The organism is uncultured Campylobacter sp. (assembly GCF_938002845.1).
Taxonomy (GTDB): domain Bacteria; phylum Campylobacterota; class Campylobacteria; order Campylobacterales; family Campylobacteraceae; genus Campylobacter_B.
In genome coordinates this window covers 1-57,671 of sequence record NZ_CALKZP010000051.1, presented here as the reverse complement: position 1 = coordinate 57,671, position 57,671 = coordinate 1, and the positions used below count along the sequence as shown (strand labels likewise).

Here is a 57,671-nt window from a genome sequence, read left to right as displayed (position 1 = left end):
GATCGCCCACGCGCGCGCCGCTACGAAACACGGGGCGCTTGCACTTGCCGATCAGGCTCACGCTAAGCGCGATGCGATCCGAGCCGATCGTGTCGCCGCCGATGATCCGTATACCCCACTCCCGCGCCGTTTCGCTCACGCCCGCGCATAGCTCGTCGATCTCGCGCGTACCGATCTCGCGCGGTAGCGCAAGCCCCAGCAGGGCGTATTTGGCACGCGCATTGGTCGCGATCATGTCCGAGATATTTACGAGCATCGCCTTTGCGCCGATCTCGCGCAGGCTCAGCCAGCCACGGCGGAAGTGCACGCCCTCGACGAAAAGATCCTTGCAATACGCTCGCTCGCCGATTACGGCGCAATCATCGCCGTTAAGCTTCGATCTAAATTTCTCAAAAATATACCGCTCTTTATCCATACGCCCTCCGTTAAATTTAGCGTTACGCCACAGCCGCGCGAAAGCTAAGAAACCCGAATTCGCGGGCTTTTGTTTAAATTTCGTCGCGCACGCGCAGCAGGAGTTCTACGCTCCGCTTTGCAAGATTATAGCGTAAATTTAGATTTTCGCCGCGCGAGTTTGGCTGCGGTTCGGTGCGGCTCGATAACAAAATTATAAATCGCGTGAGTTTTGGGGCTTTAACGCGGCTTGATACGGACTAGGTCTGCGATAAAACGGCGCCTGCCGCACAAACAGATCCCAAAGCCTAGCTCTAGCTCGCACTGCAACACCGAACCGCAATCATAGTGCGCTCAAAAGCGTCCACAAAGCTTCACATGCCGGCGAAATTGTGGCTTTTAATGACCGCAATTGTAAAGACGATGCGAAGATAAATCGCCGCGCAGGCACGGATACCGCTTCAAATCTACGGCGCGGGCATAAATTTTGCTTTCAAAATGGGGCTTCAAAAGCGCGAGCTCTGCCGTGCCGTCTAAATCCGCCGCAAGCCTGCACCGTCTTCAAACGGCATGAAATTCTGCCGCGCCCTAGGCACTCAAACCGCGCAACGCTCGAGCCAAATTTCATCGCAGCGCAGAGGCAAAATTTCACGAAACGCCGCCGCCTAGTAACTCGCTAGCCTCTCTTTAGCTTCGCAAGCTCACGCAAAACCGCCGCCTTGCTCTTGCGGTCTTTTAGCGCATCGTAGCACTGCGCTAGTAGCTCTAGCGCGTGGACTAGGGCCTCTTTGTAAGCCGGTAGCTGCTGATATGCCAAAAGCGCCGCCGCATCGTCTCTCATTGCCGTAAAATGCCCCAGCGCCGCAGACGGATCGCCGCGTATCATCGCGATCTCGCCTAAAATCTCGCGTCCGTCGTAGCTCGAGTGCTCGTAAGCGGTGCCGCGCATGCCCTCGTAGAGCTTTACCGATCTGTCCGCGTAATCCTGCGCCGTGGCTAGATTTTTCTGTGCATAGCTCGCAGAAATTTTACTCGCGCCCGCCTCTTTGTAAATCGCCAAAAATTGTCGTGCGATCTGCAGATAAAGCCTGCCCGTATCGGGATCCGTCGCATCCGAGAGCTCCGCTGCGGCAAGCAGATGCTCTAGCGCTGCGGCACACTCGCCTAGCCCCGCATGTAGCTGCGCGTAATCCCGCGCGAGCGAAGCCCTACGCGCGCGCTCGTCCGATCCATCATCTATAAACGGGCGCAGATGCAAGCAGTGCGCCTCCCATGCAGCCAAATCCCTCAGTGCGCGACGTTTGGGCTCGGGTGCGGGCTCATTCAAAGCGGAGCTAGCCTTGGCGCGCAGATACTCGCAAGCGCCGCTAGCTCTGCCTTCAGCCTCATAGGGATCGGGCGTGAGCGTTTGCAGTCGGGCAAAAATTTCCTCCGCACGCGCCGGATCGCTCTGCAAAAACATAGTCCAAACAAACAGCGCCCGCCCATATTCGCGCACGGCGCCCTTACGATCGCCGCGAGCCTCGTAGATGCGCCCGAATGTATAAGCGCTCTCGTAATTTACGGCATCGGCATATATCTCCGCTACCCCGCTTCGCATGGAGCTCGCGTCCGTCGCCAGCGAGATTGCGGCGTCGGTATCGCCGCGCTGTAGGGCGATCCGCGCACGGACAAATCTGCTAAAAATCCGCCCTACTTCGATGTGCTTTAGCTCGCTAAGCTCCTGCGCCCGCACGGCAAGCTCTTCGGCGCGCGAGATCTCTTTGGCAAGCAGCGCCCGATCGGCATTTTCTAGCAATCTCCAAATTTCGCGCATAGAAGACGCGGCGGAATTTTTAGCGGAGACATTCGCGGAGGCTGTGTTTTTTGGCGCGGAAATCTCGGACGCGGCGGGATTTTTGACGGCATTGCCTGCACCGGTAGAATTTGTGACGTCCCCAGCGGAGGCACCGTTTACGGCACGGGCGTTTTCGGCGGGTGGCGGGACCTGCGTGCAGGCCGCAAGAAACAAGCTGAGCGCGACGTAGGGTAAAATTTTCATAGATGGCCTCCGCAATTTTAGCCCGATTATAGCAAAACAAAGTTTAAATTCCGCGGCGGAGCTTGCGTCTGCACAGAGCGGCGAGCCGGCCCGGATGAAATTTTAAAATTTTACCGAGCGACAACCGAGCGACGTTCATAAGCCGCGCGAGTTTGGCTGCGGTTCGGTGCGGCTCGATAGCAAAATTAGCAATCGCATGGATTTTGAGGCTTTAACGCGGCTCGATATAACTTGATGCGGACGGAAGCCTGCGATAAAACAGCGCCTGAGGCTATTTTTGCATGCGCCCGCCTGCGCGCACTCCCCCAGATGACGGCTCTTTTAAACGGCAAGTTTGAAAATTTAAAATTTAGCCGTAACCGCTGGCAAGATTAAATTTAAACGCTGCGTAAGCGTAGCAAAGATAGAATTTAGCGCTAAATTTAAAGCCGTAATGTGACATTCAAGCAAGGAGATAAAATGAACGATACCAAACCGGGCGAGCCGCTGCTAATCATAAAAAGGGCGAGGCGTTTTTACGGGCCTTTTTATTCGATAGTTAAAATTTTGCAATTTTATATCGCCATTGTTTTTATTATGCTTGATAAACCTTATGCGCCTATCGTAGGCTGGGTGATGCTAATCGGGCTTTTTTACGCAGAGATTATCCCGAATTGCTTTAAATTTATTGCGTGCTACGATGATCGCATAGTCGTGAAATATTTTTTCTGGGAAAGAGATATTCCGTTTGATCAAATCAAGTATTTTTGGATATTTACATATTTTTTAGGGCACAATAAATTTTTTATTAAACTCAAATTTAGCTTTAAAAATTTGGTACTAAATATTTGCTCGATAGTTATACCGATGGATTATATAACAAAAGAAGATTTTGAAAAATTAAAAATTTTAATGAGTGATAAAAATATTGAATACAGGGATTTTATCTAAACAGAAGCAGTCTTAAAATTAAATACTCAATCAAGTCAATCAGAATAAAATTTCGGGCGGCGTAAACCGCCCGAGATACCCCTAAGCCCTTACTGCTCGTAAAAGCCGCTCGGTTTAGAGATCGTGTCGATGTAGATGTTTTTGGTCTGGGTGTAGTGCTCCAGGATCATCTTGTGCGTCTCGCGACCGATGCCCGATTCTTTGTAGCCGCCAAACGGCGCGCCCGCGTGGATCTGGTTGTAGGTATTGACCCACACGCGACCCGTCTCAAGCAGACGTGCGACCGTGAGCGCTTTTGCGATGTCGCGCGTAAATACGGCGCCGCCTAGTCCGTAGAGGCTGTCGTTCGCCATGCGGACAAGCTCGTCTTGATCTTTAAATTTAATCACGACGCCCACAGGACCGAAGATCTCCTCCTGTGCCACGCGCATGTCGTTGCGCACGTCCACGAGTAGCGTAGGCTCGACGAAAGCCTCTCCCGCACTATGTCGCTTGCCGCCCACGGCGATCTTAGCGCCCTCTTCTACGCCGATTTTTACGTACTCTAGAATTTTATCGGCTTGCTTTTTGTTGATCTGGCATCCCATCTGGGTGTTCGGATCGAGCGGATCGCCCACCTTGATGCGCTTAAATTTCTCCACGAGCGCCGGCACGAATTTATCGTAGATGCCCTCCTGCACGAAGATCCTACTTCCCGCGCAGCAGACTTGACCTTGGTTGAAAAGGATCCCCAGCTGTACGCCGTCGATCGCAACGTCGAAGTCGCAATCGTCAAAGATGATATTCGCGCTCTTGCCGCCGAGCTCAAGCGTAGCGGGGATGATCTTTTGCGCTGCGGCCAGCGCGATGCCTCTGCCGACCTCGGTAGAGCCCGTGAATGCGAGCTTATCGAGCCCTTTGTGAGTGCGGACGAACTCGCCCGCCTTGCTTCCCTTGCCAGTTACGACGTTGATGACGCCCTTTGGAAGCAGCGGCGCGATTAGGCGGATAAACTCCAAAATGCTAAGGCTAGTTTCGGAGCTTGGCTTAAATACGCACGTATCGCCCGCGGCAAGTAACGGAGCGAGCTTCCACGCACCCATCAAAAACGGGAAATTCCACGGCACAATCTGTCCTACTACGCCGATCGGCTCGCGCAAGACGACGGATAGATAGCGCTCTTTTAGCATATTGGCGCTGCCCTCCTCGCCTAAGATCACGCCCGCAAAATAGCGAAAATGCTCGATCGACCACGCTACGTCGACCGCGCGCGTCTCGCGGATCGGCTTGCCGTTGTCGATAGTCTCTACGGTGGCGATGAACTCGGCGTTTTGCTCTAGGACGTCGGCGATCTTATTTAGCAGCGCGCTGCGCTCATAAACGCTGGTGCGACGAAAGCTCTCAAACGCCTTGCGCGCCGCGGCGACCGCTCTATCGACGTCCGCCTTGCTAGCATCTGCGATCTTTGAAATTTTCTCGCCGGTAGCGGGATTAAAAACGTCTAGGCTCGCGCCGCCTTCGGCACCCACAAACTCGCCGTCGATGAAAAGCTTATAGCTTGGTTGGATTGTAGCCATGCTTACTCCTTACGTGAAATATGACATTCGCTATTATATATCCGCGGCGGTTAATGCGGCATAAATTTCGGAGCGAAAATCGGTTAAAATTTTGCGGTGTGTAAATTTGAGAAGCAATGCGGCTTATGCGAAATTTTAAAATTTAATCTGCGTGCGCGACAGCGGAGGTTTGAAGCGGCTTTGAAGCGGCGTGAAATTTAACCGAGAGCGAGCGGCGAAATTTCAAAATGTAACGTTTATGAAACGAGAGGGGGAATTCGGCTACGATAAAATTTCAGAATTCGGCTTCGTTAAATTTTAAAATTTTGCGAGGTAAAATTTTTTGAAACATTTTGCGGAGTGGGCGAGCGGTTTAAATTTACGGCGCACGGCGATCGAGTCCGCACCCGCAGCCCGAAAGGCAGCCTCCGATAAAATTTTAAGATTTTGCAGGATTAAATTTCTAAAACTGGCTTTCGCGCAAACTTTGCAAGCCCCTTAACGCTCGCTCGTAAAGCTCGCTTGGATGCGGACGGCGCCTGCCCGAATATAACAAAGGCGCAGCGCAGGAAGCAGCCGCAGTTGTTTTGCAAAAGTAGATACAGGCGGCGCAACCCGCCCTACTCGCAGCCCTCGGGCGCACAGCCTAAGCTCGTGTGTACAGCTTCGGATACAGAAGTACAACTACTCTAGCCCGCAGTCGGACGTAGGAGGATAGCTATTCGCTGCGGCTCGCGACCCGTTCGAGCACAGGGGAAGACAACTGCTCTGCGTGTATCAGGCTTGTTCAAGCTAAAAAATCGAACTAGGCGTACGAAACTCATGTTATCGCAAGAACTGCGCGCTTTGAATTCACTTGAGCGGAGGAGTGCAAACCGCTTAAAATTTTAAAATTTAGGCTCGAAAAAGGTCTCTTCGTGGATGTTGGCAAAGGCGGCTTGTAGGCTGATGAAAAATCTCGGATGGACCTTTTCGTACTGCGCCAAAAGCTCCTTCGTAGCGGCGCGAGCGGTGGGCTCCTTGCCGCCGTATTGCCTCGCGGGGCAGACATCCTCCTCGCGCATGATCGGAAGCTCGTTATCTCTGGCACAGGCGGCGATTTGGCGCTCGCGCGTGAGAATGAACGGACGGATGATCACAAGCCCGTTTTCGGCGACATAGCGCGGAGCGAGGGTGCGCAGCGCGCCGTTGAAGGTAAAATTCATAAAAAAGCTCTCCGCGGCGTCGTCGAGGTGGTGGGCTATGGCGATCTTATTAAAGCCGTGCTCAAGCGCGTAGGAGTAGATATATCCGCGCCTCATACGCGAGCAAAAGCTGCAAAACGTGGTGTTCGCGCGGATCTTTTCCTTGCCGAATTCAAAAATTTTAGTATCGATTATCTCGTATGGGATCTCGTGCTCTTTAAAATGGGCGCTTATCTCGCGCAGATCCTCACCGATACCGTAGGTGACGGTAATAGCTCGAAACTCCCAATCTAACGGGCTTACGCTTTGGAAGTGCTTCAGCACGTGCGCCAAACTCATACTGTCTTTGCCGCCGCTAAGAGCTAGTAAAATTTTATCGCCGCGCTCGAACATCTTGTATTTGGCGTTGGTTTGTCCGACCCGGCGAAGTAGTTTTTTGGAGAGGTTTATCATAACCTTTCGATCATTTTTAAAACGAAATTCGCGCTCGTCTGCGCGCTTTTTACCATAAACTCGTCAAAGTCGAACTCGGCTTTGTGTCCTGCCTCGTCGCTTATCGCGCGCAGTACGCAAAACGGCACGCCCAGCGCGTCGCACACCTGCGCCACGCTCGCCCCCTCCATCTCAACCGCGCTCGCGTCAAACGTCCGCTCGATCCAGCTCTTGCGCTCCTCGCCGCTTACAAACTGATCGCCGCTAGCGATGATGCCCGATTTTAGCGTGATGCCTAGCTGCTCGGCGACGCTTTGCGCGATAGAATTTAGCTTCGCGTCGGTTTGAACTGAAATTTTACTTCCCGGTACGAATCCGTGCGGATGCCCAAACGCCGTGATGTCCAGATCGTGCTGCACGAGCGCAGTAGCGTATAAAATTTCGCCGATCTTAATGCCGCGCTTCAAAGCCCCCGCAACGCCCGTAAAAATGAGCGCGCGCGCACCGAATCTTTCGATCATGACCGTAGCGGTCAGGGCGGAATTTACCTTGCCGATCTTCGAATATGCGATCACTAGATCGTGACCGTTAAGCTTGGCGGCGTAGAATTTATTATTCGCATGCTCCGTAGCATCCACGCTCACGCCCCGCTCGCGCAGTGCGGATAGCAGCGGCTCGATCTCTTCTGGCATAGCGCCCAAGATCGCAACTTTCATCCATTCTCCTTTGCAAATTTTACAAACTCGTCTAGGCTCGCAAGATCCGTGATGCTGAAGGTCGGTTTTTGCGTGATCTTTTTGTTTATCCCTTTTAAAACCGTCGCACCGAACTCGACGAAGCAGTCCGCCTCACCCTCGTAATTTTTGATACTTTGCTTGTAAAGCACGGGGCTGATAAGCTGGGCTTTAAGCAGCTCTAGCGCTTCGGATTTTGTCCTATACGCGCGCGCCGTGGCGTTAGCAACGACTGGAGCAAAGCTCTCTTTTAACGCAGGGCGCAAAAATTCCAAAAGCTCGTCGCTAGCACTCCCTAGCATCGGGCAGTGGCTCGCGACGCTCATATTCAGTAGCATTGCGCGCTTTGCACCCGCGGCTTTAAACTCGCCCTCGAGTGCGGCCAGATCATCTTTTTTGCCCGCGACCACGATCTGTCCGTCGCAGTTATAATTCGCCGCCCAAACCTGCTTGCCTGCGCTCTTTGCATCCTCACAAATTTTCTCGACCGCCTCGTCGGCAAGAGCCAAAATCACCATCATTCCCGCACCTTTGCCCTCGCAGGCGCTCTGCATAAGCCTGCCGCGAATATTTACTAGCTTTAGCATCTGCTTCGACTCTATACCTCCCGCAGCGCTTAGCGCGCTAAACTCGCCCAGCGAGTGTCCGAGTAAAAACTGCGGAGTAATGTTAAGCTTTTCTTGATCCAGCCTTTCTTGCAGCGCCGCAAGCGCCATCATGGAATTTAATGCAATCGCGGGCTGCGTAAATTCCGAAACGTCGAGCTTGTCGCAGGGCTCAAACAGTAAATTTTTAAAATCGATGCCCGTAAAGTCTGAAGCCTCATCCAAAAGCGCGCGCGCAGAGGCGGAGTTCTCATAAAACTCCCTACCCATGCCTACGCTTTGGCAGCCCTGTCCCGGAAAGATAAAAGCAAATTTCATAAAAAAGTCCTAATGCTCGTGATGGTGCCCGCCGCAGCACTCGTGATCCTCTGCGTGATCGTGTCCGTGTCCACCGCAGCATTCATGACCGTCTGCATGCCCATGACCTCCGCAACACTCGTGCCCCTCGTGATGATGGTTGTGTCCGCAGCCGCAACTGTGAGCACCCTCCGGCTGGCCGGTAAGAATTTCATCCGCCGTCGCTTCGCGGTTCTCGACGATCTTTATATTAAATTCCAGCTCCTTGCCCGCAAACGGGTGGTTAAAGTCGATAGTGACATCCTGCTCGCCGATAGCTTTGACGCTCACGCGGGTAGTCGCGCCGTCCTCCGCCTGACCGAAAAGCTCCATACCCACCGCCAGATCGATGCCCGCGAATTGCTCTTTAGGCAGGATCTGCACGGCGTCTTGCTTATACTCGCCTACCCCGTCGCTCGGGCTTATGCGAACCGTTTTGCTCTCGCCCGCTTGTAGATTTAAAATTTCATCTTCCAGCTTTTGGATGATTTGATCTTTGCCGCTAAGAAAGGCGATTGGGTCGGAGTTTAAATTTGACTCTAAAATTTCGCCGGTTTTGCCGTCTTTTAGCTCATAATGCATCTTTATAACTCGGTTGTTAGCCATAGTTTTCTCCTGTTTAGAATTTTATTTTTGAGTTTGTATTTAAATTTAGGTTATCTAGTGGGCGCAGCTTTAGCTTCTTTGGAATCCGGGTATGAAGCTTTTAGCGCTTTGTAGAATTTATCTGCGCTGTCTTTATCGCCGATCTTATCGAAGCTGATCGCGGTGTGATAGAGGAGCTTTGGAGTGTAGTCTTGGCTCTCGTTGTGCGAGATGCTCTTTTTATAATAGTTTATCGCTTCTGCGTATGAGCCGGAGAAATATGAAATTTCGCCCAGCATGTAATTTGCCTTAGCGGGCTTGTAATTTTTAGATACTAAATAATTGTAGCGCTCTTTTGCGCCCGAATAGTCTTTTTTAGCATATAAAGCGTCAGCCTCTTTCAATACTGATGCTTGATCTTTTGATTTAAAATCGGAGTCTGATTTTGTACTAGCAGGGACTGAAGCAGTGCCTGCATCTAATTCAGCGTTTTTTTTTACGCCGCCACTACTGCCTAATTTTTTATTGATTTCAGCAATTTGGGCTTTTATAGTTGCAATATCTCTTTTCATCTGATCTAGCTCGCTGTTGCCTTGACTTTTGCCCGTAGTACGAATTTCTAGATCCGCCACCCTGTTTTCCAGGTTCGAAATTTTAGAATTTGTTCCTTCAAGGACGCTTCGCAAACCTTCGACACTCTCTCGTGTATTATCTACGCTAGTTTGCATCTCGCTTATACGCTTGCGGTTATCGCGCAATACTTGTTCGTTTTCAGTTAACCCGTAAGAGCTACCTGAATCAATATTGCCAGCATCAAATGCAGAAGTTTCTGCATTTAAAAAAGTGGCAGCCCCCAAAAGAGCCGCCACCGTGAAATTTTTAAATTTCAAATTAGAATCCAACTTTGAATTCGTCGCGTCTGTTTTGAGCGTCGCACTCTTTAGAATGCTCTGTGCAAGCCATATTGCTCTCGCCGTAGCTTACTACGGAAATTCTGCTCTCATTTACGCCTTGAGCAACCAATGCGTCTTTAGCTGCAGTAGCTCTCTTTAGACCAAGAGCATAGTTGTACTCATCAGAACCCCACTCATCGCAGTTACCCTCAACTTTGACGGTTAGAGACTCTGCGCCTGCTTGGTTGAATAAAGCTGCGTTATTATTGATTGTGCCTTGTTGATCGGCTCTAATATTAAATTTATCAAAGTCGAAATAAACAGTACCAACTTCACTTTGGATCTGAGATGCCAAAGCAGCTAGTCTATCTGCATTACTTGTGCTTGTAGTATCGGCCTCTGGGGTCTTTTTAGAACAACCGCTCAATAATAGAGCAGCAACTGCTATCGAAGATAAAACTAAATGTTTCATTTTCTATCCTTTCAAAAAAAATTGTAGTCATTATATCACGAGATTTTTTAATATTTTACCAATCAACCGATTGAATTTTACCCACTCTTAACGGAAATTGGAAACTTTTATTCTCGTTAACTCTGATAATACCTACCGAGCTTCCGCTGCCGTCTTGCTTGATAAACATAATGCTGCCGCCATCGCTAGAAAATCTAGGAAACATATTTTTGCCACTAGCCGTTAACTGGCGAATCATATCGGTTTGAGTAGAGATTAAATATATATTAAATCCGCCCCCGCCGTCGCGACTAGAGTAAGTAACATAATTGCCATTTGTGCTAATGGAATTGTTATTTTTGCCGTGATAGACGAGCTGCTGAACGTTACCGCCGTTTATGCTAGTGGCAAATACGTTCGGATAGCCCAGACGATCGCTCACAAAAGCCACGCGCGAATCGCCGTCAATAAAATTTCCATTTACATCAATGCCAGCGTAATCGGTAATTTGCTTAGCGCTGCCCGAAGCTATATCATACAAATAAATATCGGGTTGATCTTTAGGCGCATTGGTGATTAAAAGCTTTCTGCCGTCGGCGCTTACATCTGAAGCTATCGTCATGCCATGACCGGTAAAAATTTTACTCTTGCTACCGTTGGATAGATTAAATTTATAGATAGCGGGCGTATTTTTATTGACATAGTAGGTATAATAAAATTCGTTCTGCGCTGCGCTTGCCCATTTAGGGAAGATATTTAATCCGCCGCGAAGCACAACCTGCTGGTAAGTAAGCGTATAGTCAGCCACCATGATCTCGCTCTCACGCGTCGAAGTGTAGCGAGAGAGCAAAATCATCTCCTTCATCCAATCGACGTTTGAGTACCCTAGCTGCTTGACGATCTCAGATACCGCCATGTGTGCCAAAAACGGATACTTTTCGGCATTTGAAAGCGTAAAGCTCTTCTCATACATCACCCTGCCACTGTTCGCTTCAAGTACTTTGGCTTTTAGGCTCATCGGCGAGCTTTTATCACTTACCGCGTAGCGCACGATCAGAGCGGCACCGCTAGAGCCTAGATTATCGGAAGCGCCCGCATCATAGCTGCTTTGTAGATACTCGTCGCTGACTTCAAAAGTCGCACCGACCTTTAGATCACCCACCATAAGTTTAAAGAATTTGTTGCCAAATTCTGAATTTGCAAGGTTCGATGCATCCTGAACAACGATTTTAGGTAGATTTACCCCTTCGTTTACGATAGACATAGTCGCATCTGCCGCGAAAATGCTACTACAAAATGCAAGAATCAAAAGTAGTTTCTTCATCTTTTCTCCTTAAATTTAATTTGCTACGTCGGATAATACCATATCAAATGTGTGAGATTTATTATCCGGTGATTTTGGAAAGCTTCGCTTAGGAAGCTCATCTAAAAATTTCCTTAGCTTTTGGTTAAATTCTGTGCTACGCCCAAGCTCTAAAATTTGATAATTTAAAACTCGTCCATTGTTGCTAAATTCTATGCGGACTCTAGCCTCATCGGAAATGCCTGCTTGATACTTCGTCCATAGAGCTTGCAATTTCGACGCCATCTGCGAAAAATAAGCATCTAGCTCCTTTGAAATTTGAATTTTACCAGATTTTTGCGAAACGGAATTTCTTTCATAAGTAAAATTCTGTTCCGAATCCGTCGCAAAAAGCACACAGCAAAAGGCAAAAATACAAAAAAGTCTCTTCACTTTTTTTCCTTACAAATTCTAATTTGTCTTCATCACGTCGGACATCCTAGTCTCGATCTCATGCGACGCTCCGTCCGGAGACTTCGGGAAAGTCTGAGTCGATAGATTATCCAAGAAATCCCGCAGCTTTTGATTAAATTCCGTCTCTCGCCCGAGCTCGATGATTTTATAATCCACGACCCGTCCATCTGCACCGAAAGTTATACTAATCTTCGCATCGTCTTTCGCAGTCACTACGTAGCGGCTCCATAGAACCTGAAGCCTCTTTTCTATAGCGCCGAGGTAGGCGTTAAATTCTCCCGTCCTTTGAGTCCTGCCGCCAAGCTTATCGGATTTGACGACAGCATTTTTAGATGCCGCTTTATCCTTAGCACTAGAGGTGGCGGTTTCTTTATCGGACTTTTTGTTACTCTGAACGGCGTCGCTAGCTTTAGCGCTCTCCTCAAGCTTCTTATTGTCCTTAGTCGTATCCGAAAAAAGATCGCTCAAGCTCGGTTTTTCCTCTTTTTTTGGCTCCGGCTTAGTTTCCTCTTTTTTCTCTACTACTTTTTCGGAAGGTTTATCTTCCAACTTAGGCTCAGGCTTGGGCTCCTCTTTTTTGGGCTCAGCTTTAGGCTCGTCCTTTTTAGGTTCCGGCTTCGACTCTTCCTTCGGCTTTTCGGGCTCTTTCGGCTTTGCCTGCACCGGAGGCGGCGGAACTACTTGCGCCGTAGTCTTAATTTTATCCTCCGGCACGTCCTTAATATTCTTATTTTCAAACTCGCCCTGCTTCGTTTCTTTAGCGATTTCAGGCGCGGACGGAAGTTTATCATCTATTTCGAAATCAAAAGTAACATCCATATAATCGTTGGGATTGTCGGTATATTTTTTAAATTTTTCCTGCGGCTTTGAAATTTGATATAAAAGAACGAAAATCACCAGCAGATAGGCAAAAAGGGCGATTAAAAACGATTTAAAATTATCGTATTTAACCCCCGTAAAATTTGAATAATTAGCCATTTGTTTGAAGCGCGACTTTAGTAAAACCCGCTTGCTTTAAGCTCTTTAAGACAAACATTACATCATCATAAACGAGTCTCTTATCGGCTTGGATATAGACGGGTTTTTCCAAGCTATACTTGCCGGTGCCTTTAAGCAGCACGAGATTATCCGGGAATTCAGCTAGGCTCATCGAGCTTTTGTCGATATAAACCTTGCGATCTTCGCCAATACGCACAAGCAAGAATTCTGCGGTATTTTCCGAAACCTGTGCTTTTGAGCCACTAGGCAGTTCGATCTTCTCATCGTAGATAATCGCCGTTTGCGCGACCATTAAAATCGCTAGCAAAACAAGCATAATATCGACGAGCGGAGTGATATTTAACTCTGGATTTTCGTCGAAATTATACATTAAATAGCTTTTCCAGTGTTTGCTTTAAATAGCAAAATATCCGCTGTACGATTTATAATGCTCATAACTTCGTATGCTTTGCGTTTTATAAGTAAGCTAAAGGTGTATGCGGGTATCGCTACAAAAATTCCACATCCTGTGGCAACCAGGGCCTCGCTAATCGCAGGAGCGATAGTATCGATGCCTGAATTTCCACCGCCGAGCTTGGAAAATGTGTGAAGTATGCTAACAACCGTACCGAATAGCCCGATAAACGGCGAAGTAGAGGCGACGATAGATAGCCAAGTAAGTCCGCTAGTGGAGTCGCGTTCGGCCTTGCCTTTATAAATTTCCAAGGCTTCTTTTGAAATTTTATCGGTATTTACTTTTTGAAAAATAGAGCCCGAAAGCGAAATCCTACCGCCCATCAGCAAGGATTCGAGTGCCTTTGCTTCGCGGTGTTGCCATGCACTAAGCCCTACAAATCTGGAGATCAAAATCGTAAAAGTAACGACAAAATAGACGGATAACCAAGAAAGCACGAATATCGTAATAAACGTGCTTCTAGTAAAATAACTTAAAATTAGATCTAGCATATTTAACTTTGCCTTGCGAATTCGTCGACTCTAGCCATGATTGCTGCGGAATTTGCCGCATCGGAGCTAATAGACGCAAGCATATCTTTGGCGCGCTGCAAAGACTTCGCTACGGCGCTTTCGCTATCGCCTCCGATAGCTACGGCTTGAGTGGCTAGGATAGTAGTTTTTTCTTCTGTAACTTCCAAAAATCCATCGTTTACCAAAACAAGCTGCTTTTTGCCATCTTTATCCACGATCTCTACGACGCCACCTTCGCTTTTATCTTTAAGCCCCGTCAGCAAACTCGCATGCCCTGGCAAAATACCCATTTCGCCAGTAATGCCGGGGAGTTGGACGGATTTGACTTCGCCCGAAAAGACCATCCCTTCGGGTGTAACGATATCTAAAAGCAAAAATTCTTTCATCTTAAAATTCCTATGCTTTCATCTTTTCGGCTTTTGCCACTACCTCGTCGATATTTCCTACCATGTAAAAGGCATTTTCCGGCAGATCGTCGTATTTGCCCTCTAAAATTCCTTTAAATCCCGCGATAGTCTCCTCTAGCGAGATATATTTGCCCGGGCTTCCGGTAAATACCTCGGCTACGAAAAACGGCTGAGATAGGTAGCGCTCGATCTTTCTAGCGCGCTCGACTACGAGCTTGTCCTCTTCGCTAAGCTCGTCCATACCTAAAATCGCGATGATATCCTGCAAATCTTTGTATTTCTGAAGCACCGCTTGGACGCCGCGAGCGACCTTGTAATGCTCCTCGCCGATGATTTGTGGATCAAGCATTCTTGAGGTCGAATCAAGCGGATCGACGGCAGGATAAATTCCTTTTTCGGCGATCGCTCTGTTTAAAACGGTCGTCGCATCAAGGTGCGCGAAAACGGTCGCAGGCGCAGGATCGGTAAGGTCGTCCGCAGGTACATAAACGGCCTGAACGGAGGTAATGGAGCCCTTCTTAGTAGAAGTAATGCGCTCTTGTAATTTACCCATTTCGCTAGCAAGCGTAGGCTGATAACCGACTGCGGACGGAATTCGCCCTAAAAGCGCGGACATCTCCGAACCCGACTGCGAGAAACGGAAGATATTATCGATAAACATCAAAACGTCAAGCCCTAGCTCATCGCGGAAATATTCAGCCATCGTAAGGCCGGTTAGCGCGATGCGATTTCTCGCCCCCGGCGGCTCGTTCATCTGACCGTAGGTTAAGGCGACCTTATCCAGAACTCCCGATTCTTTCATCTCGTTATAAAGGTCGTTTCCCTCTCTCGTTCGTTCGCCGACGCCCGCAAATACGGAGTAACCGCTGTGTTTGAAAGCGACGTTGTGAATCAGTTCCATGATGATGACGGTCTTACCGACGCCAGCACCGCCGAATAAGCCTACCTTACCGCCCTTTGCATAAGGAGCTAGCAGATCGACCACTTTAATGCCGGTTTCAAAAATTTCGCTCTTCGTGCTTTGATTTTCAAAGCTAGGCGGATCTCTGTGGATCGACCAGCGGGTTTCAAATTTTTCATCCTCGCCTTCGTCGATCAGATCGCCCGTGACGTTAAAAATTCTACCCAAAACCTTCTCGCCCACCGGCACCGTAATAGGCGCACCCAGAGCCGTAGCCTCAAGCCCTCGCCTAAGTCCATCGCTCATATCCATAGCGATCGTGCGGACGCGGTTGTCTCCAAGGTGTGCGGCTACCTCTAGGATCAACCTGCGATGAGCGCCCTCGACGTCAAATTTAACCTCGATAGCTTCATTAATCTTTGGTAAATAGTCCTTGAAATCGACATCGACCACGGGACCCATTACCTGAGAAATTATTCCTTTCATCCGTTTTCCTTTCATTTCATTGATTCGACGCCACTTATGATCTCGATAAGCTCAGTCGTGATAGAGCCTTGTCTGGCTTTGTTGTATGCTAAATTTAACTGCGATACGCGCTCCTTGGCGTTGTTTGTCGCATTCTCCATCGCATTCATTCTCGAGCAGTGCTCCGCGGCCAAAGAGTCGATCAGCGCGTAATACATACTGTAGCTAAGATAGCTCTGGATTAAATTTAACATCAATGTTTCTTCGTCCTCAGGGCTTTCAACCTCTACTTCCAATGTAGATGTTTTTAAAGCGTCCTCGCTAATCGCAGGCTCACCGATCGGCACCAGCGTATTTACCCGCATCTCTTGGGTAATCATATTCAAATAGCCGTTGTGGACGAGTATGACCTCGTCGGTTTTGCCTTCGTTAAAATCCTTAACTGCGGCTTGGACGATTTCGTTAGCTTTCTCGGACGATGGAGATGAGCTCACGCCGATATATCGCTCCAAAAGCTCAATGCCCTGAAAATCAAAATACTCTATCCCCTTTTTGCCGACGGCGCGAAGGCGAACCTTGATCTTTTTAGCCTTAAGCTCCTCGATCAAAGCTTTGATCTTTTTGATGGTGTTGATATTAAAACCGCCGCAAAGTCCTTTATCTGCGGTGATAAACAGCAGATCAACCACCTTTACTTCCCGCGTGGTATCAAAAATTCTAAGTTTTTCGTCGTTGCCCGAATTATTGCCTACGTAATTTTTAACGCGCGCAGAAATTTCACCCAAGACCTCGTTAATCTTCACCGCATAAGCTCGCGAGCGCATCGCCGCTTCTTTTGTGTTTTTAAGCTTAACGTTGGAGACCAGCTTCATAGCTTTGGTAGTCTTCTCCGTATTTCTGACGCTTTTGATTTGAAGTTTTATATCCTTTAAATTTGCCATAATTTAGCCTTCTTAAGCGGCAAAGGTCGCTTTAAAGTCATTTAGAGCCTTGATTAAATTTTCTTCCAAATCCTTCTCGATGGTCTTTTTGCTTCTGATCTCTTCAAAAATTTCAGGGTATTTCGCCTCGATATATGGATAGAGCTCGGCTTCAAATTTACCGATCGAGCTTGCAGGTATGTCATCTAAAAATCCGCGGCTTCCTGCGAAGATGATGACCACTTGATTTTCGACCGGAAGCGGCGAGTAAGGAGGCTGCTTTAAAATTTCGACCATTCTTTGTCCGCGATCCAGCTGCTTGCGGCTACTCTCGTCCAAATCGCTCGCAAACTGCGCGAACGCCTGAAGCTCGCGGTATTGAGCAAGATCCAGACGCAAGGTTCCCGAGACCTTTTTGATCGCTTTAATCTGAGCAGAACCGCCGACGCGACTAACCGATAGACCCACGTTAATCGCAGGACGAATTCCCGAGTTAAACAGACCCGACTCCAAGAAAATTTGACCGTCAGTGATAGAGATGACATTTGTAGGGATATATGCCGAAACGTCGCCTGCTTGCGTCTCGATAATAGGAAGCGCCGTTAGGCTGCCTGCGCCGAGTGCATCGCTTAGTTTGCTAGCGCGCTCAAGCAAACGGGAGTGTAGGTAGAATACGTCGCCAGGATACGCCTCACGTCCTGGCGGACGGCGCAAGATAAGCGACATCTCGCGATATGCGACCGCATGCTTGCTAAGATCATCGTAGATGATAAGCGCGTGGCGGGAGTTATCTCTGAAATACTCACCCATAGTGCAGCCCGAATACGGAGCCAAATACTGAAGCGCGGCTGCCTCGCTAGCACCGGCTGCAACTACGATCGTATAATCCATCGCACCGTACTCTTCAAGCTTTTTAACGACTTGTGCGACGGTGGATTGTTTCTGACCGATTGCTACATATATGCAGATGACATCTTGGCCCTTTTGATTGATGATGGTATCAACAGCAACGGTGGTTTTTCCTGTTTGGCGGTCGCCGATGATGAGCTCGCGCTGTCCGCGACCGATCGGCACTAGCGCGTCTATCGCCTTAAGACCCGTTTGAAGTGGCTCATGGACGGATTTACGAGCCATGATACCTTTAGCCTTTTCTTCGACAAATCTAGTATCGCTGGTCTCTATCGCGCCCTTGCCGTCGATCGGCTCGCCTAGGGCATTTACTACGCGACCTATTAGCGCATCACCTACCGGAACGCGTAAAAGCTTACCCAGTCTTTTAACGCTACTACCTTCGTTAATACCGCTAGTATCGCCTAAAATAACGATGCCGACACTGCTCTCCTCTAAATTTAACGCGATACCACGAGCTCCGTTTTCGAATTCGACCATCTCGTTAGCCATTACGTTTTTTAAGCCGTAAACATTAGCAACGCCGTCTGCGACCGAAACGACCTTACCGGTTTCTTCGATATCAACGCTAAGATCGAAATTTTCGATTCGCTCTTTGATTATGCTGCTGATTTCGTCTGCCTTAATTTTCGCACCCACGCTTTACTCCTTTAAATTGCTTTTAAAATATATTCGCTCATTTTTTGTTTCAATCTATCAACTGAAAAACTAATCTCAAATCCAAGATCCTCGACTTCGATCTTAATGCCTTCAAGCTCGCTTTTAACGGGTTGCAGAGTAATATCTGCATTAAATTTCTTTGAAATTTTAGCCTCTAGCTCTTTTATTTTCGCGACGTCTATTTCGGTAGCGGAATAAATTTTACCTAAGTATTTATTATCCAGCGCCGCAATATTCTTGCGCAGTTCCTCGACTATCTGTGGAATTAGCGCAATACGCCTATTTTTAGCTAGGAGTTTAATAAAATTTACGATTTTTTCGCTTGGATTTTTTATAAACGACGCAATAAGTTCCACCTTGGATTCCTCTTTTAGCGTCGGGGATTTTACAATATCTTGGAATTTTGGAATTCTAAATGCACTCGCAACGCTCTCGAGCGTCTGCAAAACAGAGCCTAGTTCATCTTTTTTATAGCTCAGTATCAGGGCGTTTACATATCTTTTTGAGGTGTTATTTATCATCATCCGACCTTTTTCTCTACGATTTTAACCAGCTTATCTTGACCGAATTTAATGTCGTCCGATGCAAAAATATCATCCAGAATCTCGCTTACGACCTCTTTTTTGATCTTGCGCGCCTCAAAGCTTTTCTGCTCATCGAAAGATTTTTGCAAATTCGCGATCTCTTGCTCGGTCGCATTTTTTATCTTTTCGGCGGCGTACACGATCTCTTTTTTAGCAGTTTCAATTAAAGCTGCGCCTCGAACCTTAGCATCTTGTAGATCTTTTTTAGCTTGTTCCTTGCGAGCTGCAGACTCTTTTAAAATTTTTTGATTAGCCTCAAGTCTAGATGCGATGCCGTTGATTCTACCTTGATATGCTGCTTTAGCGGGACCTTTTAAAAGATAAAACAAAATTCCGAAAAACAAAATGAAATTTATGCTTCGCCACAGCACGTCGTAATCTTTAACTCCATCGTGCTCGCCACTTGCTAAAACAAGCGCCGGAACGATAAATAAAAATAGATATTTTTTCATACTGAAATCCTCATACTTTAGCCACGGCAGTGCTTAGGGCATTTTCAAATTCCGGAATTTTGGCTTGCAAATCATTTTTTAGGTTGCGCTTTTGCTCATCCAAACCGCCTAAGAATTGATCAAAATCCTCCTCCATCGCGGCTTTTTTCTCGGCTATTTCTCTGGCGGCAGCCTGCTTCGCGCTATCCATCGCCTCTTGCTTTATTTTAACGGCTTGCAACTTCGCAGCATCCATGATTCTTACGATCTCTGCTTTATCGGCATCTGCATCCTGTGCGTTTTTCATCGCATTTGCCTCATCTTCTTTAATAATAGCCTCTCGCTTTTCCATATGCAAAAGTAACGGTCTATAAAGCTTGATATTTAAGAAGTAAATCAAGGCTAAAAATACGACGATGGTCGTTATCATGGCGGTCAAACTTACGTCTAGCATCGCACCTCCTCCAGGTTGGTTTTAAACAAAATGCGTATTTTACAATATGAAAAATTAAAATACACTATAAAAAATCATCCGATTTTCTTTAAAAACTCGGAAATTTGTAAAATTTCGCTAAATTCGATCGAAATTTTACGCTCTTTGATACTTATTTTACCAAATTGATCAAGCTTGGCCTTTAGCTTTAAAAGCTCAGGCTTGAAGCTTTGAAATTCCACGCCAGGCTTTTTCTCTTTCGGAACGGTTTTATCTTTAAGCTTTTTTACTAAATTTTCAGTATCTCTTACGCTTAAGCGCTGTCCTAAAATCGTATTTAGAGCTAAAATTTGATCCTCTTTTTCAAGTCCAACCATTATCTTGGCGTGCCCTTGCGAAATTTTATCTGCGCTTATGGCGTCTTGCACTTCGGAGCATAAATTTAAAAGCCTTAGCGTATTGGTAATTTGCGTGCGGGACTTTTTGATGATGTCGGCTAACTCCTCTTGCGTGATCCTATATTCGCCGATAAGCTCCTTATAGGACTTAGCAAGCTCAATAGGATTTAGATCCTCGCGCTGGATATTTTCGATGAGGGCAAGCTCTCTTAAATTTTGAGATTTTATGTCTGCAACTACGGCTTTGATTTTACTCTCGCCCAAAAGCTTCGTCGCTCTTAGACGTCGCTCGCCGGCGATAAGGACGTAAGAATCATCTTTTTGAATAACAATGATAGGCTGAATGAGCCCGTGGCGAGCGATGCTTTCGCTCAGCTGCCTAAGTGCCTCTTCATCGAAGCTTTGACGCGGTTGATATGGATTTGGCTCGATTTTATCGACATCGATTTCGATAACTAAGCTATCGGCATTTCCACTTTCTAGCTCCCTGTTATAGGAGCTTTCTACGTCGTCTAAAATCGCACCGAGCCCGCGACCGAGTGCTCTTTTTACCTTGCCCATTTTTGCTCCATTATGGATTTAGCGAGGTCTTGATAGGCAATGGAGCCAGCAGATTTTATATCGTATAAAACCACCGGCTTGCCAAAACTTGGGCTTTCGGCTAGCTTAATATTGCGCGGGATGATGACTAGATCATCACTCTTGCCGATACGAAAGAGCTTATCGTCGAAATACTCGCGTAAATTCGCGACCGTTTCTTTGGCTAGATTGTTTTGCAAACTATACATCGTAGGTAAAAATCCGCGAATTTTTAAATTTTTATTGAGCGTTTGCTTGACGACTTTTACGGTATTTAGGATCAGCGCGACGCCTTCAAGTGCATAGAATTCGCACTGAATCGGGATGATGACGCTATCACTTGCAACCAAGGCATTTACCGTAATGCTACCAAGCGTCGGCGGCGAATCGATGATGATGAAATCGTATCTGTCCTTAACCTCGGAAATTTTATTTTTTAGCATTAGTTTGAAATCTTTCTCTTCGCTTACTTCGCGCTCGATGCCTACAAGTCCGATATTTGACGGCACTAAATCCATAAACTCAAGTTCGGTCTTTTGGATCACTTCGGACATGCTCTTACGCCCCGTTAGGACGTGATAAATGTTAAATTCAAAGTCGCTGCGGTTAAAGCCAAGCCCCGTCGTAGCGTTCGCCTGAGGGTCTACGTCGATCAGTAGGACCCGCTTTTTCTTTATCGCTAGCGACGCAGCGAGATTAACCGCTGTGGTCGTCTTTCCGACGCCGCCTTTTTGATTGGCAATCGTAATTACTTCACTCATCTTAAAGCATAAACCCTTTCTTCATTTATTATGATCGATCCGTCTTCGCAAAGTTTAGCCTGCGCGAGTGAAATTTTTTCGCCGCCTAGATGAACGCTAAATTTTTGCGATTTTTGGAATTGTAACGAAAAATTTCTAAAAATTTGCTTCCACGAGATTTTATTTTCATATAGCGCAAAAAAGCCCTCTATAGCGTCTTTTGCGCTGATTTTTATATCTAAAATTCCCGCATATTTGGGCGCGCCGAGTAGGTTCATGCCAATGCCGCAGACTAGGGTATTTTTGATCTTATTCGTCATCGTTCCGCCGATTTTACGCTCGCCCAGATAAAAATCGTTGGGCCATTTTAGCCAAAGCTGCGAACCGAGCGATGCGAGAAATTCCTGCATGATCATCGCAAAATATATACTCGCCGACTGTAGCGGCACGTCCGCGGGCAGATCCGTTTGGGCTACACAAAACGAAAAAGCAAGATCGCCGCTCGCGCCCTCCCAGTCGTTGCCGCGCGAGCCGATACCGGCGCTTTGGCGATTTGCGGCGATCGCAAAAGGCGGCGTTATCCTGCCTTCGCGCACGGCGCCTACTAAAAACTCCTGTGTAGAGGGCATTTGCTCTATAAATTCTACTTGCAAAACCCGCTCCTTGCGTAAGACGAAGGGCTCGCCTTGAAATATTGCAAGCGTTTAAATTCCGCGCTGCGATAGAATTTTGCGACAAGATAAAATTTAGCACGATAAAATTTTACGGCGTAGCGGAATTTTATGCGATGAAATTTTGCAATCTTGCTAAATTCTTTGGCAACGCGGATTTTCCTAGCGGCACCGCGATAAAATTTTAAAGCTTTATCTCGCAAAAATTCTGCGGCACGATCATAGAATTTTAAATGGTGCGAGTTCGGTGCGACGTCGCAAGATTCGCAACCGCCAAAGCGAAATTTAAAGTTCCTGTGAGCGTAAAATTTTAGAGCATAGAAGCGAGGTTTTAAAATTTTATAAAGCCTTGATTTTGGAGCTTCATTTCGAAATTCCGCGCGGCAAAATTTTACTTCACGATTGCGGCGATACCCAAGGCAGAATTTCGCCGCGACGCCAAAAGCGCGGCGCGAATAAAATCCCAGCATAGCATCAAAAGCGCGGCGCGAATAAAATCCCAGCATAGCATCAAAAGCGTGGCACAAAACGCGATAATTTAAAATCCCGCCTAGCATAGCAGATCACCGATCTTTAGCCGCTTACCGTTTAAATACGCGCTAGCGTTCACCGGCTTTTTGCCTGGCTCTTGCACGGTCTCTATACATAAAGCGCCCTCTCCGCACGCGACGCAAAAGCCGAGCTTATCAACATGCAGAATTTCGCCCGCGCGCTGAAATTTACGCCCGCAAGATTCACGCAAGATTTCTAAATCTAAAATTTTTAACCCGCTAGCTAGATAAATCCCCGGCCAGGGCGTCAGCGCGCGAAATTTATTATAAATTTGCCGTGCGCTTTCCTCAAAGCTAAAAAGCCCGTCCGATTTGCTTATTTTTTTGCAGTGCGTAGCCTGCGCGTCATCTTGCTTAAGCGGCGTCAAATTTGCAAAATTTCGTAGCACTCGCACGATAAGCTCGCCCGCGAGATAGCCGAGCTCGTCAAACAGCTGCGCCGCCGTTTTATCCTCGCAAGGCGTGTAGGCAAAATCAAGCATATCGCCCGTGTCAAGCCCCGCATCCATCAGCATCGCCGTTACGCCCGTCTGCTTTTCGCCAGCCATTAGCGCGCTTTGAATAGGGCTTGCGCCGCGATATTTAGGCAGGATCGAGGCGTGCAGATTTATGCAAGGCGCGACATCAAGGACGGCCTGCGGCAAAATTTTACCGTATGCGGCAACCACGATGAAATCAGGCTTTAAGTCTTTTATCTGTGCTCGGGCCGCCTCGTCTTTTAAACTCGCAGGCTGAAAGATCGGCACTGCGGGCAGATGCTGCTGCGCGTAAACTTTAACCTCGCTAGGCGTTAAAATTTGTTTCCTGCCGACGGGCTTATCAGGCTGCGTAAAGACGGCCGCGATCTCAAATTTTGCCTCCGCAAGCGCGCGTAAAATTTTAGCCGCATACTTGGGCGTTCCCATAAAAACTATATTCATTCTTTTCCTTTAAATTTAGCCAAATCACGGCGCGAGCGATCATGCAGGCGCTAATCATGCTCGAAATAAATTTTACGCAGACCGTAAAGGTAAACCCGGGTTCACACTCGCGCGCCTTATTTGACGGCGGATTGATTTTTATCCTCGGATCCGTCCGGCCAAGGCCAAAAAGCGCACGGATCTTCAGACCAATAAATCTTTGCGGACGGTTTCGCCCCCAGCTCATCTAGGCTAATCTTGCTGTCACGATTAGCATCGAGCCTCTTAAATTCCGAGCCTGAGCGCAGATTTAGCTCTACCCTCAGCCCAGACGGCACCTCGCTCGCCATCCACTCCTGCAAGCTCAGCGCGCCGTAATGATCCTTGTCGTTAAAGTCCATAAATTCGGCATCGGATCGGAAGGCTCGCAACCGTATGCGCCAAAGAATAAAAATACTAGAATAAAAATTTTATTCATTTCGCCTTCTTAAATTTTATCTTTTTGCGACGTTTGCAAGCGGTAAACATAAAATTAACTAGATATCTAGACATATTTCATAAAACGATTTCTCATGAATCTTCCTTGCCGATCCAAATTTGCTTTTGGCTCATTATCTCCGCGTGAAATTTATCGCCATCACCTTTCCAATCACCGGCAACAACTATATTTCTGCCTCTGTTCTCTAAAATATCGCTCAAAATTTTATTAAACAAGCTCTCATCCTTTAAATTTAATGTGAAGATAAATCGATCCTCTAGCTTTACAGAAATTATTTTGCTACCTTTTGAATAATTACGAAATTTTGCTTCTATCAATCTTTTTCCAAAAACACCTTTCTTATAAATTTTTATGCTTCTATTATCTAAAAGCATTTTCCAAATTTTTATACCTGCGAATTCATCATTTATATCCATACTTTTACAAAGATCGTATATTTGACGTATCGTTCTTACCTGCTTTATTTCGTTACCTGGTGGCGATTCTGAATTATTCGATATGAAAATGCTACACCTTTGCGACGCGGCAGACTTAAATAGATTATCCATGAAGTCGTCAAATTTAAATGCCTTTTCATCAAAATTTTCAATACTCCCGACATTTGAATTTTTATAATAACAATCGAGATTGTGCGGATGTGATTTTAACGTCGCTCTGAAATATGCCCTTGATACGCCATCTTGATTACATAAAAACATATAAGCGTCACACTGTGGATTCGGACAATAAAAGCGTCTGGATCTATCCGAACACCTAACTGCTAAAATCTTTTTTTGTCTTAGTTCGTCTTCAAAAGCAAATAGCGACATATTATTTCCTTCTTAGTAGCTCGAGCAGGTTAAATTTTAGCTCGTTTATATTTTCTCCCGTTGCGGAGGAGATCGGCATCACGAAAAACGGCTTGGCGGCGTCAAATTCATAAATGTCTTGCTTAAATTTCATCTCGCCCGCCGTGCCCGAAAGCCCCAAATGCGCCAAAAACGCGTCAAATTTTTCCTGCAAATTTTCGGCCGCGTCCGCGCGAGTTAGAGCGATCGCGTAGTCTCTTTTTGCAAGCCCCTCTGAAAATTTCGCCGTCTCAGCCCTCAGCGCGTCAAACTGCTCCTCGAGGCTGCGGTAGTTCGCAAGATCAAGCATAAAAAGCAAAATTTTCGTGCGCTCGACGTGTTTTAAAAACTGCACGCCAAGCCCGCGCCCTTCGCTTGCGCCCTCGATAATGCCCGGGATATCGGCCATGACAAAGCCGCTGTATTCATCGACCTCGACTAGACCGAGCTTTGGCGTAAGGGTGGTAAACTCATAGTTTGCGATCTGAGGTTTGGCGTTTGAAACGGTCGAGATTAGCGTGCTTTTGCCCACGTTTGGAAAGCCTACGAGCCCCACGTCGGCGATGAGTTTTAGCTCCAAGCGCACCTCTCGCGTCTGCCCTTCGAGACCTTTTTGCGCATATTCGGGGGCTTGGTTGATCGAGCTTTTAAAGTGCACGTTGCCAAGCCCGCCCTTGCCGCCTTTTAAAAACAGCCTCGTTTCGCCGTCGTTTAGCATATCGAGCACCAGCTCGCCGCTATCCTCGTCGTAAACGCTGGTGCCGGGAGGGACGATGAGATAGAGATCCTCGCCGCTTTTGCCGGTCTTTTTGCGACCCTCGCCGGGCGCGCCGTTTTGCGCTTTAAACTCACGCTTGCCCTTGTAGGATGAGAGGGTATGAGAGTTTTTATCTACTCTAAAATACACGTCGCCGCCGTCGCCGCCGTCGCCGCCGTCGGGACCGCCTGAGATGACGAATTTTTCGCGGCGGAAGCTGACGCAGCCCGCGCCGCCGTCGCCTGATTTGACGCTAAGCTTTACGCTGTCTATGAACATAGCTATCCTTAAATTTAAAACGGCAATTATAGCCAAATGAGTTGAAGATAATTTTTAAACGGATGAAATTTAAAAGAGGGGCTTGCGCCCCCGAAGATTTAGCGATATTTATGCAGCCGGATAAACCGATACTTTTTTGCGATTTTTATCTTTTCGCTCAAATTTTACGACGCCGTCAATCAACGCGAAAATCGTGTGATCGCTACCCATGCCTACGTTGCTGCCCGGATGCGTCGCAGTGCCGCGCTGGCGAATGATGATGTTGCCCGCGCGAACGAACTCGCCGCCGAATTTTTTGACGCCCAAGCGGCGTCCGATACTATCTCTATTATTTTGGGTTGAGCCTTGACCTTTTTTGTGTGCCATTTCCTATCCTTTATGCGTTAATCGAAACGACTTTGACGCGGGTGTATTGGCGTCTGAAGCCGCGTTTTACTTTTGAATCTTTGCGTCTGCGTTTTTTGAAGATAACGACTTTTTTATCCTTGCCTTCGCAAACGACCTCCAAAACCACCTTGGCACCCTTTACGAACGGTGCTCCTACCTTTAACTCGCCGTCGTTTAACGCTAAAACTTCGCTAAGCTCGAGCTTTGCCTTCGGCTCAGCATTAAAATGGTCTAAATTTAGGTAGTTACCTTCTTCGACCTTATACTGCTTGCCGCCGTGTTTGATGATAGCATACATCAAAAATCCTTTAAAATTTGGTAGCCAAAAAGGCATTTGCCATGCAAAATTTAAAAGCCCGTTTGGTATGAAAAACTGCAATATTATCTCAAATTTTATAAATTCCTACTGAAACGCCTCGCAAAATTCCTGCGAAATTTCAAATTTAAAGGGCTCGGATTTATTTTAAACTAAAGATAAATGTGCTACTATCGCAACGAAATTTTTGAAGGAGAATTTTATGAGAAATTTAATAGCTGCGCTCGTAGCAGCGGTATTTTTTATCGGTTGTTCCAACTGGAATATATCCAACGAACCAAGCGGAGTACGCAATCAAACAAAATCCCAAAGCAGCAAAACAAATATCGGCGGCGTAAATGATAAAGTCCAAGAGGTCTCCACTGCAGGCACCACTGATATGGTCGAAACGACCTTGCCCGATAGCACAGGTATGACTAATGCGCCGAAAGACCGCAGCGATGCATTTCATATCAATCAAGTAATTTCTGCATGGAATAAACAGCCAGACTCCATCAAAACAACCGAAGACAATGGCAATATCTACACCTGGAAAAACTATAAGCCGGGCTGCGACGTATCACTTACCAGCGACTCGGAAGGCTACGTATCAAAATCCGCTATCAAATCAGCACTCTCTCAGTGCCTATAACTAAGCTTATCCGCGACGCCGAAATTTTAAAATTTCCTAAAATTTCGGCTTACGAGCGGGTCTGCTTCGTCAAATCTAATCTTAAAATCCTACGGTTCACTCTTAAAAATTTACTATACATATTGTATAATCGAGGACTTTTAATCACTGGAGTAAAATATGAAGAAAATTTTATTTGCAGGTGCGCTTTTAGCAGCATTAGGTAGCTATGCGGTGGCTGGCGAACACATCAAGGTCTATCACGGCGAGAGCTGCGGCTGTTGCCATAACTGGGCAAAATATATGGAGCAAAATGGCTTTGAAGTCGAGATGATTTCGCTGGCCGACGAGCCGCTTATCCAGAAGAAGAATGAGCTCAAACTTCCGCTGGAGCTCGCTAGCTGCCACACCGCGATTGTAGACGGATATGTAGTCGAAGGACATATGCCAGCAGGTGAGATCCGCACGCTACTAAAAAATAAGCCTAAAGACGTTATCGGCATAGCAGTACCTGGCATGCCGCTAGAAGCGCCAGGTATGGAGCAAGACTCACAGCCCGAGGTCTATGACGTGGTGGCGTTTAAAAAAGACGGCTCGTATCAAAGCATTGCCACTTACAAGGGCAAAGAAAAAATCAAATAATCCGCCGCTTTAAAGCGGCAACTTACTTATTAGCTCGATAAAATTTTGCCTATTTATGGCTTGGCGCAATTTACTTTAGCTGGCGAATGCTGTCACCATGTGCAAAAGTGACGCGCAAATTAATTTCAAATGCTAGCTATGATAAAGGGGATTAAAAATTTAAGTGGATGGGCTAATAGGGGTCGAACCTATATTCACAAATCCAGAGTTTGTTGTCCTGCCATTAGACGATAGCCCATTGCGGAAGCGGTATTTTATAAAATTTTGCTTTAAAAAAGCATAAGAGCGGGCGGAATTTTAAAATTTCGTAAAATTTTAGATCAAATTTAAAGCCCTGCTGAGCCGAAACGATAAAATTCAAACGCAAAAACTAACGCTGCTTTCATAGGCTTCGATAAAAGAATATGGCTATCATCGCGGAGCCAAATTTTAAAATTTGGCTAGTTTATCCTATATTTGCGCCTTTGCGAGCTATTTGTCGCAGGATGAAATTTTAGTATATAAGCCTGTCTTCAAAACATATATGTTTAGTGCTCGCTAGGCGGGCGCGACCTTAAATGCTATAAATCAAACCGAAAATCCGCAGCGAGCATAATTGCGACAAAACCCAAATACGGCGCTCAAAATAAGCGCCAAATAGACTTGCGATAGGATCGCACAAAAAGCCTGTCAAATACTTGCCTCAAGCGGAGCGTAGAATTTATCGCTACTAAATGGGGTCTAAACTAAAATCAGAATTAAAATTTAGGTGCGAGACGCTTGCATTAAATTTCTTGCAAAAGCCGTTCACAAGCTCAAAAGATATTGCGAAATTGCGTAAAATTTGACTGCGGTAAAATTTTCTCATACATTGTGTTAATACAAACCGAAAATGAATAAAACACAATTACTCGAGGTAGCAAAATTTTCCCATACGCTGTTAATACCGAACATTGACGAATTAGATCAAATATACTATGGACAAAGTGAAATATTCCCGTACATTGTTAGTTCGGCACGGGCTGTTGCTAGAGCAGAGCAGAAATATGCGGAATTAACTCCGCCTATCGTTTGAACACCTAGAAAGCACCTTGCTCCCCAGCTAAATAGCGCGGACAAATTTTATATCGCGCGCTGTTTAAAACGCAAAAATTAATTGGAAATTTTAAATTTCGAGCGCGAATTCGCTTAAATATTTGTAAAAATAGCGCATCAAAACTAGGTAAAATTTCGCTCCGTCGCGCCTAAAATTTTGATGAAATTTTGCGTATCAACTCAACCGCCTCTTTTGCGTCCGCGCATACGAACTCGAAATGTGCCCGTAGTTCCGAGGCACTGCCGTAGCCGCAGCTTACGCCCACGCTTCGCACCGCTGCCGACTTTGCCGAGATGGCGTCAAGCGACGTATCACCGATCATAAAGATATTTTGGCTTACAGAAGGCAGGATTTCGTCACTGCAAATTTTGTCATAACAAGGAGTGGAATTTAGCTCATGCGCATCATAAATTTTACTGCCGCGCGCTCCGCCTTTATCGCTCTCGCCCTCAATGTCGACACCACTCTTCTGGCTATTATCGCCAGCCTCATGTCTATCGCTCTTTACTTCGCTTAAATTTTTAAACGAAATTCTATCAGAATTTTGACTCGCGATGCTGCTTAAATTTTGCTCGTAAACTTTGCTAGGATCAGGATCAAGCGCAAGAATACTCGGTAGATCGGATGGCGGAATTTCACTCAAAATCGTACTCCTGTTAGTAGCACTTGTATTTTTATCGGCAGTCGCATCGTGAGTTTTACCGCGAGCCGCATGCGGGCTTTGGCTAGCGGTCGCGCCGCAAATTCCTAAATTTTCGAGCGCCTTTAAGATCGGTTCGGCGCTTGGTTTGGGATCTCGCACGTCCTCTCGCCCGACAATGGTGCCGAAAAATTCCGCGATACCCAGATGCTGCAATAAAATTTTAGAAAATTTCGACGTTTTAGTGGTTACGACGCCTAAATTTGCAAACTCGCTCGCCGCACGAACCGCCTCATACGCACCGCTTAGCAAAACGGTCTGGTCCAAAAATATCTGCGCGTATCGCTGTTTGTAGGCGAGCACGAAATTCTGCACATCGCGCGTCACACCTAGACGTTCAAACATAACTTCTAACGGATACCCGATAAGCCTTTTAATCGCTTCGTCGCTAGGCTCTGCAGTGCCTAAATGCGCAAACGCGTAGTGAAAGCCGTCCAGTATCGCGGGCGTGGAGTCTATGAGCGTGCCGTCCAGATCGAAAAGCAGTGTAATTTGGAATTTTGGCATTTTAAAATTTAATTTGGATATAAAAAAAGCGGAGCCGAAGCTCCGCTTATGTGGATCTAGAAAAGATTATTTTCTAAATTTAGCATCAACGCGTCTATTTTGAGCGCGGCCTGCTTTAGTAGCGTTTGTAGCGATAGGCTTAGTCTCGCCGTATCCTACAGTGGTGATTCTGCTAGCATCTACGCCGAAGCTCTTAAGCGCACCTCCAACTGCAGCAGCTCTGCGCTCGGAAAGCTTTTGATTATATGCATTCGAGCCGGTGCTATCGGTGTGACCCTCTAGAATTACTTTGTAATCAGGGTGAGCTACTAGCACGTCGCTTACGTTTTTGATCTGGTTCATAAACTCAGGAGAAATTTTTGAGCTATCTGTAGCGAAATTTACGCCCAAATTTAATCTAATAACCTTCTCGCAGCCGTATTCATCAACAACTACGCCGGCAGGTGTACCTGGGCATCTATCGACATTATCGCATACGCCGTCATTATCTGCATCTTTGCAGCCTGTAGGAGCCGGAGCGGCAGCTGGAGCTGCATCAGCATATCTCTTGCCAAAATCAACTGCAAAGCCTAGAGTATAGAACAATACGTGGTTGCCGTCGTCAAATCTGATAGCATCGCGTGCTTCAAGTTTTGTAGCAAAGTTGTCGGTAATGTAGTATTTTAGACCCAAGCCGTATTGACCGAAGCCGCTATCTTGATCACCATCGTTGTAAACGTCTTTAGTGTAATCCATATATCCAAGACCTAGCAAGCCGTATAATTTGAAATTATCGGTGAAATTTACCAAGTCTTTTACAGCATTGATGTGGTAGTATCTAGCGCTAGGCTTAGCATTGCCGGCTCTGTAAGCTAGATCCTCTACACCAATATGGCGAGAGTAATCGAAACCTGCTTCTAATTGATCAATGAATGAATTCTGTAGGTTTTTAGCAAGGCGTAGACCGAACATAAAATTCGAATCCAAATCCATATTTCCCTCATGAGTCATTCCGCCAACAGTAGGGGTAATCTCCCAGTGATAATCAGCATCGCTAGCGAGCAACGCACTAGATGCACATAAGCTTAATGCAAGTAGAACTTTCTTCATTAAACATCCTTTCAAATAAAGTTGTAATTCGATATTACCATAAAATTTTTAAAGAATTTACAAATTCGCGACAATTTCGCCACAAATTTGTAAAAAACATTATCTCTTAGAGAACTGCGGACTTCTACGCGCTTTGCGGCGACCGAATTTCTTTCGCTCGACCACGCGACTATCGCGAGTTAGCAGACCTTTTGGCTTAAGAGCCGCTCTAAAATCCTTATCCATCGCGGCAAGCGCTTTTGAAATTCCGTGCTTTAGCGCATCCGCTTGAGCCGAATATCCGCCGCCTAAAGTCTGTGCGGTGATATCCATTGAGGTCTCTTGTTTAGTAGCCAAAAGCGGCTGAACAACCCTTAGTTTGATCGCTTCGTGACCGCCTAGCCAAGTGTTTAGATCCATACCGTTTACTACGATCTTGCCGCTTCCAGGTTTTACCCAAACCTTAGCTACGGCAGTTTTTCTCTTTCCGGTTGCATAAATTGTCGCCATGATTATTTTCCTTTTTTAGTTGTTTGCGCAGTATGAGGGTGCTCGCCGCCTTCATATACGAATAGCTTTTTGATCATCGCCTTGCCGAGCTTCGTCTTAGGAAGCATACCGCGAACCGCAAGTCTATATAGCTTTGCGGGGTTGTTTTTAAGCAGATCTTGAAATTTCACGCTCTTTACGCTTCCGAAATAGCCCGAGTAGCTATGATAAAGCTTGTCGTCGCCCTTGTTATTGCCGGTAAATACGGCTTTTGAAGCGTTGATGATAACGACGTAATCTCCGCAATCCACGTTTGGAGTGTAGCTTGGTTTGTGTTTGCCGCGTAGCAATACCGCAACTTCGGTAAGCATCCTACCGAATCTTTTGTCGGTCGCGTCGATAACGACCCAGTCGCGCTTAACTTCGCTAGGCTTTGTAATTTCTGTCATGGTTTCCGCCTTATTAAAATTTGAGCTGTGATTATATAGAAATATCCTTACGTATAGCTTAATTTAAGCTATCTTTAATCTATCTGCGCTCAAATTTCATCTAAGCTTTAAAATTTTATCCATCCTCATTCACTTCGATCAGCCTAGCGCCCGCAGCTTCGAGAGCCAGCACGAAGGCGCGCACTCGCGCATGCGGATAAAACTCGCGGATCACGCTTTTATATCGCGCCACTTGAGCTTTGTTTTGCGCGAGGTATTTTTCGGAGCTTTTGTAATCAAAAAGCAAAATTTCATCCTGCCTAAAGCACGCCAGATCTACGCGCAAAAGCTCACCCTCCGCGCTTTTGATCGGCATCTCTTTATAAGCTTGAGCGCCCTTTATCAGAGCTAAAAATTCCTCGTTTTCGCTTAGTCCTAGCGCCCGCGCAGCGATATTTTCAAAATCCGCGTCATTTAAAAATTTAGCGTAGCGTCCTCTTGCAAGGCTCACTCCTCGTAAAATTTCATCCGCCGCAAATCCTTCGCTCATCTCCAGAGCATAGTGCAGCGCCTCGCCGAAATATATCGCGCTTAGTGCCTCTGTTTCGCCGCCGCCTGCTTTTTCTTGCGCGCCTTGAGGCTCGCCCGCTACGAGCGCGATCTTTTTGCGCGGCGGTTTCTCTTCTGATTTTACGGAGCTTGGGATTACGTAGCCGTATTGAAAATCCGGGATATCCAGCCACTCCACTACGCCCGCGCCCTTGGTCTTTTTGGCGTAAGGCGAAAAAAAGCTATAATTGTATTGATCTATTTTTGCCTCGGAGCGTTTTACGATGATGAGCGAGCGTTCGGCGCGGGTAAATGCCACGTAGAGCTTGTTTATATCCTCTTCATGCGCAGAGCGATCGTTTTCATTCATTAGCGCTGCAAATTCCGCATCCAAGCTCTTTCTGCTCGCAAATTTATAAAAAATCCTCCACTTATGCGTGGCAAAATCATAGTCCGTCGCGAGCTTTGAGCTCTCGCCCCGGTCTTTTCCTCCGATGCGGTCGCAGACGATTACGTGCGGGAACTGAAGCCCCTTGGACTTATGCACAGTCATAATTTTAATGCCGCTTTGTTCTTTGGCAAATACCTCCGTTTCGTCGTTTGCAAACAGATACTCGCTAAAACTATTAAATTTTGCCAGCGTCTCGAAAAACAGCAGCAAATCCGGATCGACAAAATTTAATTTCAGCGTGCTAGCGATAAATTCCGCCGTTTTTTGCGCGTTTTTATGCAGATCGACCGCTATTTTTTTAAGCCGCCTCCCTAAAATCGCTTCGGCGTTTCGTAGATAAATTTCATCGCCACCTACGCAAAATTTCGCGTATTGAATTACGGCATTTACCTGCTCGCTGCAACGCAGGGCCTTATTTGAGCCGCTACACACCTCGCAAAATTCCGATAGCATCTCTTTTAGCGCGCTTACATGCTCGTTTTTCCAACATAAAATCGCTATATCATCAGCTCTTACGCCGCACTCCTCAACAAGTCTGCGCGCTTGCTCCGCAGCCCCCTTTAGCACGTCGTCGTATGAAAACGCTGCTACGTAGCCGTAATCGTCGCTTTGTACCTCAAATAGCGGCATTTGCGGATGGGAAAGCGGATAGTCCTTGATTTTTTGCAGCACCGAAGCGGGCAGATCGCTATCTAGCTTATTTGCTGCGATTTGATCTTCATAAGACGCAAATTCATCGCGCAAGATCTCATTTACAAATTTTACGATGAGTTTTAAGCTACGATAATTGCGCGGCAGGCTCTGCGTTTTGATTTGACTAAACTGCTCACGCAAAATATCAAAAATTTTTCTCTCTGCGCCGCGAAATTTATAGATGCTCTGTTTTTTATCGCCTACGTAAAAAAAGCTACCGCAGCGCTCTTCCGTCCCTTTGCCAGCAAGCGCTTCAGAGATTAGCGGCAGCATGATTTCATACTGGCAAATGTCGGTATCTTGGAATTCGTCAATTAAAATATGCGTGATTTTAGAATCGAGCCTGAAATACAAAAGCTCGCGATTGCCATGCAACGTCTCTGCGCTCGGATTTAGCAGCGAGTGCACTGCTGCGGTGACATCGCCGAATGTAAGCTTACCACTTTTGCGCTGCACCGATTTAAGCGCTTCGGCATAAATTTTAATTAGTCCTGCCAGCTTAACTGCATATGTCGCATCCATCCACGCTATTTCGCGAGCTACGGCGTCTTTTAGCCTTGCTAACTCGCCGTCAAGATACGAAATTTTTTTAAGCTGTGAGCGCGGATAATCGAAACTGCCGTTGGCAAGAGCCGAAAGAATGAAACCAGAGGATAATTTTGACAGATCACTAACAGGGCTTAGCCCATTTACGGCTCCAGCGCTTACGCCCGCATCTCTCGCCGCTTTTTGCAAGCAGGATAAAATTTCATTTATCTCTGCTAGCGCCGAGCTTGCAGGAAGCGTGGGCGGATTTATGCTTATATCGCCTCTCCAAATGCTTTGTAAGCTATTTAAAAACTCGCTCTTTGTCATTCCTGAGTCGCTCACATAATCCACGACCTCTCTTAATAGCGCTTCGTTTTTACAAATCGCGCCTAAAAACGCCGCCTGCTGCACGCCTAGTATGCTTTCGTCGTTTTCAAAGCCTGGATCGATGCCGCTATTTAGCGCAAACGAGCGCAGAGCTTTTGCAAAAAACGCATCAAAGGTAAAGATATTTAAGCTTTCGCTTAAAAATTTTGGGCTCAGCCGCTCTTGCGCTGCCAAAACCTCATCCGCGCTTAGCCCTAAATCAGCACAAATTTGCTCCAGCTCGGCGCTAGGCTTTAGCGAGCCATCCTGCAAAAGCAGCAAATTTTGAAATTTCTCTACGATACGCGTTTTCATCTCAGCAGCAGCTTTTTTGGTGAAGGTAAGCGCTAAAATTTCATTGATCGGCTCGCCTTTTAGAACCAGCTCGATGAACCTCACTGCGAGATTGAAGGTCTTGCCGCTGCCTGCGCTTGCTTCAAGCGCCAGATAATTTTCAAATTTTGCCATCGATCTGCCCCTTGCAAATGATTTTATAATCGCAGTATTCGCAGCTTTGCACCGCTTCCGTGCGCGTAAAAGCGACCTCGCTTGCAAATTCCTTGCCGATAGAGCTTAGCGTCTCGCGCAGATTTTCTAAGCTAGGCGTTTTGTCGCCAGGAGCCGCAAACGCGCAATCTTTTAGCGACAGATAGGCGCATTCGCACTCCTGAGCCAAAAGCGCGCGATAAAACGTAAGCTGGAATTTTTCCATATGCTTTTTAGCTGAACCACGTTTGTAATCGATGATGAACTTCCGCCCTGCCCTATCTTCGTCGATGCGGTCGATCCGCCCGCTCAGCCGCACTCCGTCAAGCTCGCCTTTTAGCGATACTTCACTACCGATAAAGCTCCAAATTTGCTCATGCTCTTCTAAAAGCTTAGCTAGCTTTTCTACCGATTTTAGCTCAAGCTCCGCATCAAAGCGCGCAATCCCTGCTTCTCGCGCAAGCTGCGAATAAATAGAGCGAAATTTTTCCATGCTAAATTTCATCCCCGCTCGCTCGTATAAACGCTGAAAACTCGTATGTAAAATTTTACCTAAAAGCGCATTATCCTCACCGAATTTTAGCCCCTCCCTCAGTCCGAAAACGTAGCGGTAATAATACTTCCTCTTGCATTCTAAAAACGTATCCAGCCGCGAAAACGACAGCTCCTCGGCAAAAAAATCATGGCGAGTCACGGGATCTTCTTGTCCGCATAATACAGGCTTAAATTCCTCTCGCCCAAAAAGCCGCAAATAATCCTCCTGCGAAAATTCCGCGTCTTGTTGCACTTCAAAGCTTTTCAAAAACCGCGAAGGCAATTTCTCGACGCTTTGCAGATAGCAAATCGCGCTTTTTTTAGCGCCTCTTAGCAAGCCGTCGTAGTAAAATCTTTGTAAATTTTCGCGGTCTGCGTGGCTGATGAGCCCTGCTCTAGCACGCAAAGCAGAGTTTAAAAACATCTCTCCGCTACTGCGCTTTGGCACCAGATCATCGTTAAAATCTGGGATTATCACGCCATCAAATTGTAGCCCACGGCTCTCCAAAAGCCCCATTACCGTGACCTTTCCGCCACGAACATCATCGAGCTTAATGCGCGAAATTTCCAGCAAAAAAAGATCGATTAGATTGCCCAAGCTTAGGTTTTCGTCCTTAAATTTTCGAAGCAAAATTTTAATTAGATATAGCGGCTCTTTTAGCTTTTCTTGCAGCAGCGCGTCGCTAATTTTAGGTAAACAGGCGAGCTTGACAATTAGCGCTTCGAAATGCTCAAAGCTTACTTGCTTTGTAAAATCGCGCGCAAACTCGCCAAAAAGCGCCTCATCCACGTCCACACTCGCAAAAAACAGATCAAGCTCCTGTGGGTTTGGACGCTGCGGATACTCATCTGCGTCCTCGCGCATTTTAGAGTGCCTAAAACGATCGCGCTGCTCAGGGCTTTTTGAATACCCATCTTCTTCCTCAAGCTCTATATGCTTCCGCTGCATAGAGTCTCGTAGGCTCCCTTGCTGCTTCCTTGAAGGCTCCTGCCGTTTTGCACTAACCGAATAATCGCGCTGCTGCGCACACTCCAAGGGCTCTTGAAACTCTACAAACTCTACCGAAAAGCTTTCCTCCTCCGCACTATCCGCGCGTTCCGCCGAAATTTCGTGCAGAATTTCAAAATTTTCCGTATTTTCAAACTCTCGCGCAGACATAAAATTTAAATCCGTTTTAGAATTTGAAAAAATTTCGCAATCAAACGCGGAATTTTGCTGTGCGAAATTTTGCGAAATAGAATTCTCCGGAGCGAAATTACCTAGCGCTAAATTTTGCTGTACCGCGGAATCCTCCGCATTCAAAAATCCTCCATCCGGACTTTTGAATGCGTGGTAATCTACGCCAAATTCCGGCATGCGCGCTTCTTTTAAGCACTGCGAAATTTTCTCTAGCGTTACGTAAAATAGGCTATCTTTAAGCTTCTCTCCCATCGCAAAATTTAGCAGCCTGTGCGAACCGCGAGCCCTTGCGATGCGCTCGTCGTAAAGCCGCAGTGTGCCGGCAAAGCTCTCGTCGGGCAAAATTACCGCGATGCGCTCCGGCGCGATGCCCGCGCGCACGAAGGATGAAATTTTTTCAAAAACGTAGCTAACCTGCAAGCTTCGCAGCTCAAAGCCTCTACACACAACCGCTCCGCCCATGCTTAGCGGCTTGCGGCTTAGAATTTCACCCGTACCAAGATTTACGCGGTATGCAAAACCTGGCTCTAGGCTTATGCCGCAAAGCTCCTCCACCGCGCGCACGGGCTTGGAATTTAAAGTCGTGGCTCTAAAGTTCAATACAACCTCGCTAAGCTCTGCAGCGCGCTTAAAAACCTCGAACTCAAATGCGCTAGGATTGCCGTCGATGTTAATTTCTATCCGCTCAAATCCGCGCAGATAGGATTCGTTTAGTTCATAAAGCGCGGGCAATGTGATCTCGTCGTAAAATCCATGCTCGCGCAAAATCCTTGCATACGCCCCCGCTAGCTCTCGCAGAATTTCAAAATGCTCGGCATACCACGCGTAGGTGTCGCTAAGATCGAGCGCATCGATACTCACGCGCTCCGTCGCAAGCTCCTTGAAAAAGCCAAAAAGATACTCGCGGTTACGCATAAACTCGTAAAGCTCGCTAGGGAATTTCAGCCTCTCGCCTGCGCGCTTGCTCTCGCTCACCGCCTGCTTCATAAAAAGCGCGCGGTCTATCTCGCCGCAAGCGACAAGATCCGGCACAAAAAGCGCCTTTTCGTAGAATTCCGCCAACGTAATCCTAGGCGCCAGCACGCCGCCGCTCTCGCTTTGCAGCGCCGCGCGTAGCGCACGCGAGCTAGTGTAGACAAAGAGATTTTTAGAGGGCAAATTTTTCAAAACAAATCCTTTAGAGCGATTCGCAGAACGCGGAATTTTGCGATATTTTAGCAAGAAATTTTTAGTTTGGGCTTTTAAGCAAAGAAGTTTTTGAAAAGCTTGAGAGGTTAAATTTTATCAAGTCAAATTTAGTAAGTTGGATGAGCGTAAAATTTTAATTTGCGGCGCTTTGGCGCGGAATTCTACCTCGCTCCGCATTAATTGCAGCATATTTAAACGCAAAATTTTACAAGTGGATTCCGTAAATTACAAAGTGGCAAAAACGCGATCAAATTTAAGCGGGCTCAAGCTCGATCTTGTATCCCAGGCTCGGGACGTTTTTTATGATTTCGCCCCCCACTTTATCGCGGATACGCTTGACGAAGGTGCGAAGCGCCGTATCACTCACGGCTCCTTCAGTCCAAACATAACGCTTGATCTCCTCGTAAAGTACCAGCTCGCCCACACGACTGGCTAGCAGCGAAACAAAAGAAAGCTCCTTTTTAGTAAGCACGATCTGCTCGCCATCCTTCAGTAAAATACGACGAAGCCCGTCAAATACGTAGCCGGCACCCACATTTACGACTCGTACCGAGTCCAGCTTAGACTTCATCAGCGCGCTTATCTCTAGCACAAATGCGGCGATATCTACCGGCTTAAAGTAATACCGCTCGACGCCAATCTCCATAACGCCTTTTAGCTGCTCCTCCCTACTGAAGCCGCTAAGCACCACGATAGGGGCATGCGGAAAGATCTGCTTGATCTGGCGTATCATCGCTAGCCCATCCTCGATCGGCATTAGAATGTCGGTAATGACGAGATTAGGACTAAATTTTTTGAATTTTTTCACACCTTCAAGCCCGTTTTGGGCATTGTAAATGTTGTTAAAAATACCCTCAAACGCCTTATGCAGCGAGGCTAGTAATTTAGTATCGTCCTCGACTAGCAAGACGTCCAGCTCTTTTAAAGCGCAGCTCATAGCAGACCCCTCAAGGCGAAATTTCAAACGAAATTCTTTCAAATTTTCTCTTTTATTGAGCTTAAAATAATGTTAAGTTAAAAATTTAATTTCATAAAGTAACACAACTCTTATTTTAAGTGTAAATATGGGCGGGATTAAAAAAGAAGCATGAGTAAAAACCGCAGCCTAGGAGTGGGGCAAAATTTAAAATGACGTAAGCTAAATCTTATCGGTGCGAAAGAGATTTAAGAGCGGCTGAAAGTAAAATTTCAAAGCAAACGCAGGTAAAATTTCACTACGCGGCGGAGTGGAATTTTATTTTAGGCAAATGGCTTTTAGAGGGAAATGAAACGGCGCCGATAAGGTTTGAAGGGCAGGTATAGTTTATCAAAAACTAGGGCATAACTGGCAAAATTGCGTCAATAAGACTTTAACGGGCGGGCGACGTTAGATAAAATTTTACGGGCGACAGGGCAGCTTACTAGCGCAACTTTTGACGGTAACAAAACGGTTCGTCAAATTTAAAGAGCTTGAAGCCATACTAAATATACCGCAGGATCTGTTTTGAAAGGGCTAAGCGCACCAAGTCCAATTTTTAAATTTAAAACGCATGAAATTTAGCCGCGTGTACGCTTAAAAGCTAAGCGGATGCAAAAATCACACGAATGAAAAGCATGCGGCGCGGTAGCCAGTTTAAATTTAAAACCGCGACTAGCACAGATCGCTTCATCCAAAAAGCTTCTTAATCTAAAATCACCGCGGCAATCCTTAGTCCGTAAAAGCGTGCTTTGCGTACCGCTCCAGCCTGCAATTATCCAGGCTGAGACGAGTCTTAAATTCACGACGCAAAGACTGCATTAAAATTTAAAGCTTGTCGTAAATTTAAAATTTTACCGCGCGACCGCGGTAAAATTTCATGCAGGCAAAATTTCAAAAATCATAAAATTTCAAGAAATTCTTTGAAGATATACTTGCTCTCGGTAGGCCCTGCGCTGGCTTCGGGGTGGTGCTGCACCGAAAATACGGGATACTCCTTGTAGCGCACGCCCTCGATCGTGCCGTCGAAAAGATTTCGGTGCGTGATCTCGCAGATCTGCGCGATCGTTTCTGGGACGTTGTAGTTGTGATTTTGCGCGGTGATCTCGATCGATTTGGTGCGCAGGTTTTGCACGGGGTGGTTTGCGCCGTGCTGGCCGAATTTCAGCTTGTAGGTCTCATATCCCATCGCGTTGCTTAGCAGCTGATGACCCAGGCAAATTCCAAAAATCGGCACGCGCGCTTCGACCATCTTTTTGATCTGCGCGATCTCCTCTTTGAGCATGCGAGGCTCGCCAGGGCCGTTTGATAAAAACACGCCGTCGATCTGCCCCTCTTTAAATTTTGCGATCAGCGCTTCCGCTTTAACGTCGTGCGGGAAAACCTCGACGCCGAGCCCCAGATCGCAAAGCTCGTTGAGAATGTTTCGCTTGACGCCGTAATCGATCACGGCTATCTTTTTGCCGCAGCTTACGGGCTGAGCGTAGCTTCCGCGCTCGGCGTTCCAGCGCCCGGAGGTGTGCTTATACGGCGCCTTCGTACTTACGATGCTTACGTAGTTGATCTCCTCTATGCGCGCAGACTCGCTAAGCGCCTTTTTAAGAGCCGCCTTATCGCTGATCTCGGTAGAGACGAAGGCGCGCAGGCTGCCCTCGTCGCGCAGCATTTTAGTTAAAAATCTAGTGTCGATGTCGTAAACGCCGAATTTTCCGTTTTGCAGAAAATAATCCTCCAAGCTCATCTGTGAGCGGAAATTTGAAGGCTCGTTGTTAAAATTTCTTACGAAAATTCCGCTGGCGTGGATTTTGGAGCTTTCCTTGTCGTTTTCGTTGATGCCCACGATACCGATCTCGGGCATCGTAAAGATAATAAACTGCCCCGCGTAGCTGGGATCGGAGATGATCTCTTCGTAGCCCGTGGCGGAGGTGTTAAACACGAGCTCGCCGAATGCGCTGCCGCCTTTGCCGAACGCCTTGGCTTGCAGATAGATGCCGTTTTCTATATAGATATACGCGTTCATTACAGCATGCCCCGTTTTCTTAGCTCCTCTTCGTAGAGCTTTTCGAACACAAGCTCGTATTCTTCGGTACCTGGGATCAGTTTTTGCTTGTAGCCATCGATCTTTTCATAGACCGCATCCTCAATCTTTTGATAATTTTTAAGATATTCGTCGATCGCGTTATAAATTATCGTCTTTAGCCTATTTTCCGAGACTTTGTAATCGATCAAATTTTTCTTCCAAACGGTTTCTAAAATTTTATGCGATATGGTGCCGTAGCGATCCTCGAAATTTAGCTCGAAATTCTCATCGTTTGCGATGTGGCGCTTGATGAGCCAAAACATATCTTTTTTATTCACGCTCATCTCATCTAGCTCGCTTATGCGCTCATCTATCAGCTCGTTTGCGCGCTCGTCTATCGCTCTTTCTTTTTGCAGATCGGTCCTTATGATCTCGTCCGCTTCCTTGGCGACGGGTTCTATGCCCGCACCGAGCGTAACGCAGCCCGAGTTTAGCAGATCCAGCGCTATTTTATGCGCGATATATGGCACGTGTGGTAGTCGTATTCGCATGATCGTTCCTTTAAATTCAGTTCTATGAGCGGTCGCGCCGCCCGCGTTTGCAAACGGCGGAATTTTAAAATTCTTAAAATTCCGCCCGATTTTATAAAATTATCGTGTCGCTTCTTTCGGGACTGGTAGAGATAAAGCCCACTTTCGCGCCGCTTAGCTCCTCTATTTTGCGGATATAATTTTGCGCGTTTTGCGGCAGATCCTCAAATTTTGAAATTCCTTTGACGCTGTCCCAGCCCTGCATCTGCTCATAAACCGGCTCGGCAGCTTCCAAATCGATCGGAAAATAATCGATCTCCTCCCCCTTATAGCGATATGCTCGGCAAATTTTAATGCTCTCAAAGCCGTCTAAGACGTCAAGCTTCATCAGCGCGAGCTTGTCGATGCCGCTAAGGCGCACGGCGTATTTCGTAGCCACTCCGTCGAACCAGCCGCAGCGGCGCGCCCTGCCCGTCGTGGTGCCATACTCTTTGCCGATCTCGCGCATCGCCTCGCCTTGCGGACCCTTATCCTCGGTAGGAAACGCGCCGTTGCCCACGCGAGTGGTGTAGGCTTTTAAAATCCCCATCACCGTGCCGATATCTTTCGGCGCGAGCCCGAGCCCGCTGCAAGCCCCGCCCGCGATAGTCGTCGAGCTCGTGACGTAAGGATAGGTGCCGTGATCTATATCAAGCAGGCTTCCTTGCGCCCCCTCTACGAGCACGCGCTTGTCGTAATCAAGCGCTTTCCACAGCATGTGCGTGATATCTGCGATGTATGGCTCGAGCGCGCTTTTATAGCGCTTTAGCTCCTCGTAAATTTCAAGCTTGCTAGGAATTTTAACCCCCGCTTTTTCAAAAACGCTCTCATGCGAAGCAAAATCGCGCGATAGCGCCTCGGCAAGCCTTTCGGGCTCCAAAAGCTCCGCTACGCGGTGTCCCGTGCGCGCGATCTTATCGGCATACGCAGGCCCTATGCCCTTGCCGGTGGTGCCGATCGCAAGCTCGCCCTTGCTCTTTTCGCGCGCCTGATCGATCAGCGAGTGGTGCTGTAAATTTAAAAACGCCTTCTCGCTTATGAAAAATCTGCCCTTTAAATTTTCAAACTGCGCCATCTCGGTAATCAGCACATCGGGGTTGATCACGACGCCGTTTCCGATGATGTTGATGATATTTTTATGAAGCACGCCGCTGGGTACCAGATGCAGCGCAAATTTCTCGCCGTTTATGACGATGGTGTGGCCCGCGTTGTGCCCGCCGCTGCTGCGACATACGAAATCGTAATTCGCGCTTATCATATCTACGATCTTGCCCTTGCCCTCATCGCCCCATTGGGCGCCGATGACTACGTCAACTTTACTCATTTTTCATCCTTTTGCATAATTTTTTCTATCAAAGCATCCACTAGCAGCGCAAAGCCGCTGGATTTTAGCCCATCTATTTCGTAATTTCCGCCATTGCAATACACTGCGCCCGCGTCCAAAAATCTAAAAAATAGCGCGTCATAATAGCGCATTTTAGAGTAATACAGCAGCGAAACACGTATATCGTCGTAATCCACGCCTAAATTTAAAATTTCATCTAAGCAGGGCTTTAGCTCTTCAGGCACCTGCGCGCGCAGAGCCTGCACGTCCTTTAGCGACGTGGCGCGGGCCGTAGCGTCCAGCCAAGGCAAATTTTGCCCAAGCAGCGTCTCAATCTTGCCCTTTTCAAAAATCTCAAGCGGCAGGTTTAAAATTTCGCAGATTTTTTTCGGAATTTCGATATTGCTTAGCTGAAGCGCAGGCATAAGATCAAATTCTTTAAAAAATTCCTGCGCGATTTTGATCGCAAGGGGCAAATTTTTCTCTCCGATCAGCTCCGCGCCGATCTGATAAAACTCGTCACTTGGGTATTTGAAGGTCGGCTGGACGTAAAATAGCCGCCTTAGCTTATCGTCTTTCAGCCGTTTGCGCACGATACGCACGACGTCCACGGTGCTGTCTGCGCGAAGCGCGAGCTCGTGGTTCGTGGGATCGGAGAGCTTGAGAAGCTTTTGCGGCGCGACGCTTAGGTGCTGATGATATGAAAAATATGGCGTTAAAATTTCGCTAAAGCCGTTTTTAACGAGGATTTCGCTCGCTTTATTTTCCAGCTCGCGCTTGAGCTGCGCGCTCTTTCCGAAATACAGCCTCGAGCCGTTTGGTATCTCGTGATCGAAATCGGCGCTAACGCTATCTATCATGCTGCCTCCAAATCGCTTATAAACTTCTCTACTTGCGCCCTAAAGCCCGAGATGAAGCTTGCCAAAGCGAGATAATCAAGCGAAAGAATATCTAAAATTTGCTTACGTATTTCTGTAGTTAGCGCAAATCTTTCGCTGCCCGCGCTTTGAGTTTTATTTAAAATTTCGCCAAATTTCGTTTTAAAGCTTTCAAATTCTCCGGGGCTAAGCTCGCCTGTTTGGCTACGCGCGATAAAGCTTAGCGCCAAGTCCTTGTAATCAAGCGCGTTTAAAAAGCTGATAAACTCATCTTTGTCGATAGCTGCGAGCTTTGGCGTATCTTTAAATCGCGCGATGAAAGCGTCTATCTCTCTGCGATCAAGCGCTTTTGCAATAAAATTTCCCTGCAGATAGTTAAATTTCAAATTGTTTAAAAGCCGCAGCGATAGCGCATTTTCTACGCCTTGAGCACCTACTGCGAATCCAAACTCTCGCTTTAGTTTGCCCGTGATCTCAACCATAGCGCGGATGCCATCCTTTTTCTTGCCGATATTAAGGCAAAGGGCGCGATCGATCTTGATAAGATCGAAGGGCTGATTTGCCAAAAACTGCACGTTTTGCGCGTTTGCGTTATTAAGCGCAAATTTAATCCCAAGATCCGCGTAGCGCTTGCGCACGGGGATAAAACTTTGATAACTCTGCTCGCTAAAATCGGTAATCTCAAACATCAGCTCCCCACGCCGCTCGCCCGCGCTTCGCAATCTGCGCGCTACCAGACCGTAAAATTCGTCGCTTGCAAGCACCGTAAGACTCACGTTTATGGAGCAGTTTGCGCCCGTCTGCTCGTTAAATTCCAACATCTTGGAAAAGGCAAATTTAGATATCAAAAGCTCAAGTTGTGGCTCGCCGATGATAGGAAAGAAATCCTGCGGCAGTAAAACCCCTAGGCTGCCGCGCTTCCAGCGCAAAAGCAGCTCGTAGCCGTAAATTTGAGCTCCGCTGATTATCGGCTGATAGAGCGCGAAAAACTCGCCGCTCTCTATCGCCTGTCTAAGCCCCGCTTCGCTCATCTCATCATCGGTAACGGGGGCGTTTTCAAAGATAAAATAGCGGTTTTTGCCGCTCGTTTTAGCGCGGTACATCGCCCTATCAGCGCGCGATAAAAGACCGGAAAAATCGATCTTTTCGCTGCCGTCGTAAAACGCCGCGCCCACGCTGATGCTAGCGCTGATCTCGTTGCCTTTAAGATTAAATTTCATCTTTGAAATTCCAAGCAGTCGCTGCAAAAGCATATGCGCGGCCTGCTCGTCCTTCAGATCGCCGATGATGGCGCCGAACTCATCGCCGCCGAGGCGCGCCAAGATATCTCCCTTGCGCAGCAGCCCGCTCATCGCCTTTGAGATCGCTTGCAAAAACATATCGCCGACCTCGTGCCCATAGGTGTCGTTGATCGCCTTAAAGCCGTCAAAATCTATGAAAAGCACCGCCATAAGCTTGGAATTTTCGCCCGAGTTTGCCGTAAATCTCTGCGCAGCCTTCATAAAATATACTCTGTTCGGAAGCCCGGTAAGCGCGTCGTGGTGGGCGATCTTGGCTAGCTCGCTCTCTTTTTGCTTTATCTGCGAAATTTCGGTAAACATCAGAATGAAATTTGAAGTAAGCGAAAAATCATCCTTTATCGCGATCGCCGTAAATAACGCAGGAAAGGTGCCGCCGTCCTTTTTTAGCCCGTAAATTTCATCTTTATAGGAGGTCTGTTTGCCAACTAGATTTTTTCTAATCCTCTCCATCACGTCTGCCCCGCCCTCTGTAGGAGCGAAGAAATTTGGAATTTTGCCGATAGTTTGGCTTTCGCTATAGCCGGTGATTTCATAAAAGGCGTTATTAGCGCGCAGCACGCGACCACTCTCATCTGTGATTAAGATCGCCTCTAGCGAGCGCGAAAATACGTTAGCGTTTAAATTTAACTCCAGCTCCGTCTGCTTGCGCGAGCTGATATCTTCGAGCGTAGTTTTTACAAGGCGCGAGCGAGAGCCGTGCTTTTCGGTGACGTAGCCTTGCATACTGATCCAAGTATAGGCATTAGCGGCATTTCGCAGACGGAATTCGCAGCTAAAATCGCTCCTAAGCCCGGCGGTACATTCGCGGATCATTTTATTGAAATTCTCTAAATCCGCGAAGTAAATTTCATAACTAAACTCCCCAAAGCTCATCGCAGTATTTAGCCTTTTGCCGCGATATTTTAAAATTTTAAAGTAATTTTTATCAAACGACAGCGTCTGCGCGTCAAGATCGATTAAGCAGGTACAAAAATTCCTAGTCTCGATTACGGTGCGGTAAAAGTCCAAATCCTCCTGCAAGCCGCGGATCGCCTTAACATCGTCATCGATATTTTGAAAATAAAACGCAGCCCTGGCGGCGGACTTTTTGACATAGATGCTCACTTCGTAGCTATAGCGGATATTGTCATTGTGGCGAATTTTATAGCTTTGAGAAAAGCTTAGCTCTTCTGCGGGCATATCGGCTAAGCGGTTTAAAATTTCATTTTTAGCCTCATTCGCATCCTTTTCATCCAGCAAATCCCATAGCCTTATCTCGCCGCTTAAAAACTGTGCCGCTTCGTAACCCCAAAGCTCTTTTATATTTTTACTAGCATCTACGATCTTGCCCGAAGTGTAGTCAAACACGAGCGTAACGATAGGCGCGTGATTTAAATACTCATATTTTTGCTTAGTTTCATCGTAAAATCTGCGATATTTTGACGCATCCAGTACCACAAAAAGGGTTGAAATTTTACTTCCGTCGCGGATATAAGATTTTTTAACATAAAGATCTTTGACGCCATTTTTGGTCTCTTGGCGGGTTACGACATAGTTTTCTTTGACATAGTTTGCGCGCTGGGTTTGATAGGCGTGATCGTAAAACGAGCCTGCTTGCAGCGCGAATATATTCCGTCCTACGACGTCATCGCCGTAAAGCTCGCGTGCGCCGTTGCTAGCGCTTTCGATCGTGCCTGCGACGTTATCGATGCTAAGCACCGAAAGGGAGCTATATTTTAGCGCATCTTTAAAGCTAAGGCTAAAATCGCCGTGGCGCAAATTAGACTTCAAAACCTCGTCTATGGATTTAGAAATTTCTAAGACGGAGCTTAGCGGATTTAGCGCTTCTATATCGCGAATTTTGGAGTGATAATCTCCTTGGCGCAGAGCGTTTTGAACTGCTGCAAGTGGGATAAAAACGCGCTTTTTTAAAAACGTAAAATTTGAAATTAGAAGGATTAAATAAGCTAAAATCACTGCTGCTAGCGCTACGACGATAAAATCGTCCGCGCCCAAAAAATAGCCGGCTCGTTCGCGAGCCATTACGAAATTATCCCCAAATTTCGCAAGATATGCAAAGCTTAGCCCAGATTCGTCTTCAAAGCTTACCACTTCGCCTAGGCGCGAAAAATCAAAATCCTGCCCCAATATATCGGTTACGCTGCCAGGAGCGTTAAAGAATTTGCCTTCGGCATTAAAGACCAAAATATCTCCCAGCGAGGAGAGCCTGGCAATCGGCCTAGAGGTGTTGGCAAAGCCTAGCAGATACGAATCGGCATTTACGCGCTTGATCAAAAAATACCGCCACGCCCCGTCCATCATCATATAGCGCGATACCCATTCATCCTTTTTTAGCTCGCTTGTGATATCCGCAAGCCGTATCTCACCAAGATCCGAAATGCGCCCATCCGATGAAAAATGTGCTAAGCTCTCCTGTTCCGCGCCGCGGGCGCGCAGATAAAAAATAGCGTCAAATCTATGAGAAGATTTTACGACATTGCGGATCAAATCCGCATAAAGCTCGCTTTGCATAGCTTCGTGCCTTGCGTCTAAAGAAAGGATAGTTTCTTTTAGAATTTCAAGCTCGCTAAAAAGCGACTCGTCGGTATTTTTAAGTAAAGTAATCGCCGTGCGCGTCCGCAAATCAAGCTGCGTAGCGATCCTAGTGCGCAAAAAGCTAATCTCGCAAACTACTACAAGCGTAAGCAGCGCAGCGCCTAGAATCAAGGCGGCGTTAAATCTTTCGGTAACAAAGTCTTTTTTGTTTTTCATGCCAAATTCCAAATTTTGCGGGATTTTAGCAAATTTCGTTTTAAAGCCGATTTAAGCTTGTGTTTTTGCGCCTTTTGCGCCCAAAAAATGCATGATCAAAAGCACGGCGAAGCTAAAAATAAGCATCAGCGCCGAATATGCGTGAGCCTGCGCAAAATCGAGCGTCTCGGTCGCTTCGTAGATCGCGATGGAGGCGACCTTGGTCTGCTCGCTCACGCTGCCGCCGATCATCAGCACGACGCCAAACTCGCCCATCGTGTGCGCAAAGCAGATCACCAAAGCGCTAAGCAGGGAGTGGCGAATTGCTGGCAACGCGACGCGAAAAAGCTTGGAAAAATAGCTCTTATCTAGCGAATCGCACGCCCAAAAAAGCGAGCGCGGAAGCGCACGGAAGCCCGAAACCAGCGGCGAAAACATAAACGGCAGCGAGTAGATACAGCTCGCGATCACAAGCCCGCTGAAATTAAATACGAGTCTAAGCCCGAAGTGTTTGTCGAAAAACTCCCCTAGCACCGAATACGGCGATAGAAAAACTAGTAGATAAAAGCCTAGCACCGAGGGCGGCAGCACCAGCGGAAGCGAGATGATCGATTCGATCACGCTTTTGCCGCGGAAATTTTTTCTCGCCATAAAAAACGCAAGCGGCACGCAGATGATAAACAACGCGAGCGTCGTTAAGCTCGCAAGCTTTAAGGAGACGAGAAACGGCGTGTAATCGAGCCCCTTTAGAATTTCAAACATTTATCCTCCGAGCCGAGCCGCTGGGCCCAAACTATAAAATTTTAAAAGCCTAGCTCTGCTTTAAAATTTAGAGGCAAAGCTGGATAGAATTTGCGCAAACCTCATAGTCATAAGGCTTTGCAAAATAAAATTTTAAAAATTCCGTGCAAGCTAAAGAGAGCGGAATTTATAAAAGTGCTTGGCCAATAAATTCCTTCAAGCGTGCAAATTCCGTCAGGCATTTAAACTCTACTAAGCTGGCGGTTCTTTAAGACCACGAATTTTGCCGAGCTAAATTCCAAAAAGCTTCGCTTGGCTTTAAAACTTGAGCGGACAGGATTCATCTGAGCGCAAATTTCACGAAAAATATAGCTAAACGACGCCCTCCGAACGACCTAGCGAAATTTCATTGAGCCCGACAAGACGAAATTAAAATTTTGCATAAATCTAAAAAACCGGGTTAATGAAAACCTGTCATAGCTCATTAAGCGAGTTTAACGCGCAAGCTTCGAGCCGTTAAAGCTTTTAAAATTTCAAAGCCACAAAATCTAGACAAAATTCCAAATCTAAACTTTTAAGTTTTTACGAAGCTTCACATTAAATTTTTACCAAGATCGCATGATAGAATTCACGCAACTCCTGCCGAAAAAGTAAGCTAAAAGCCGCTAAATTTAAAAATAAACCCACCACGCCAATTAATAAATTCAAAGAAGGAATTTAACGGCGCCTGTCTGCGCAAAATCTAAAATTTAAGCTTACTTTCCCCACGCTATCTAGTCTTGCATTGTAATTTTGCTCTAGCCTACGTTTAAATTTTGTGTTTCATGAAAATCTAAGCGCGATGCGAATGAAATTTTAAAATCTCACCGTATTTTGCGGGCAAATCTAGCTAAAATTTCGCAAAATCCCTCGTCTAAATTCCATAAAAGCCTGTATTTAAATCTCTAATCTAGTTGAAGTTTCCTACTTAGGCGCACCTAAAAGCTTGTCTGCAAGTTTAAATTTTACGCAGAGTGATATTAAAGGCTTTGGCACCCGCTTTGACCTCATCGCCTACTTGCAAGCCATCGGCTTCTGCATTGCTTAGCACCACTTCGCACAGCTGGCTGCCGATCGCTACGACAGCCACTTTGACCCCGTCGCGTGCTTGCAAATCAACAATCTTGCCCGCGAAAGAAAACTTCTGTGAGCCGCTAGTTTTAAGGAAAATTTCCTCCGGCGTACCGGTGCGGACGATCCTGCCGTCCTTCATCTCATAAACCCGCTTGCAAAGCCTATAAATCTCGCTTACGTCGTGGCTTACCAAGATCACGGTCTGATGAAACTGCTCGTGGATCTTTAGTAAATATTCTTGGATTTTTTCGCGCATCGTAAAATCAAGCGCCGAAAGCGGCTCGTCAAGTAGCAAAATTTCAGGCTCTTGCATCAGTGCGCGAGCAAGTGCTACGCGCTGCTTCTGTCCGCCGCTAAGACCCTCGACACCAGATTTTGCAAACTCGCTAAGCTCTAAAATTTCAAGCAACATTGCAGCTTTTTGCGGATCATTTCTGGCAAAAAGTAGATTGCCCGTCACGCTCATATTCTCAAAAAGTGCGTAGTCTTGAAATAAAAAGCCGATCCTGCGCTTGCCCGCACTTAAGAATTCATTGCCTTCTTGTAGCACGAGATCGCCATCTTTTATGCTACCACTATCTGCGCGCAAAAATCCAGCCAAAATGCGCAGCAGTGTAGTCTTACCGCTGCCGCTGCGCCCATATAGGCACACAAACGAGCCTTTGTTAATCTCTAAGCGAGCATCAATCGAGAAATCATCACTGATTTTTTTCTTACAATCAATCGTTATCATATTTTTCTATATATATCGCAGTGGCGTTAATGTATGCGAAAACCTCGTCGCCCTCGCGTAAAGCAAGCTCCTGCGCAGAATGCGCGCTAATGAGCACATCAAAGCTTATCTTGCCTTCAAATCTAAGCGTGCATAGAATTTCACCTAAGCTTAGGCTCATAATCTTGCCGTGAATTTCATTTTCGCTAGATACACCACTTAGGGCTTCGCGAGATAAAAGCACATCGGTGCTTTTAAAGCCCACGTAAACTTCGCTACCCACCTTAAGCTCGCTACTTAGCTGCAGAAATACGCCACGTAGCTTGATGCCGCCCGCGATAAATCCTACAGAATGGATGCCGTCTTTTTGTAAAATTTCGTTGATTCTCGCTCTAATCATTAAAACTCGTATCCGTATTTAGCAAAGATCGCCCTGCCCTTATCGCTTAGGATAAAATCATAAAACGCCTTGGCTTCGGCATTATCTTTGGCGCGGTTTAGCACGACCATGCCTTGAGCTATCGGCTCGTAGAGTTTGGTATCGACCAAGACGAAATTTTCGCCCTGCTTGCAAGGCTTGCCGTTGCAGCCGTCCTTCGCCATCTTAGGCGCATACATCGCGCTAGCCGCGATAAATCCGACGTCGGAAGCCTTAAGTGCTTGCGAAAGAGCCTCGCCAATCGATTTTGCTTCTACGATTTTGCCTTTGATCTCGTCGTAAACTCCCACTTTTTGGAAAGCCTGTACGCTTGCGGTGCCGTAAGGAGCGGTCTTTGGATTTGCTATGGAAATCGTTTTAACGCTAGGGTCTTTTAAAGCTTCAAGCCCCTTGCTAAGATCTACACCGCGCACGCTAAACATCGCCACTTTGCCTTTGGCGTAAGTTTTGGCAGGCGCCGTCGCAAAGCCCTCTTTATACATATCGTCTGCAAATTTCATATCAGCCGCCATAAAAACATCAAACGGAGCGCCGTTTTTGATCTGCGTGCTAAGCGCACCGCTCGCACCCAAGCTCACATTTAGCGTAGTTTGCGGATGCAGCTTGACAAATTCCGCCTTGATCTCGTCAAACGCATACGTCGTGTTCGCAGCGGCTGCGACGCTGACCTCGCCTGCGCTTAGCGCGCCTGCGGTTAAAATTCCTAAAAGCACTGCTTTCAACTTCATTTTATGCCTTTCGTTTCGGCTCTCACCGAGAATTGAATTGTATCTAAAATTTTAAATTTACGCCTTAAATTTTAAAATTTTGCGCACCCAATTTCACCCTATTACGCGCCAATAATGATCTCGCTAGGCTCGATGATCGCCGTTACTTCATCTCCTACTCCTAGAGCCATCGCGGTGGCAGATTCTCGCGTGATGATCGCGGTGATGTTTTGATGCGAGCTTGTGCCTAGACAGATCTCTGCGTTTACCGCGCCGATTTTGACCTCGCTAATCGTGCCTTTGATTTGATTCGTCGTACTAAGTTTTAGCTTCTCCGAGGCTCCTTTGGCAATGATGACGCTTGGAGCTTTGAATAAAAACAGCACATCCTTGCCCGCCTTTAGCCCTAAATTTTTTTCGCTCTCTACGGTTACCGTCGCGCATAAAATTTCGCCACCTGCGAGTTTAGCCGTGATTTGAGAATTTACAGCGCCTGTTTGAACATCCGTAATCTCAACGCTTAGCTGATTGCGTGCAGAAAGCTTCATACCGATCTTCTCTAAGCTTAAAAGACTCTCTTCAGTGATCTCATCAAGCTTTAAAATTTCACTCAAAAACGTCTCGCCCGCGTGGCTGATAGCATCATAAGCGCGAATCAGCTTGTGAGCGTAAGGGGTAAGCTCCGAGCCGCTATTTTTCTTTGTGCCTTGAGTGCGGACGATGAGCGGCTTTTTGCTCGCGTTGTTGATTAAATTTAGCGCGTCCCAGCCGTTTTTATACGACACTCCTACGATCTCTGCGGCCTTTGTAATACTTTTAGTCTCATCTACGGCCTTAAGCAGCTTAATGTGCTTGGCTAAAAGCGATGCTTTGTTGCCAAGCAGGAATTCCAAAGCAAATTTTGCGTCCATTTTCATCCTTTCTTATTTACTTTCACGTGATTTTATAATATATCCTCTGATATATTTCTTAAAGAGCTGCAGGCTTTATTCTGCGATATAAAGAGGGAAATTCTATATGAAATTTTACCTTTATTGACAAAATTTCTTTAAACTTGTAAAATCGCCACTTTGATTTATAAAGAAGGGTCACAATTTGAAATTTATAAAAATTATATTCTTAGCCGCGGCATTGGCACTTTGCGGTTGCTCGCAAAAGCAAGACGTAGCACCTAGCGATACGGATGGTTTTGACGAGGAGTTTGCCAAGCGCGAGGTTTTCGATCCGCTTAGCGGCTATAACCGCGTTATGACGAGCTTCAACGACGTATTTTACTCATACATATTAACCCCTGTAGCCAGCGGCTACGATTACGTAATGCCCGATCCGATCCAGGGCGCGTTTTCAAATTTTTTCTATAATATTTTATATCCGATGAGGCTCGTAAACAACCTATTGCAGGGTAAATTTGAAAATTCTTGGGATGAGACGAAGCGATTTTTGATCAATTCGACCGTCGGCTTCGGCGGGCTTAATGATATGGCAGGCAAATACTACGGAATTCCGCGCCACGACGAGGATTTCGGGCAAACGCTCGGATATTGGGGCGTTCCGGCAGGTCCGCATATCGTCTGGCCGATTTTGGGACAAAGCAATCTCCGCGATACAGCGGGGCTTGTCGGAGATTATTTTTCAAATCCGATAAACTATATTAAAGATAGCACCGTTCGAAACTCCGTCAATGGATTTAGAATATTTAACGATTACTCGCGCGATCCGAAATTTTATGAAAAAATGACCAAAGATGCAGTGGATCTATATCCATTTTTACGCGATGCTTACGAGCAAAATCGCGAGAAATTAATAAAGGAATGAAAATGAAAATTTTAAAAGTTCTAGCGCTTTGCGGAGCGCTTTTGATTTCGGCGCACGCTATTAGCGATGCGGATATCGAGCCTGTGATGAGCCAAAAGGTCGCCGAGGCCGTAAGCATCATGCGAAGCAGCACCCCGAAAGACGCAAAGCCCGCAAAAATTTTTGCGCTTTTTGACGGCTATTTTGATTATAAGATGATGGCGAAGCTCTCCCTTGCGAAGCATTACGCAAGCCTTAGCCCCGCGCAGATCGCAGAATTTAATAAGGCCTTTGAAGCGCATCTAAAGCGCTCGTTTATCGAAAAGCTTTCGCTTTATACCGATCAGGATATGAAGGTGCTAAGCAAACAAAGTCCGAGCGATAAGCGCCGCGTGCTAAAAACACAGGTCATCGGCGAGCAGAAAAACTACGACATAGATTTTAAATTTTATCCTAACGGCTCTGATTGGCGCATCTACGATGTCGATATCGTGGGCGTTAGCCTAATCCAAACCTATCGCTCGCAGCTAGGCGACGTAACGCAAAATTTGGGCTTTGACGAGCTTATAAAGCGGCTAAATTCGACCGTCATCAATAGCGGCGAATAGCGGCGCGCCCAAAAGAGCGGTATTTGAAAAAAATTTTTCGCCTAATCGTCGCGTTTCCGAAAATCACGCTTGCGCTGTTTACGGCGCTGGCGCTCTTTTTCGGATATTACTCCACCAAGCTCGAGATCGACGCTTCGAGCCAGACGCTTCTACTAGATAATGACAAAGACCTTCAAATTTGGCGCGAAGTATCCAAACGCTACGAAACGCCGAATTTCTTGGTGCTTGCATACACTCCCGCGGGCGATCTTTTAGCGCCCGAGACGATCCGCAAAATAGCGCAGATGGACGCAGCTTTTTCCAAGCTGGATTTCGTCGCTAGCGTCACGGACATCACGAATGTGCCGCTTTTGCTAAACAAAGGTGGTGGCATGAGCGAGCTGCTTAAGCACATACCCACTCTTACCGACGCGGACGTAAATTTAACCGCGGCTAGGCGCGAGTTTGCCACAAGCCCCTTTTACGCATCAAATTTAGTAAGCGCCGATTTTCGCACTACCGCAATTTTAATAAATTTAAAGCCGCAGACCCGCTACGAGGAGCTTTTGCGCCTAAGAGACGGAGCTAAAAGCGCTCTAGAGCAAGCAGAGCATGAGGGCAACCGCTCCAATGCCCAAATTTCACAGCTCAAAGATACGCTTAAAGCTTCGGAGCAAAATTTCAAATCCTATCGCGACGAGCTTCGCGAAAAAGATCACCGCGACATTGTGGCTTTGCGTGCGCTGATCGCGGGCTTTGAGAAGGAATTTGCGGGCGATCGGCTATTTTTGGGCGGACTAAATATGATCGCCGACGATATGGTAGGCTACGTCCGCTCGGATCTGGCGACCTACGGACTCGGCGCCTTGGTGCTTCTGCTAGCTTGCTTTTGGCTCTTTTTTAGACAGGCGAAATTTATCCTGCTGCCGCTTATCATCTGCGCGTATTCGGTCGTGCTTGCAGCGGGATTATTCGGCTTTTTGAGCTTTGAGGTCACGGTGATTAGCTCAAATTTCATAGCGCTTCAGCTCATCATCACGGTTTCGGTCTGTATCCACCTAATCGTCGCCTACCGCGAGTTTAGCGCGCGCTTTCACGCCTTTTCGCAGCGCCAGCTCGTTTATGCGGTGCTGCGCGAGCGCGCAAGACCCTGCTTTTTCGCGATCTTTACGACCGTCATCGGCTTTATGTCGCTAATTTTTTGCGATATAAAACCCGTAATTTCTCTGGGAATTATGATGAGCGTAGGCATCAGTATCTCGCTAGTTACGGCATTTGGAGTATTCGGCGCGGTTATGTCACTTCTAAGGCGCACGCACAATAATCGCAGCTTCGAGCAGCACTTTAAATTTACGCTTTGGTGCGCCGAAACGGCGCTACGCAGCAGAGGCGCGGTCTACGGCGTGTGCGCTGCGGCGGTGATCTTTGGACTATACGGTATCTCGCAGCTGCGCGTCGAAAACAGCTTCATCGGCTACTTCAAAAAAAGCACCGACATCCGCGCGGGTATGGAGGTTATCGATACAAATCTCGGCGGAACGATCCCGCTTGATATCATCGTTAAATTTAAAAGCACAGGCGGCGCAGATCCTGCTAGCGGGAGTGAAAATTCCGCAAGCGGTAGCGCAAATTTTAAGAGCGGCGAAAATTCCAATCCCGCGGGGCAAAATTCTATCGCGCATAATTCCGCTACTCAGAATTCTACCGCCACTGTGCAAAATTCTATTGCAGAAAATTCTATGCCCCAAGGCTCCGCTGCGGCAACACAGCCAAGCGACGCCGCAAATTCGGATCAAACCCGCGCCGCAAATTTAGAGCAGAATTCCACCGCGAGCGACGATTTTGGCGATTTCGAAGCCGAATACGCCGCCAACGAAAACAAGCCGCAGTATTGGTTCACCTCCGAAAAGATGCGTATCATCGGCAAGATAGACGATTTTTTGAAGGACAAAAACGTCACGGGGCATGAGTTTATCGGCAACGTAAGCTCGCTTGCGTCGCTTTTGAAGCTCGGCAAGCAGATTAATCAGGGGCGCGATCTGGACGATCTGAGCCTTGCTCTAATCTACTCTGAAATGCCGGCAAACTACCGTGAATTGGTGCTTTTGCCCTTTGTAAATATCGAAGCGAACGAGGCGCACTTTAGCGTCCGCACGATAGACAGCGATCCGAATCTTCGCAGGGCGCAATTCCTAGCCGATCTTAAGCGCGATCTGGACTCCCTGCTCGCTAAAGATAATGTCACGGTGCAGATTAGCGGCATAATGGTGCTTTATAACAATATGCTTCAAAGCCTGATGAGCTCGCAGATAGGCACTCTGGGTATCACCGTGTTCGTGCTTTTCGTGCTTTTCGTGATCATCTTTCGCTCCTTTTCATACGCGCTTATCGCGATCGTCGTAAATTTAATCCCGCTTTGCGCCTGCTTCGGCATTATGGGGGTTGCGGGCATTCCACTAGATATTATGAGCATCACGATAGCGGCGATTAGCATCGGTATCGGCGTGGACGACGTCATCCACTACATCTACCGCTATAAGCGGGAGTTTGCGCGCCTGGGCGACGAGGCCGCGGCAATCCGCGCGAGCCACGCAAGTATCGGATACGCGATGTATTATACGTCGTTTGCGATCATTTTAGGTTTTAGCGTGATGATGATGAGCAATTTCTGGCCTACGATCTACTTTGGGATGTTAATATGTCTGGTGATGAGCCTGCTTCTTTTGGGTGCGCTCATAATCCTGCCGTCGCTAATAATGAGCCGAAAGGGCTTAAAATTTAGCCTCTTTAAAGCTAAATAAATTTTATCTCGCTATAATTCCCGCATTTGGAGAGGATGGCGACCTGGTGGCGTCTGCGGACTTCAAATCCGATAGGAGGGCGGTTGACCGTTTTCCGGGGGGTTCGATTCCCTCCCTCTCTCGCCGAATTCTTTTAAAATTCCATCTTTAAATTTTATCTTTCACGCTTTTAGCCACGTACTTCGCGAATTTATCTCAATTTTCAGCTCTAAATTTATCCGTTATTAAACAGAGATGGATAGCATTGCTCGTTAACTTTTCTTGAAGGAGCGCGTATAAAATACGCATTAGGTGCTGCGCTTGCGGCATTTATTTTTGCAGGATGCGGCGATGACGATGTGGGGCTTGTGAAAAACTACACCCTGCCGGATTTCAAATCGATGAATATTGGTACGGCGATTGAGGGCTCGAAAATCTGCAAAAATATCGCCTGGAGCAAAGAGGAAAACGGCGGATTAAAGATGGTTAAGATGGTGTGCGACGTGGATGTAGAGCAGAGGCTTAAATCATATAAACAAGAGATGTTGGACTCGTCTTTAAAAAGGGTTATGACTTTTTATGAGGGCAAGGCTTACGACGCGCAGGGTTTGTTTAAGCTAGCAAAAGAACACTGCAAATTAAACGAAGCTAAATTTCAAGAAACACTTAAAAACCAAAGGCAAAATAGAATTTGAAGAAGAATGGAAGTCGGTCGATTGCGACGACAAACTAAAAGCGGAGATACTGAAAGAAAGCAATACCGAAATCTACATGGACTCTATTGTAGAGCGCTTAAAAGCAGCCATTTATTACTCGCAAATAACCGCAGAGCAATTGGACGCGAGCTTCGGACATAAAGAAGATGGGTTATCAAAGCTTGCTATTGAGCTAAATTTTATCGTAAATGAGGGTAAAAGCGTAAGTCTGTCTGATAAATTTAAACTTATCACGAACGGCAAAGAAGATCCCGTAAATAAAATGAAGTCAAAAGATGTTATAGCGGGCTTCTACGAAAGATAGTAAGCGCCCTGTCTTGCGGCTAAATTTTATGAAATTTTAAAATAGGCTGTTTTA

At 46.7% G+C, this 57,671-nt stretch carries 56 protein-coding genes and 1 tRNA gene (1 of these 57 running past the window's edge); 9 read left to right on the top strand and 48 right to left on the bottom strand.

From position 1 onward, the window contains the following. Positions 1 to 415, bottom strand: partial view of a thiamine-phosphate kinase gene (locus Q0224_RS08720; protein ID WP_297950631.1) — the start only. Its footprint begins 857 nt before the window's first position; 415 of the gene's 1,272 nt are visible here — the first part of the coding sequence; the start codon lies at positions 413 to 415; the stop codon falls past the left edge of the window. Positions 416 to 1,069: 654 nt separating this feature from the next. Beyond that, entirely contained in the window at positions 1,070 to 2,434 is a 1,365-nt protein-coding gene (locus Q0224_RS08715; RefSeq protein WP_297950629.1) for a hypothetical protein, read from the bottom strand. Positions 2,435 to 2,893: 459 nt separating this feature from the next. Between Q0224_RS08715 and Q0224_RS08710 the strand changes: the two genes are divergently transcribed. Further along, on the top strand, positions 2,894 to 3,364 hold the full coding sequence (locus Q0224_RS08710) for a hypothetical protein (protein WP_297950627.1): 471 nt from the start codon (positions 2,894 to 2,896) through the stop codon (positions 3,362 to 3,364). A gap of 89 nt (positions 3,365 to 3,453) precedes the next feature. Here the strand turns inward: Q0224_RS08710 and Q0224_RS08705 are convergent, their stop codons facing one another. The 22 genes from Q0224_RS08705 to Q0224_RS08600 all read right to left on the bottom strand — a co-directional run bounded on the left by Q0224_RS08705 (position 3,454) and on the right by Q0224_RS08600 (position 21,920). Then, entirely contained in the window at positions 3,454 to 4,920 is a 1,467-nt protein-coding gene (locus tag Q0224_RS08705) for an aldehyde dehydrogenase family protein (RefSeq protein ID WP_297942885.1), read from the bottom strand. 866 nt (positions 4,921 to 5,786) lie between these two features. Then, entirely contained in the window at positions 5,787 to 6,536 is a 750-nt protein-coding gene (locus Q0224_RS08700) for an ATP-binding protein (protein ID WP_297950625.1), read from the bottom strand. After that, on the bottom strand, positions 6,533 to 7,231 hold the full coding sequence (locus Q0224_RS08695) for a 5'-methylthioadenosine/adenosylhomocysteine nucleosidase (RefSeq protein WP_297950567.1): 699 nt from the start codon (positions 7,229 to 7,231) through the stop codon (positions 6,533 to 6,535). The genes Q0224_RS08700 and Q0224_RS08695 overlap by 4 nt, the downstream gene beginning before the upstream one ends. After that, entirely contained in the window at positions 7,228 to 8,172 is a 945-nt protein-coding gene (gene fabD, locus Q0224_RS08690) for an ACP S-malonyltransferase (protein ID WP_297950566.1), read from the bottom strand. The genes Q0224_RS08695 and fabD overlap by 4 nt, the downstream gene beginning before the upstream one ends. Before the next feature lie 9 nt (positions 8,173 to 8,181). After that, on the bottom strand, positions 8,182 to 8,796 hold the full coding sequence (locus tag Q0224_RS08685) for a peptidylprolyl isomerase (RefSeq protein ID WP_297950564.1): 615 nt from the start codon (positions 8,794 to 8,796) through the stop codon (positions 8,182 to 8,184). Positions 8,797 to 8,846: 50 nt separating this feature from the next. Then, the gene (locus Q0224_RS08680; RefSeq protein WP_297950563.1) at positions 8,847 to 9,665 is read right to left on the bottom strand and encodes a tetratricopeptide repeat protein; all 819 of its coding nucleotides are present in this window, start codon (positions 9,663 to 9,665) and stop codon (positions 8,847 to 8,849) included. 1 nt (position 9,666) lies between these two features. Then, positions 9,667 to 10,140, bottom strand: coding sequence for an OmpA family protein (locus Q0224_RS08675; protein WP_291938293.1), 474 nt, complete (start codon positions 10,138 to 10,140; stop codon positions 9,667 to 9,669). Between the two features lie 55 nt (positions 10,141 to 10,195). Further along, positions 10,196 to 11,443 (bottom strand): Tol-Pal system protein TolB, encoded by a 1,248-nt coding sequence (gene tolB / locus Q0224_RS08670; RefSeq protein WP_177389413.1) that lies wholly within the window; start codon positions 11,441 to 11,443, stop codon positions 10,196 to 10,198. Between the two features lie 15 nt (positions 11,444 to 11,458). Continuing rightward, positions 11,459 to 11,854 carry a TonB C-terminal domain-containing protein gene (locus Q0224_RS08665; RefSeq protein WP_297950562.1) on the bottom strand — a complete coding sequence of 132 codons (396 nt, stop codon included), beginning with the start codon at positions 11,852 to 11,854 and terminating at the stop codon, positions 11,459 to 11,461. 18 nt (positions 11,855 to 11,872) lie between these two features. Beyond that, positions 11,873 to 12,853, bottom strand: a complete 981-nt coding sequence (locus tag Q0224_RS08660; protein ID WP_297950560.1) for a TonB C-terminal domain-containing protein — start codon at positions 12,851 to 12,853, stop codon at positions 11,873 to 11,875. Next, positions 12,846 to 13,244 (bottom strand): biopolymer transporter ExbD, encoded by a 399-nt coding sequence (locus Q0224_RS08655; RefSeq protein WP_005869629.1) that lies wholly within the window; start codon positions 13,242 to 13,244, stop codon positions 12,846 to 12,848. Before Q0224_RS08655 ends, Q0224_RS08660 begins: the two co-directional genes overlap by 8 nt. Continuing rightward, entirely contained in the window at positions 13,244 to 13,819 is a 576-nt protein-coding gene (locus Q0224_RS08650; RefSeq protein WP_005869630.1) for a MotA/TolQ/ExbB proton channel family protein, read from the bottom strand. Before Q0224_RS08650 ends, Q0224_RS08655 begins: the two co-directional genes overlap by 1 nt. A gap of 2 nt (positions 13,820 to 13,821) precedes the next feature. Then, positions 13,822 to 14,226 (bottom strand): ATP synthase F1 subunit epsilon, encoded by a 405-nt coding sequence (gene atpC / locus Q0224_RS08645; protein WP_291938303.1) that lies wholly within the window; start codon positions 14,224 to 14,226, stop codon positions 13,822 to 13,824. A gap of 10 nt (positions 14,227 to 14,236) precedes the next feature. Continuing rightward, positions 14,237 to 15,634 carry a F0F1 ATP synthase subunit beta gene (gene atpD / locus Q0224_RS08640; protein WP_295151010.1) on the bottom strand — a complete coding sequence of 466 codons (1,398 nt, stop codon included), beginning with the start codon at positions 15,632 to 15,634 and terminating at the stop codon, positions 14,237 to 14,239. An 11-nt stretch (positions 15,635 to 15,645) separates the two neighbouring features. Next, positions 15,646 to 16,554 (bottom strand): ATP synthase F1 subunit gamma, encoded by a 909-nt coding sequence (gene atpG / locus Q0224_RS08635; RefSeq protein WP_297950559.1) that lies wholly within the window; start codon positions 16,552 to 16,554, stop codon positions 15,646 to 15,648. A 12-nt stretch (positions 16,555 to 16,566) separates the two neighbouring features. Continuing rightward, positions 16,567 to 18,081: a F0F1 ATP synthase subunit alpha gene (gene atpA / locus Q0224_RS08630; protein WP_297950558.1), complete on the bottom strand. Its 1,515-nt coding sequence runs from the start codon at positions 18,079 to 18,081 to the stop codon at positions 16,567 to 16,569. Between the two features lie 11 nt (positions 18,082 to 18,092). Beyond that, positions 18,093 to 18,623: a F0F1 ATP synthase subunit delta gene (locus tag Q0224_RS08625; RefSeq protein ID WP_297950556.1), complete on the bottom strand. Its 531-nt coding sequence runs from the start codon at positions 18,621 to 18,623 to the stop codon at positions 18,093 to 18,095. Next, entirely contained in the window at positions 18,623 to 19,138 is a 516-nt protein-coding gene (locus tag Q0224_RS08620) for a F0F1 ATP synthase subunit B (protein WP_297950554.1), read from the bottom strand. Before Q0224_RS08620 ends, Q0224_RS08625 begins: the two co-directional genes overlap by 1 nt. Before the next feature lie 10 nt (positions 19,139 to 19,148). Beyond that, the gene (locus Q0224_RS08615) at positions 19,149 to 19,571 is read right to left on the bottom strand and encodes a F0F1 ATP synthase subunit B' (RefSeq protein WP_297950553.1); all 423 of its coding nucleotides are present in this window, start codon (positions 19,569 to 19,571) and stop codon (positions 19,149 to 19,151) included. Between the two features lie 74 nt (positions 19,572 to 19,645). Next, positions 19,646 to 20,509, bottom strand: coding sequence for a ParB/RepB/Spo0J family partition protein (locus Q0224_RS08610; protein WP_297943736.1), 864 nt, complete (start codon positions 20,507 to 20,509; stop codon positions 19,646 to 19,648). Next, positions 20,497 to 21,288, bottom strand: coding sequence for an AAA family ATPase (locus Q0224_RS08605; RefSeq protein WP_177389424.1), 792 nt, complete (start codon positions 21,286 to 21,288; stop codon positions 20,497 to 20,499). Before Q0224_RS08605 ends, Q0224_RS08610 begins: the two co-directional genes overlap by 13 nt. Beyond that, positions 21,285 to 21,920: a biotin--[acetyl-CoA-carboxylase] ligase gene (locus tag Q0224_RS08600; RefSeq protein WP_297883154.1), complete on the bottom strand. Its 636-nt coding sequence runs from the start codon at positions 21,918 to 21,920 to the stop codon at positions 21,285 to 21,287. The genes Q0224_RS08605 and Q0224_RS08600 overlap by 4 nt, the downstream gene beginning before the upstream one ends. Before the next feature lie 41 nt (positions 21,921 to 21,961). On the opposite strand from Q0224_RS08600, the gene Q0224_RS08595 reads away from it, so the two are divergent. Continuing rightward, on the top strand, positions 21,962 to 22,126 hold the full coding sequence (locus Q0224_RS08595; protein ID WP_297883155.1) for a hypothetical protein: 165 nt from the start codon (positions 21,962 to 21,964) through the stop codon (positions 22,124 to 22,126). A gap of 362 nt (positions 22,127 to 22,488) precedes the next feature. Here Q0224_RS08595 and fmt read toward each other — a convergent pair whose 3' ends face one another. From fmt to rplU, 6 genes are all read right to left on the bottom strand, one after another. Further along, a complete protein-coding gene (gene fmt / locus Q0224_RS08590; RefSeq protein ID WP_297950551.1) occupies positions 22,489 to 23,409 on the bottom strand; it encodes a methionyl-tRNA formyltransferase in 921 nt (306 codons plus the stop codon). 116 nt (positions 23,410 to 23,525) lie between these two features. Next, entirely contained in the window at positions 23,526 to 23,789 is a 264-nt protein-coding gene (locus Q0224_RS08585) for a hypothetical protein (RefSeq protein ID WP_297950549.1), read from the bottom strand. Positions 23,790 to 23,958: 169 nt separating this feature from the next. After that, positions 23,959 to 24,696, bottom strand: coding sequence for a hypothetical protein (locus Q0224_RS08580; RefSeq protein ID WP_297950547.1), 738 nt, complete (start codon positions 24,694 to 24,696; stop codon positions 23,959 to 23,961). 1 nt (position 24,697) lies between these two features. After that, complete coding sequence (gene obgE, locus Q0224_RS08575) at positions 24,698 to 25,750, bottom strand: GTPase ObgE (protein WP_297950545.1); 1,053 nt, start codon at positions 25,748 to 25,750, stop codon at positions 24,698 to 24,700. A 108-nt stretch (positions 25,751 to 25,858) separates the two neighbouring features. Further along, on the bottom strand, positions 25,859 to 26,116 hold the full coding sequence (gene rpmA, locus Q0224_RS08570; RefSeq protein WP_295151027.1) for a 50S ribosomal protein L27: 258 nt from the start codon (positions 26,114 to 26,116) through the stop codon (positions 25,859 to 25,861). Between the two features lie 10 nt (positions 26,117 to 26,126). Beyond that, positions 26,127 to 26,435, bottom strand: a complete 309-nt coding sequence (gene rplU / locus Q0224_RS08565) for a 50S ribosomal protein L21 (RefSeq protein WP_040303368.1) — start codon at positions 26,433 to 26,435, stop codon at positions 26,127 to 26,129. Positions 26,436 to 26,655: 220 nt separating this feature from the next. Between rplU and Q0224_RS08560 the strand changes: the two genes are divergently transcribed. Continuing rightward, on the top strand, positions 26,656 to 27,084 hold the full coding sequence (locus Q0224_RS08560) for a hypothetical protein (protein WP_040303372.1): 429 nt from the start codon (positions 26,656 to 26,658) through the stop codon (positions 27,082 to 27,084). Positions 27,085 to 27,243: 159 nt separating this feature from the next. Then, positions 27,244 to 27,705, top strand: a complete 462-nt coding sequence (locus Q0224_RS08555) for a DUF411 domain-containing protein (protein ID WP_297950543.1) — start codon at positions 27,244 to 27,246, stop codon at positions 27,703 to 27,705. 164 nt (positions 27,706 to 27,869) lie between these two features. On the opposite strand, the gene Q0224_RS08550 is transcribed toward Q0224_RS08555, so the two are convergent. From Q0224_RS08550 to Q0224_RS08465, 18 genes are all read right to left on the bottom strand, one after another. Then, positions 27,870 to 27,943 (bottom strand) — tRNA-Gln (locus Q0224_RS08550). A 985-nt stretch (positions 27,944 to 28,928) separates the two neighbouring features. Continuing rightward, entirely contained in the window at positions 28,929 to 29,987 is a 1,059-nt protein-coding gene (locus tag Q0224_RS08545; RefSeq protein WP_297950541.1) for an HAD family hydrolase, read from the bottom strand. A 66-nt stretch (positions 29,988 to 30,053) separates the two neighbouring features. After that, complete coding sequence (locus Q0224_RS08540) at positions 30,054 to 31,076, bottom strand: OmpA family protein (RefSeq protein ID WP_297883179.1); 1,023 nt, start codon at positions 31,074 to 31,076, stop codon at positions 30,054 to 30,056. A gap of 99 nt (positions 31,077 to 31,175) precedes the next feature. Continuing rightward, positions 31,176 to 31,565, bottom strand: a complete 390-nt coding sequence (gene rpsI, locus Q0224_RS08535; protein ID WP_005869670.1) for a 30S ribosomal protein S9 — start codon at positions 31,563 to 31,565, stop codon at positions 31,176 to 31,178. 2 nt (positions 31,566 to 31,567) lie between these two features. Then, entirely contained in the window at positions 31,568 to 31,993 is a 426-nt protein-coding gene (gene rplM / locus Q0224_RS08530; RefSeq protein WP_005869672.1) for a 50S ribosomal protein L13, read from the bottom strand. Positions 31,994 to 32,108: 115 nt separating this feature from the next. Continuing rightward, positions 32,109 to 35,027 carry a RecB-like helicase gene (locus Q0224_RS08525; RefSeq protein WP_297950539.1) on the bottom strand — a complete coding sequence of 973 codons (2,919 nt, stop codon included), beginning with the start codon at positions 35,025 to 35,027 and terminating at the stop codon, positions 32,109 to 32,111. Next, positions 35,014 to 37,926, bottom strand: coding sequence for a PD-(D/E)XK nuclease family protein (locus Q0224_RS08520; protein WP_297950537.1), 2,913 nt, complete (start codon positions 37,924 to 37,926; stop codon positions 35,014 to 35,016). The genes Q0224_RS08525 and Q0224_RS08520 overlap by 14 nt, the downstream gene beginning before the upstream one ends. Positions 37,927 to 38,200: 274 nt before the next feature. Continuing rightward, on the bottom strand, positions 38,201 to 38,884 hold the full coding sequence (locus tag Q0224_RS08515; RefSeq protein WP_297950535.1) for a response regulator transcription factor: 684 nt from the start codon (positions 38,882 to 38,884) through the stop codon (positions 38,201 to 38,203). A 919-nt stretch (positions 38,885 to 39,803) separates the two neighbouring features. Beyond that, the gene (gene carA / locus Q0224_RS08510; protein WP_297950533.1) at positions 39,804 to 40,922 is read right to left on the bottom strand and encodes a glutamine-hydrolyzing carbamoyl-phosphate synthase small subunit; all 1,119 of its coding nucleotides are present in this window, start codon (positions 40,920 to 40,922) and stop codon (positions 39,804 to 39,806) included. Continuing rightward, positions 40,922 to 41,473, bottom strand: a complete 552-nt coding sequence (locus Q0224_RS08505; RefSeq protein ID WP_297950531.1) for a DUF507 family protein — start codon at positions 41,471 to 41,473, stop codon at positions 40,922 to 40,924. Before Q0224_RS08505 ends, carA begins: the two co-directional genes overlap by 1 nt. A 91-nt stretch (positions 41,474 to 41,564) precedes the next feature. Next, positions 41,565 to 42,815 (bottom strand): adenylosuccinate synthase, encoded by a 1,251-nt coding sequence (locus Q0224_RS08500; protein ID WP_297950529.1) that lies wholly within the window; start codon positions 42,813 to 42,815, stop codon positions 41,565 to 41,567. Continuing rightward, a complete protein-coding gene (locus tag Q0224_RS08495) occupies positions 42,812 to 43,675 on the bottom strand; it encodes an ATP phosphoribosyltransferase regulatory subunit (RefSeq protein WP_297950527.1) in 864 nt (287 codons plus the stop codon). The genes Q0224_RS08500 and Q0224_RS08495 overlap by 4 nt, the downstream gene beginning before the upstream one ends. Then, the gene (locus Q0224_RS08490; protein WP_297950525.1) at positions 43,672 to 47,745 is read right to left on the bottom strand and encodes a diguanylate cyclase; all 4,074 of its coding nucleotides are present in this window, start codon (positions 47,743 to 47,745) and stop codon (positions 43,672 to 43,674) included. Before Q0224_RS08490 ends, Q0224_RS08495 begins: the two co-directional genes overlap by 4 nt. A gap of 51 nt (positions 47,746 to 47,796) precedes the next feature. Next, positions 47,797 to 48,486 (bottom strand): molybdate ABC transporter permease subunit, encoded by a 690-nt coding sequence (modB, locus tag Q0224_RS08485; protein ID WP_297950522.1) that lies wholly within the window; start codon positions 48,484 to 48,486, stop codon positions 47,797 to 47,799. Between the two features lie 976 nt (positions 48,487 to 49,462). Continuing rightward, a complete protein-coding gene (locus tag Q0224_RS08480; RefSeq protein ID WP_297950520.1) occupies positions 49,463 to 50,311 on the bottom strand; it encodes an ATP-binding cassette domain-containing protein in 849 nt (282 codons plus the stop codon). Beyond that, complete coding sequence (locus Q0224_RS08475; RefSeq protein WP_005869698.1) at positions 50,298 to 50,690, bottom strand: molybdopterin-binding protein; 393 nt, start codon at positions 50,688 to 50,690, stop codon at positions 50,298 to 50,300. Before Q0224_RS08475 ends, Q0224_RS08480 begins: the two co-directional genes overlap by 14 nt. Next, positions 50,690 to 51,457, bottom strand: a complete 768-nt coding sequence (gene modA, locus Q0224_RS08470) for a molybdate ABC transporter substrate-binding protein (protein WP_297950518.1) — start codon at positions 51,455 to 51,457, stop codon at positions 50,690 to 50,692. Before modA ends, Q0224_RS08475 begins: the two co-directional genes overlap by 1 nt. 101 nt (positions 51,458 to 51,558) lie before the next feature. Continuing rightward, the gene (locus Q0224_RS08465) at positions 51,559 to 52,347 is read right to left on the bottom strand and encodes a TOBE domain-containing protein (RefSeq protein WP_297950516.1); all 789 of its coding nucleotides are present in this window, start codon (positions 52,345 to 52,347) and stop codon (positions 51,559 to 51,561) included. A gap of 184 nt (positions 52,348 to 52,531) precedes the next feature. Between Q0224_RS08465 and Q0224_RS08460 the strand changes: the two genes are divergently transcribed. The 5 genes from Q0224_RS08460 to Q0224_RS08440 all read left to right on the top strand — a co-directional run bounded on the left by Q0224_RS08460 (position 52,532) and on the right by Q0224_RS08440 (position 57,617). Next, on the top strand, positions 52,532 to 53,251 hold the full coding sequence (locus tag Q0224_RS08460) for a VacJ family lipoprotein (protein WP_297950514.1): 720 nt from the start codon (positions 52,532 to 52,534) through the stop codon (positions 53,249 to 53,251). A 2-nt stretch (positions 53,252 to 53,253) separates the two neighbouring features. Next, on the top strand, positions 53,254 to 53,838 hold the full coding sequence (locus Q0224_RS08455) for an ABC transporter substrate-binding protein (RefSeq protein ID WP_297950513.1): 585 nt from the start codon (positions 53,254 to 53,256) through the stop codon (positions 53,836 to 53,838). A 23-nt stretch (positions 53,839 to 53,861) separates the two neighbouring features. Continuing rightward, entirely contained in the window at positions 53,862 to 56,618 is a 2,757-nt protein-coding gene (locus Q0224_RS08450; RefSeq protein ID WP_297950512.1) for an MMPL family transporter, read from the top strand. Positions 56,619 to 56,956: 338 nt separating this feature from the next. Continuing rightward, positions 56,957 to 57,292: a hypothetical protein gene (locus tag Q0224_RS08445; protein ID WP_297950511.1), complete on the top strand. Its 336-nt coding sequence runs from the start codon at positions 56,957 to 56,959 to the stop codon at positions 57,290 to 57,292. Positions 57,293 to 57,368: 76 nt separating this feature from the next. Continuing rightward, positions 57,369 to 57,617 (top strand): hypothetical protein, encoded by a 249-nt coding sequence (locus Q0224_RS08440; RefSeq protein WP_297950510.1) that lies wholly within the window; start codon positions 57,369 to 57,371, stop codon positions 57,615 to 57,617. The last annotated feature ends 54 nt before the right edge of the window (positions 57,618 to 57,671 follow it).

Coding starts and splice junctions, on each gene's coding strand:
- Q0224_RS08715 (WP_297950629.1), bottom strand. CDS start 2,434: ATGAAAATTTTACCCTACGTCGCGCTCAGCTTGTTTCTTGCGGCCTGC.
- Q0224_RS08710 (WP_297950627.1), top strand. CDS start 2,894: ATGAACGATACCAAACCGGGCGAGCCGCTGCTAATCATAAAAAGGGCG.
- Q0224_RS08705 (WP_297942885.1), bottom strand. CDS start 4,920: ATGGCTACAATCCAACCAAGCTATAAGCTTTTCATCGACGGCGAGTTT.
- Q0224_RS08700 (WP_297950625.1), bottom strand. CDS start 6,536: ATGATAAACCTCTCCAAAAAACTACTTCGCCGGGTCGGACAAACCAAC.
- Q0224_RS08695 (WP_297950567.1), bottom strand. CDS start 7,231: ATGAAAGTTGCGATCTTGGGCGCTATGCCAGAAGAGATCGAGCCGCTG.
- fabD (WP_297950566.1), bottom strand. CDS start 8,172: ATGAAATTTGCTTTTATCTTTCCGGGACAGGGCTGCCAAAGCGTAGGC.
- Q0224_RS08685 (WP_297950564.1), bottom strand. CDS start 8,796: ATGGCTAACAACCGAGTTATAAAGATGCATTATGAGCTAAAAGACGGC.
- Q0224_RS08675 (WP_291938293.1), bottom strand. CDS start 10,140: ATGAAACATTTAGTTTTATCTTCGATAGCAGTTGCTGCTCTATTATTG.
- tolB (WP_177389413.1), bottom strand. CDS start 11,443: ATGAAGAAACTACTTTTGATTCTTGCATTTTGTAGTAGCATTTTCGCG.
- Q0224_RS08660 (WP_297950560.1), bottom strand. CDS start 12,853: ATGGCTAATTATTCAAATTTTACGGGGGTTAAATACGATAATTTTAAA.
- Q0224_RS08655 (WP_005869629.1), bottom strand. CDS start 13,244: ATGTATAATTTCGACGAAAATCCAGAGTTAAATATCACTCCGCTCGTC.
- Q0224_RS08650 (WP_005869630.1), bottom strand. CDS start 13,819: ATGCTAGATCTAATTTTAAGTTATTTTACTAGAAGCACGTTTATTACG.
- atpC (WP_291938303.1), bottom strand. CDS start 14,226: ATGAAAGAATTTTTGCTTTTAGATATCGTTACACCCGAAGGGATGGTC.
- atpD (WP_295151010.1), bottom strand. CDS start 15,634: ATGAAAGGAATAATTTCTCAGGTAATGGGTCCCGTGGTCGATGTCGAT.
- atpG (WP_297950559.1), bottom strand. CDS start 16,554: ATGGCAAATTTAAAGGATATAAAACTTCAAATCAAAAGCGTCAGAAAT.
- Q0224_RS08625 (WP_297950556.1), bottom strand. CDS start 18,623: ATGATAAATAACACCTCAAAAAGATATGTAAACGCCCTGATACTGAGC.
- Q0224_RS08620 (WP_297950554.1), bottom strand. CDS start 19,138: ATGAAAAAATATCTATTTTTATTTATCGTTCCGGCGCTTGTTTTAGCA.
- Q0224_RS08615 (WP_297950553.1), bottom strand. CDS start 19,571: ATGCTAGACGTAAGTTTGACCGCCATGATAACGACCATCGTCGTATTT.
- Q0224_RS08610 (WP_297943736.1), bottom strand. CDS start 20,509: ATGGGCAAGGTAAAAAGAGCACTCGGTCGCGGGCTCGGTGCGATTTTA.
- Q0224_RS08605 (WP_177389424.1), bottom strand. CDS start 21,288: ATGAGTGAAGTAATTACGATTGCCAATCAAAAAGGCGGCGTCGGAAAG.
- fmt (WP_297950551.1), bottom strand. CDS start 23,409: ATGAATATAGTTTTTATGGGAACGCCCAAGTATGCGGCTAAAATTTTA.
- Q0224_RS08585 (WP_297950549.1), bottom strand. CDS start 23,789: ATGGACTTTAACGACAAGGATCATTACGGCGCGCTGAGCTTGCAGGAG.
- Q0224_RS08580 (WP_297950547.1), bottom strand. CDS start 24,696: ATGTCGCTATTTGCTTTTGAAGACGAACTAAGACAAAAAAAGATTTTA.
- obgE (WP_297950545.1), bottom strand. CDS start 25,750: ATGTTCATAGACAGCGTAAAGCTTAGCGTCAAATCAGGCGACGGCGGC.
- rpmA (WP_295151027.1), bottom strand. CDS start 26,116: ATGGCACACAAAAAAGGTCAAGGCTCAACCCAAAATAATAGAGATAGT.
- rplU (WP_040303368.1), bottom strand. CDS start 26,435: ATGTATGCTATCATCAAACACGGCGGCAAGCAGTATAAGGTCGAAGAA.
- Q0224_RS08560 (WP_040303372.1), top strand. CDS start 26,656: ATGAGAAATTTAATAGCTGCGCTCGTAGCAGCGGTATTTTTTATCGGT.
- Q0224_RS08555 (WP_297950543.1), top strand. CDS start 27,244: ATGAAGAAAATTTTATTTGCAGGTGCGCTTTTAGCAGCATTAGGTAGC.
- Q0224_RS08545 (WP_297950541.1), bottom strand. CDS start 29,987: ATGCCAAAATTCCAAATTACACTGCTTTTCGATCTGGACGGCACGCTC.
- Q0224_RS08540 (WP_297883179.1), bottom strand. CDS start 31,076: ATGAAGAAAGTTCTACTTGCATTAAGCTTATGTGCATCTAGTGCGTTG.
- rpsI (WP_005869670.1), bottom strand. CDS start 31,565: ATGGCGACAATTTATGCAACCGGAAAGAGAAAAACTGCCGTAGCTAAG.
- rplM (WP_005869672.1), bottom strand. CDS start 31,993: ATGACAGAAATTACAAAGCCTAGCGAAGTTAAGCGCGACTGGGTCGTT.
- Q0224_RS08525 (WP_297950539.1), bottom strand. CDS start 35,027: ATGGCAAAATTTGAAAATTATCTGGCGCTTGAAGCAAGCGCAGGCAGC.
- Q0224_RS08515 (WP_297950535.1), bottom strand. CDS start 38,884: ATGAGCTGCGCTTTAAAAGAGCTGGACGTCTTGCTAGTCGAGGACGAT.
- carA (WP_297950533.1), bottom strand. CDS start 40,922: ATGAACGCGTATATCTATATAGAAAACGGCATCTATCTGCAAGCCAAG.
- Q0224_RS08505 (WP_297950531.1), bottom strand. CDS start 41,473: ATGCGAATACGACTACCACACGTGCCATATATCGCGCATAAAATAGCG.
- Q0224_RS08500 (WP_297950529.1), bottom strand. CDS start 42,815: ATGAGTAAAGTTGACGTAGTCATCGGCGCCCAATGGGGCGATGAGGGC.
- Q0224_RS08495 (WP_297950527.1), bottom strand. CDS start 43,675: ATGATAGATAGCGTTAGCGCCGATTTCGATCACGAGATACCAAACGGC.
- Q0224_RS08490 (WP_297950525.1), bottom strand. CDS start 47,745: ATGAAAAACAAAAAAGACTTTGTTACCGAAAGATTTAACGCCGCCTTG.
- modB (WP_297950522.1), bottom strand. CDS start 48,486: ATGTTTGAAATTCTAAAGGGGCTCGATTACACGCCGTTTCTCGTCTCC.
- Q0224_RS08480 (WP_297950520.1), bottom strand. CDS start 50,311: ATGATAACGATTGATTGTAAGAAAAAAATCAGTGATGATTTCTCGATT.
- Q0224_RS08475 (WP_005869698.1), bottom strand. CDS start 50,690: ATGATTAGAGCGAGAATCAACGAAATTTTACAAAAAGACGGCATCCAT.
- modA (WP_297950518.1), bottom strand. CDS start 51,457: ATGAAGTTGAAAGCAGTGCTTTTAGGAATTTTAACCGCAGGCGCGCTA.
- Q0224_RS08465 (WP_297950516.1), bottom strand. CDS start 52,347: ATGGACGCAAAATTTGCTTTGGAATTCCTGCTTGGCAACAAAGCATCG.
- Q0224_RS08455 (WP_297950513.1), top strand. CDS start 53,254: ATGAAAATTTTAAAAGTTCTAGCGCTTTGCGGAGCGCTTTTGATTTCG.
- Q0224_RS08440 (WP_297950510.1), top strand. CDS start 57,369: ATGGACTCTATTGTAGAGCGCTTAAAAGCAGCCATTTATTACTCGCAA.